Origin of the sequence: Bacteroides sp. 41_26 (assembly GCF_949740115.1) — a bacterium.
GTDB classification, from domain to species: domain Bacteria; phylum Bacteroidota; class Bacteroidia; order Bacteroidales; family Bacteroidaceae; genus Bacteroides; species Bacteroides nordii.
Genome location: NZ_CATJGZ010000095.1, coordinates 1 through 43,338, shown reverse-complemented (window position 1 = coordinate 43,338; position 43,338 = coordinate 1). Strand labels below are relative to the sequence as shown.

The window sequence follows — 43,338 nt, the reverse complement described above, 5'->3', positions numbered from 1 at the left end:
TGTTTCTTGAAAAATGAGAGAAAAGAGATAACTAATTGATTTATAAAGTTAATAACAAATAAAAAAGTATTCAATTATTAGGAATACAACATAGAAGTATGAATAAAAAATCAATTTTATCTTTATTGCTTTTGTTCTTTTGCACATTCGGTGTGCAGGCAGAAGAATATGAAACGACCTCGCCTAACGGCACGTTGAAAATAAAGCTACGGGTAGATAATGGTACGACCTATGAGGTATGGCATGGCGATAAGCAGTTGATATCCCCTTCGTCTATAGGGTTGAATCTTTCTAACGGGACAATTGTGGGAGGAGGAACGGTAAAAAGTACAACGACCAATCATGTGGATCAAACAATTGATGTTGTAGCCGGAAAAAATAAAACTCTGAGAGAGGCTTATAATGAGCTGTTAATATCATTTAATGAAAACTATGACCTTTTGGTGAGAGCTTACGATGAGGGGATAGCATATCGTTTTATCACCCGTCTGGGTGGAGAGATTATTATCAATAGTGAAGATGCTGTGTTCAATTTTACTTCAACCCCGACAATCTATTTCCCGGAGTGCGATACTAATTATTCCGGAGAAAAAGACCAGCAGGGGAAAGTACACCAGATTCATCAGGGATATAGAAACTTTGAACGGCTCTATAAAACTTATAATGCACCGACTGATATCACGAACAATCGCTTTTCTGTATCTCCCGTACTGTTTTCGTATCCTGATACTCCTTACAAGATTGTTGTAACGGAATCTGATACATATGATTATCCGGGATTGTATATGGAGCAAAACGGCGTGAATTCTATGCGTGGAAAGTGGGCTCAATACCCTAAAGAGGTTATGGATTCTGATCCTTCAAATTCCAGCTACTGGTATTCTAATCATCTGGTTATTTCAAGAGAAAACTATATTGCAAAAACAGAAGGAAGCCGCACATTCCCCTGGAGAGTTATTATTGTTTCTGATGATGACAAATCTCTGCTTAACAATGAATTGGTGTATATGTTGGCAGAACCTTGCCGTTTGACGGATACTTCTTGGATACAGCCGGGTAAAAGTGCTTGGGAATGGTGGCACAAAGCCGTTTTAGAAGGAGTCGATTTTCCATCAGGAAATAAGAATCTGTCTTTTCAATTATATAAATATTATGTTGATTGGGCTTCTCAGCATGGTATTGAATATATGACACTTGATGCCGGTTGGTCTGAAGATTATATACGTACATTATGCCTTTATGCAAAACAGAAGAATGTGAAAATTTTGGTTTGGACATGGGCAAGTTGTGTTAGAGAGAATCCGCAGGATTGGATTAAGAAGATGAAAGACTATGGTGTTTCCGGAGCAAAGATCGATTTCTTTGAACGCAGTGATCAGATTGCTATGCGTTGGGGACGGGAGTTTGCACAACGCCTGGCAGACAATCAAATGGTTGCCCTGTTCCATGGTTGTCCGGTTCCAACCGGGATCAATCGTACTTATCCCAACATCCTGAATTTTGAGGCTGTCCGTGGTGCTGAGTGTAATTTCTGGGAAAGCACTCTGACGCCTGAATATCATACACAATTTCCTTTTATACGTTCATTGGCTGGTCCCGAAGATTATACTCCGGGGTCTATGAGAAATGTAACTCAGGAGGAGTTCAAACCTATTGACAAGGACAACACTCCACCAATGAGTATGGGTACCAGAGCTCACGAACTGTCAATGTATGTCATCTATGACCAGTGGGTGGGATATTTATGTGACTCTCCAACAGAATACAATAAATATCCGGATATACTTAGTTTCTTGTCAACAGTTCCTACAATCTGGGATAAAACAGTACCATTGGATGCCAAATTGGGAGATTATATTCTGATGGCTAAACAAAAGGGAAAAGACTGGTATGTAGGTGGTATGACCGACTGGACTCCAAGAACGGTAGAAATTGATTTCAGTTTTCTGGAAGCTGGTGCCTCTTATCAGGCTGACATCTTTAAGGATGTTCCTGCATCGGGTGAACAGCCCAAAGAGTATGTTTGTGAAAAGATGGAAATCACTAAAGATACTAAACTTTCTATCAACATGGCCAAAGGAGGCGGTTTTGCCATTCGCTTGCTCCATTCCTCCGGTTCGGGTATTGCAAAGGTCAATCAGGAGAATCCTCTCACTGTGTATGTGGAGAAAGAATCCGATACGCTTCATGTAAAGACAAAGAAAATAATTGAGGCAGTGAAAATAAACAATATCTCCGGACAGGTTTTATTTGCGAAGAATTTTAAGGATGGTTCTTATTCTGAGCAGATAGATCTTTCGGGCTTCAATAGAGGAGTATATGTAGTTTCTGTGAAGACAGAAGCTGCATTGGCCTCGACAACTTTTATCTATTAATGAAAAACAAATGTATTATGAAAAACGTAGAAATTTTTAGATGCACATGTGCGTTGGTCGGACTTGCCTGTACCTCTGCTTTTGCTCAGGTGAAACATGCTTCATTTTCTGAGATCATTAATCCTGTTGTAGTAGACGGTGGAACAGAGAGTATTCCTATGGTGTATGAAGCTGCTGCTGCCTGGGGAGATTATAACAACGATGGTTTTCTGGATGTGATTATAGCCGGTGTAACTTCACAAGGAGAGCAAACATTACTTTATAAAAATAAAGATGGAAAGCAATTTGAGCAAGTTGCGCATAATTTTCCGGGTTTGAGGACATCCAGTGCCACCTGGTTCGACTATAATAATGATGGAAATCTGGATTTGTTTCTGGCCGGAAAGAAAAGTAATGGAGAATACTATGCTGGTTTATGGAAAAATAAAGGAGGAGATGCCGGTTTTGAAGAGGTCTTTACAGGGCTATTCCCTTTGATTAATAACGGAAAGGAAAATCGTTCTAACCGATATGTAGTAGCTGCTGATTATGACGGTGACGGCTGGACGGATCTTTATATTCAGGGGCGTACAAGCGAAGGTGACAAGAATACCGGAATCTCATACTTATACAGAAATGTAAATGGGGAGAATTTTGAACGTATTGACAAGCCGGTAAAAAACAAAATGGGTAGCAGTGCGGCTAAACCCTTTGTTCAGTTATCTGGTGGTGGGGCTGCCTGGGCTGACTATGATGGTGATGGATTCTTGGATCTGATTGTTTCGGGTGAAGGAATTGACGTTGACAAGTATGATGCCGACTATGGTTATCATGGCAGTTATAATGGTGCAGTCTACAAAAACAATGGTGATGGAACTTTTGCCGAACCCATTGAATTTGAAGGTATAGAAGAAGGCAATCCTGTCTGGATTGATTATAATAATGATGGAAAACAGGATTTTATGGTTCCCGGAGTTAGATGGGACGAAGCTGTGAGCTGGAACTGGCGCGGTGACGTGTATATCAATTCAGTAGGAGGATTTACCAAATATGGTGCTGCTACAACGGGGTTGCCAAATAGCAGACAGGCGCTTTCTGTCGATGCAGGCGATGTTAACAATGACGGTTTTAGCGATATCCTGTATATGAATGCTACAGAGGAGACTGATATGGTTTATTTGAACAATGGAGGCAAACTGGATGCTCCTATGTTTACTGCTTCTCCGTTAGTGTATGCTGGTGCAAAAGCACAGAGGGGTGGAACAGCCAATCTGGTAGATTTTGACAATGATGGTAATTTGGATGCATTTCTTGTGGGTTATGGCGATGCGGGAGGATCACATACCCGCCTGATGAAGAATAATTTAGGCGAAGGAATTACTGCAAATAAGGCTCCCGGTGCACCTACCAATTTGAAAGCAGTGTCGGGTTCCAATGGCATTGTAATGTTCTCATGGGATGCCCCGGCTGATGATGTAACTCCGGCCAGTGCTCTGAAATATAATTTGTATATCAAACAGGGAGATGTTATCAGAATGACAATTCCGGCTGATATTACTACCGGACGGTTGAAAGTAGCCGAAGTTTCCGGATTAATCAGCAAGAGAGTGTTATATAAGGTAACAGGACTGACTGGCGAGTATACATGGGGAGTACAAGCGGTTGATAATGCTAAAGTAGGTGGCCCGTTTGCTATTTTTGGTGCAGGAACCGGAATAACAAACGAACCGGAGAAGACCTCTGTAAAGGTTATGAGCGAGGGAGACGCCATCCGTATTACTGCTGCCAGTGATCTGAACGGTATAATCAATGTTTATTCCATGGATGGAGTTAATGTATATTCAGAATCAGTATCATTGAATAATACAACTGTAAATCTGCCGAAAGGGATTTATCTTGTAAAGATTACATTAGCTAATGAAACAATAACAGAAAAGGTGATTGTTTGGTAAAAGGATAACGAACAGGGTAAGAAGGCTATCGGATATTTCGGTAGCCTTTTTTTGTATTTCACTGCAGAGTATGCAGGGGCTTAATTATTTAAAATGAACTATATAATTACTCAGTGTGCTCTGTGGTGGATTGATTACTTAATCCTTCCATATATCCCTACGTTTACTTATTTTTTTTAACTTTGCCCAAAAAGAAGTCCTGTTTTTTAAAAAGAACATATTAAAACTGACCGACGAAGAGCTATTACATCAGTATGCCACGTCTGGTAAAACAGAATATTTTGGTGAACTTTACAACCGATATATTCCGTTATTATATGGTCTTTGTCTCAAGTATCTGACCGACGAAGCACGTGCACAGGATGCAGTAATGCAACTTTTTGAAGATCTGCTTCCTAAAATACCCCATTATGAAATAAAGGTTTTCAAACCCTGGCTATATCGGGTAGCAAAGAACCACTGTCTACAAATACTGAGAAAAGAAAATAAAGAAATTCCTCTCGATTATACGATTAACCTTGTGGAATCTGATGAATTTCTGCATCTTTTATCTGAAGAAGATACTTCGGAAGAACAACTGAATGCCCTGAAGCATTGTCTTGAAAAGCTTCCCGAATTTCAGCGTATCAGCATCATGCATTTTTTTATGGAAGAAATGTCTTATGCCGATATTGTAGAGCAAACAGGCTTTACACTGAATAACGTGAAAAGCCATATCCAGAATGGAAAACGTAATTTAAAGATTTGTATAAAGAACCAGACCCAATGAAGCTATTAGACTACATACGAGGAACCCGTAAAGGGCGGGAAGCTCATCGCCTGCAAAAGGAAGCGATGCGAGATCCTTTTCTTGCCGACGCTATGGATGGTTACGACGGCGCAGGGGAAAGTCAGGAGCAACAGATAGAGTTACTTCGCCGCCGGATTACAATGAGGGTGAAAAGGAAGCAGAATCATGCTTTAGCCTGGAGTGTGGCTGCCAGTCTCCTGTTAGGTGTTTGTTTGGGTGGTTATTTTCTGTTCCAAAAAGATAAATTACCGGAAGAAACTCTCATGGCTCTGGAACAATTGCAACGGGATACTATTTTACAAACACCTTCACAGATACCTGCTGAAGCAGAGGTGAAGTTGGCGAAGACACTGAAAAAGGATTCGATGAGACCACTCATCAGTCAGGAACGAAGAGTGAAACCTGCAGTTACTGCCAAAACCATTGCTCCCGAAGTGAAAGAGCAATCTGCGGTAGAAGTAGAGATGAGTGTGGCCCTTTCAGAAGAATTAAAACTGGCTGATACTACAATCGCTGCAGACGATAATAATCTTGCCCGGAAGTTGCAGGATAGGGTAGAAGGCCTAAAGGTCGGTGGGATAAAAGGACGTGTGACTGATGAAAACGGAGAACCTCTTATGGGAGCTAATATTCTTGTAAAAGGAACCGGTAAGGGTACGGTTTCGGATGTAAATGGAAACTTCACATTAGATACAGACGGAAACAAAGAGATTGCGGTCAACTATATCGGTTATGAACCGATAACTCTTCCTGCAGATACCGGCAAAGAAATATTGATTGCCATGAATGAAAGCAAAGAGGCATTAAACGAAGTAGTGGTAGTGGGCTATGGTACTGAAAGGAAAAAGAATCTCACAGGTTCGGTAGTACGCGTTGAGCCGTTGACCATGCCGGAGCCTGTTCCTGTGATAGGGCTCAAAGCATATAAGAAGTACCTGAAAAAGAATAGGATCCGTCCAACAGATGAAGAATGCGCAAAGGTAAAAGGGGAAGTGGTACTGACTTTCCATGTAGATAAAAAGGGGCGCCCGGTCAATATAAAAATAAAGAACAGCCTATGTGCTTCTGCTGATAAAGAAGCAATACGTCTTGTAGAAGACGGGCCGGACTGGTTGGCGGGAGATAAAGAAGTAACACTGAATATTAAATTCTAAAGAAAGTGTTTTGGAAGAACTGGAAAAGATTCCATCATTCGAGGCTGTTTTATAATCAGAGCAATAATAAAGAGCTCTCAACTCGTGAAAACTCTTTTCCATTTAGTAGAGAATATCGAAATATCCCCTATCGTTGTCATCCAGGTCTCGCGATTGACTGGGAAGTATTATTCAACTTAGTTCCAAGTTCTGATAAAGCCAAGAATAATGTATTTAATTCATCGGAAGTAAAGTCAACCAATTTGCCATTTATCATATTGCATAGAAGGTATTTGTATGCCAATGGCAGGGTAAGAAAAGGCTATTATTTAGTCTTAATGAATCCAATCGGGTTACGTGGTCTTTCGTCCCACGCCTTTTTGGTTTGCAGTTCTGCCAGTGTTTGGTTGATTAGCTCTATTTGCATCCGGGTATCGTCGTTGATGTCATTGTAGTCGGCAAAAACTTCTTCGAGGTATTGTTTGAGTTCTTTAACTTCCACCTGTAACTCTGAAATACGGTCTACCGGAGGATTGGCTATCAATTGGCGGACAGCAATAAAGGCGCGTATAATCTGTATGTTTACATCTATTGCAATGTTACTGTTGAGTACGGAAGAGAGTTGGGCGACACCATGTTCGGTGAATGCGTAGGGCATATACCGGGTACCTTCCCTCTTTGAGGTGCTAATTCTGCACCTCAAATCTTCCCATTCTTCCTTAGTCAGTTCAAACATGAAATCGCTGGGGAAGCGACGGAGGTTGTTTTTTACAGAGAACGTTTCAAATACTTTGTCTCTGTATCGTACATCTCTGCCAAATCGAAGTCCAACATCACCTTCTGACCTCGTATCTCGTATATTTTATTTTGAATAATTAGTAATTCATCCATGTCCTATTTTATTTTTTGTATCACAAAAGTAGAGTTAATTCTTCATTTCTCCTATATTATTACCATCCTTTTTCTCTTGTCGAACAACATCCGGCGCAAATGTTACCAACGCTCCTTTTCCGTCTCCCGTCCTCTTCCATCCCCGTTTTCCTGTCAACTTCCGCATTGTTATTATAACTATACCCTAACCACTCAAACTCAAACATAGAACAAAAAATTACCTCCTGACGCATCATTTTCCTATTTTGCACCCGTCCAATACGGTGTGTTACCCTCTTTTCGTACGTCCGTTCCTTCCTTCTCGAAATACATGGCCTTCCGTTGAACCCTTGCGAAGTGGATGAAACTAATGAGTGTGGATGGGCTTTTACCGTCCGATCTATAAACGAAAAATAGCTGTAAGTCAAAAAACTTACAGCTATTTAATCATGCACGGGAGGAGAGGCTCGAACTCCCGACACCCGGTTTTGGAGACCGGTGCTCTACCAACTGAGCTACTCCCGTGTTTGCGGGTGCAAAGGTAGAATAATCTTCCGAATCTGCAAGTACTTCTGCAAAGAAGTTTTCAACTATTTTAGTTTTTCCCATTCATCGGGTTTGAATCCCACTAATACAAAATTATCAGTCACTACCAATGGACGTTTCACCAGTTTACCATTGGTAGCCAGCAGGGCTATCTGTTCTTCTTCGCTCATCGTGGTAAGCTTCTCTTTGAGGTTCAGCTCTTTATAAACCAGTCCACTGGTGTTGAAAAACTTTTTTACCGGTAGTCCACTAAGTGGAATCCATGCTTTCAGCTCTTCTACGGTGGGGTTGTTTTCTACGATGAGACGGTTGGTGTACTCAATATTATTTTCAGTCAGCCACTTTTTTGCCTTTTGGCAAGTGCTACACGCTGGGTATTGCAAAAAGATTGGTTTCATATTTCTATTATTTTAAAGCATTTGTAAATCTTGGTATATGATACGGTAAGCGGCTGCTTTCTTATCCAATGCTAATGGGTAAGCACGGGAAGAAGAAGGCATTCGGTAGAGCCGCATCGGGCGATTTTCAAACACAAACTCAGAAAAATCGCCTACTTTGGGCTCTTCTACATTGAATTGCATGCGAAGGGTATCTGTGGCTTTTTGCCCGGTGGTTACGATGGTTTTGCATTCCGGTAATTGTCGGAGCATAGCAGCTATGTCAGTAGACTGAACAACCTCTAAGAATTTGTCGGAAGCATTATCCTGCAAACGTCGTATGGCAGAAGCTGTATCGAATAAGGCAATCCCCTTTTTATTGAGAAAATCAATGATTTGTTCACGACAAAAAGCTTTCTTTGACTCATTCAGAAAATGATCTTTGTTGTCAAAGAACAGGAGTCCCACAATTCTCCACATATCATTATTTAAATTTGGATAATAAAAATCCATAGACCATCTTTTCTTTTGTGGCGGAAAACTGCCCAGCATTAACAATTTTGCATGCGGAGGTAAAAACGGTTCCAGGGGATGATTTTCTATCTCTATTTCCATATTTACAGTTTATTTGCAACAAAAATAGTGATAATACCTATTTCTGAGAACTCTTTTGTTTAAACGTTACCTAAAAAATATTTTTTTAGAATTTATTGTGTACTTTTGTATAAGCACAATCTATTTGAAATGAACATATTACTTACTAGAAGGACTCTTTTATACTTATTTTTAATACTCTTACCCCCTTTGGGAATAGAAGAGTGTAATGCTATTAATATAGAATATGATAAACACACAGACCAGTTTTCTTCAAGAAAAAAGATAAAAGGACACGTCGTCGATTCTAAAGGGGAAATTTTGATTGGAGCTACTGTAAAAGTGAAAGGGGAGCCCGACGGAACCATTACTAATGCAGAGGGTGAATTTTCTTTAGTAGTAGAACAGGATGCTGTTCTGCAAATTTCCTTTGTGGGATGTGAGACTAAGGAAGTGCCTGTACGAGGACAAACTGAATTTGAGATACTACTCAAAGAAGATGCCGTGATGCTTGATCCTATTATTGTCACTGCACTTGGCATTGAAAAGAAGGAATCTTCTCTCTCATATTCGGCTATGCAGCTCAAAAGTGATGAACTGAACCGGGTGAAGGACCCTAATATGATTACTGCACTGGCAGGAAAAGCAGCAGGTGTGCAAATTAGTAAGAATTCCTCAGGACCGGGTGCATCAGCTAAGGTCAGTATTCGTGGTATACGTTCTGTAGTCAGTGATAATCAGCCTTTATATGTAATAGATGGTGTTCCGATGCTCAACTCTACTTCCGAACAAGCCTATTCGGCTATTGGAGGTACAGCCAATGCCGGCAATCGTGATGGAGGTGACGGCATTTCTAATCTGAATCCTGAGGATGTAGAGAGTATAACGATTCTGAAAGGTGCTCCGGCTGCAGCTTTGTATGGTAGCCAGGCTGCTAATGGGGTAATATTGATAACCACTAAAAAAGGGAGCGAGTCCGGAGTTCATAAAGTATCTTTCTCTACCAGCCTGACCGTTGATAATGCTTTTAGTCTTCCTGAAATGCAAAACCGCTATGGAGTGAGTGATGATGTAGATAGCTGGGGAGCAAAGGCCGAACTGCCGGATCGGGACAACCTGAAGAATTTCTTTCGTACCGGTTTTACTTCCATTACTTCTATATCTGTGAGCCATGGAAACGAGAAGTTACAAAATTATTTCTCTTATGCCAATACCAGCGGAAGGGGCATTATAGATAAAAATCAGCTTTCTAAACACAATCTGAATTTCCGAGAAACCTCCTCTTTGTTCAATGGCCGGTTGAAACTGGATGGCAGTGTGAATGTGATGCGTCAGGTAGTAAAGAATAAACCTGTTACCGGAGGCTTTTATATGAATCCCCTGGTGGGATTGTATCGCTTTCCTCGTGGCGAAGATCTGTCTTATTATAAAGATCATTTTGAAGTATATGATGAAGATCGTAAGCTCAATGTACAGAATTGGCATACGTCTTTTGAAGATTTTGAGCAAAACCCTTATTGGATTGTCAATCGTATCCAGAGTAAAGACACCCGTTCCAGAATCATTACGTCTTTGTCCGCTCGTGTGAAGGTGAATGATTGGCTCGATATCCAGGCACGTGGTACTATGGATTATGCAAATGACAAATTACGGCAGAAGTTTTATGCTTCTACAGCTCCGGCATTGGCGGGAGTGAATGGTCGCTATATTGAAATGGATTATCAGGAGGTACTGCTTTATGGAGATGTGATGGCAACGGCAAAGAAGAAGTGGGGTGACATCTCACTGGATGCCGCTATGGGTGCCAGCATTAATGACAAGATCGTAAATTCTGTCCGTTACGACTCTAAGACGGCTTCCTTGAAATTTCCCAATGTCTTTAATCTGACCAATATTATTATGAACGGTTCGGCCAGCCTCGATCAGAAGATTGATGCTCACAGGCAGTTGCAGTCGGTATTTGCTACAGCACAGGTGGGATACAGAGAGAGCCTTTTTGTAGATGTGACCGCCCGTAATGACTGGGCTTCTACTCTGGCTTACACCCGGCATGAGCGGACGGGGTTTTTCTATCCCTCTGTTGGTGCTTCTCTTATTCTGAATAAACTGATAGCTTTGCCGGAATGGGTTTCTTTTGGTAAAGTGCGCGGTACATACAGTAAAGTGGGTAATGATATCCCACTGTTTATCACCAATCCGGTTTCACACGTTACTGCCGGCGGTGAAGTGCAGGCCAGTGATGCGGCTCCTTTTAAAGAGATGGAGCCTGAAATGACATACTCTGTGGAAGTAGGTACCGAGTGGCGTTTCCTTAGTAATCGTCTGGGCATTAATGCCACTTATTACCGTACTAATACTCGCAATCAATTCTTCAAGCTGCCGGCTTTATCCGGAGACAAATATGCCTATCGGTATGTCAATGCCGGTAATATACAGAATGAGGGCTGGGAGCTGACACTGGATGCCGCACCTGTGATGAAGCGGGACTTCATCTGGAAAACAACACTCAATTTCTCTTCCAATAAGAACCGGATTATCGAACTGCATGAACAGTTAAAGGAGTTTGTTTACGGTCCTACCAGTTTTTCGTCGAGTTATGCCATGAAGTTAGTGAAAGGTGGTTCTATCGGCGATATTTACGGAAAAGCTTTTGTTCGTGATGGCAGTGGAAATATCGTTTACGAGGCCGGGGGCGAAAATAAAGGATTGCCTCAGGTTGAGGGAGACGGAAATACGGTGAAGGTAGGCAATGCCAATCCTCTCTTTTCGATGGGGTGGAGCCATACTCTTTCTTACAAAGGGGTCAGCCTTTATTTTTTGATAGACTGCCGGTATGGTGGAGATATTCTTTCACAAACCCAGGCCGATATGGATATGTATGGAGTTTCCAAAACTACGGCCGACGCCAGGGACGATGGATATATCGTGCTGGAGGGACATCGTGTAGAGAATGTAAAGGGATTCTACAAGAACGTAGTTGGCGGACGTGCGGGTGTGACGGAATACTATATGTATGATGCCACAAACGTGCGTCTGCGAGAACTTTCTCTAAACTATCAGTTGCCTGCCGGCTGGATAGCTAAAACGAAAGTTTTCAAAGATATACAGCTCTCTTTTGTAGGGCGCAATCTTTTTTTTATTTACAAGAAAGCGCCTTTTGATCCCGATCTGGTACTTTCTACCGGAAATGATAACCAGGGAATCGAAGTCTATGGAATGCCCACGACACGTAGTTGGGGATTCAGTATTAAATGTGAATTTTAAAGCAGGGGAGGGGTAAAATGATGAAAAAGAATATGATTCTTCTGTTTTTGTTTATAGGGTCGATACTGATATCCTGTACTTCCCAATTCAGAGAGTACAATACCGATTTGGCAGGCATTACCGATGAAGATTTGAAAGCGGATAACAATGACCATGGTATTCGTCTGGGCATTATTCAGCAGGGTATTTATTTTAATTATGATTATGGCAAAGGCAAGAACTGGCCCTTTCAATTGACGCAGAATCTTAATGCTGATATGTTCTGTGGATATATGCACGATGCCAAGCCACTGAATGGAGGTAGCCATAATTCCGATTATAATATGCAGGACGGTTGGAATAGTGCGATGTGGGGACATACGTATGCTTATATCTTTCCTCAGATTTATCAGTCGGAAATCCATACCCGTACAGGGCAGCCGGCATTCTTTGGCATTACAAAGATTCTGAAAGTAGAGGTGATGCATCGTGTGACAGATTATTATGGCCCTGTAGTATATACCAATTTTGCAAATCCGGAAAACAATTATCAGCCCGATACGCAGGAGGAAGTATATGATGAGTTCTTCCATGAACTGGATACGGTGGTTACCGTTCTTTCTGATTACATAGAACGAATGCCGGAAGCTGCAGAGTTTGCCCGTTTTGATATTCTGCTTGATGGGAAATATTGCTCCTGGATTAAGTTTGCCAACTCTTTGCGGATGAGGCTTGCCATGCGTTTAGCTGTGGTGAGTCCGTTGAAAGCCCGCTCGGAGTTCTTGAAAGCTTTAGATAATGCGTATGGCGTTTTTGAGTATGCTACCGAATTGGCGTCTGTCTCTACCGGTAGTGGATACTCCAATCCACTTGGTGAACTCAACCGTGTGTGGAATGAGACTTATATGAATGCCTCTATAGAATCTATAATGAATGGTTACGGTGACCCCCGGCGGGAATTTTATTTTGAACATTGTACGGCTCCGGATTTAAAGGGAGAGTATCGCGGCATTCGTCAGGGGACTTGTTTTGCCCACAATCGTTATAACACTTTGTCGAAGCTGGCGGTAGATCAGTCTACAGATGCGGTTTTAATGACTGCCGCCGAGGTGTGGTTTCTTCGTGCGGAGGCGGCATTGCGTGGCTGGACATCAGAGGATGCGGGAGAATGCTATAAGCAAGGAGTGGCTTCCTCTTTCCGCCAGTACAATCTGACTGCGACAGACGATTATCTGAACAGTGATAATCGGGCTGCTGATTTTGTTGATACGTATGATCCCGATAATAATATAAAGGCTCGTTGTCAGGTGTCTCCACGCTGGATAGAAAGTGCAGATCGGGAGGTTAAACTGGAAAAGATCATTACTCAAAAATGGTTGGCTATGTTTCCCGAAGGTTGTGAGGCATGGGCAGAACAGCGTCGGACAGGTTATCCGCGTCTTTTCCCTGTAAGATTTAATAATAGCCGGAATCATTGTATTGATACGGAAACAATGGTTCGTCGTCTGAACTTTCCCGGTTCATTAGAGACGGAGGACGGAGAACAATACCGTAAGTTAGTGGATGCGTTGGGCGGAGAAGACAATGGAGGTACGCGTCTTTGGTGGGATACCGGGCGTAATTGGTAAGTTAGTTTGTTATGACTATGAAAGAATATTGCCATTTATAGTGGATAACCTTCGGAGCCCATTGCTCCGGAGGTTTTTTATTTTTGTAGTTGGGTAGCTTATCCTTCTACTTCCAGATTACTCATTCTGTCAGTGGTTTGAAACTCAAACTCCGGATATTCGTATAAACTAAACCGGGGCTCTGTTTCACCTTCTGTGTAGCTCCATATGCTGGCGTAGTCTTCGGGATCTTCTCCCATCTTACCCAATTGTCTTAGATAAGCGGCAAGCGATTTATTTTCTACAATATAAATTTCTCCCATTTTATCGATGATCGGACTATGGTGGCGTGTGCGGTCATGGTCGAAGCGGAGAATACGTTTTCCGTCTTCAGTAAGACCTACCATGTTGAACGTCATACTCTTGCCTATGGCAGGGAGGTTGAGTACACTTCGGTCGGTAGCCAGGAAAGGCAGGTGGTGTTTCCTCATGAAGCGACGGATACGAGTTGCTGTGTCTTCTCCTTTTTCGAGTAGGGTGTACAGTTCTGTAGCTTGCTCCGGTGTCAGCTGACCGTATATCTTTTCTTCATGCTGTTCCTGCAAGGAGCGGCTGTTGGGGGTAAATACAGCGTAGTTTTCATTGAAGCCTTTCACTGAGAAGGTATAATAACAAACGACTCCAAGGGAGTTGAGTATCTGACGCAGTCTTGTTGTATGTCCTCGCCGGGAAGCTGCTACGGTATAAACTAACTGGTTGGTGATAAGCCACCCGGCAGAAAGTATCTTGCTGATGGCTTCCCGTGCTTCCGGAGTGACCTCCAATGGTGTCTGGAAGTGTGTTTGGATGATGAATTGCTTCACACCAATAGCTGAAGCCTTTTCTTTAAACTCACGAAGAATCTCAACGAGCTCGTCATTGATACGCATCGGAAGATAGGCTGGCAAGCGCGAACCGAGACGTACACGTTGTAGTTCGGCATACTTTTCTCCCTCCGGACGTTCCTGATTAGCTTTCCGTTTGCGGGCGGCCATCCGGTATACAGCTTCCAGAATGTTTCGTAATGTTTTGTTTTGGCTCATTAGTGCATCTCCACCTGTGATAAGGATATCACGCAGTTGCGTGTCTTCTTCGAAATAACTCATCAGGCGGCGTAGCTTTTTATCCCAGGATTCTTTGGGGCGCAGGCTGTCGAATTCAAAATTCAGACGCTCGCTCTGGAAATCGTACATACGCTGGCAAGAAGCACACAATCCGCCGCAAGCCCGTCCCATGGTATCCGGTATCAGGATAGCAACTTCCGGATAACGGCGATGAATATTGTGCCCGTCCGGAAGTAACCATCCGGCTGCATTGGGCTTTCCGGCTTCTACTATGTCTTCTTTTTCCCAGGCACGGATATTGCCATATGTCTCTACCAGACGGGGGGAATAAAGAATATAACTGCGGATTGCTTCGTCATTGTATCCGTCTCCGGTAATATCAAGTAGTGATAGGTAATAAGGAGTAGCAAAGAAGGGCATTCCTTTTTTACGTGCACGCGAAAGCAGATACATCGTTTCGCTGGAAAGTGAATTTCCCAGTAGGCGGTTTAATTCGGAAGGGCTTTTTATGGCCATTGACAAGTGAAAACGGAAGTCGTTCCACCATTGGCTGACGAGTTGATACTTCTCGTCATAGCTCAGTCCTTCGTCAAATTTGAAACGGGTGGAACCGGATTTACGGTTTTCAATCTTCTGTATCAGTACGTGCAGCATTCGTTCTTTGTTTTGTGCACGGAGTTCCATGACTTCTTCATCCAGTCCGGTGACCCAGCGTTCGGTACGGCTTTTTATCCGTTGTGGAGAGGGGAGGGGCATTTCGGGGGCATCCAGTCTTTTGAAGAGATAGAATAAGTCTATGAATAAGTCTGTTACCAGATCTGTATTTTCCAGTTGCCCGATGAGAAACTGGTGGAGTACTGAAAGAGTCTGTACAGGCATGTCCTGTCCTGTGGAGAGTTCGTGGATATTTGTTCCGTCGTAATTGATAAGGAGTCGAATTTGCTTACCCGGGTTACTTTCAGCTTGCGGATGGAGTGACAGGAATCTTTCGAGGCTGTTTCTAAAGTCTTTATCGTTAATACTTTGACCGGCCAGTTGGCAGAGTTCCGGTAACTCCTGTTGGTATAGTTGTTTCAGTTGTGAAAGAGTGAGGGTTAGCATTTTCTTTTGTTTCATAAGCGATTTTTCTTTTATTGGTGGTCAATATGTCAATGTACATGCACCAAACATCTACGCTAAATATTCCCGGATAAATCGGTATATTTAACGAAACGAGTCATTTATTGGCGCATTATTAGGCATAAATATACAAAAAAAAGCGGAAGTACGTGACTTCCGCTTTTCTATAGCTGCATTCTTTTACGATTATTTTTTGTTTCGTAACATTTATGCTTTGACATCTTCGTTCTTACGTTTAGGCTCTTTCTTGGCCAATAAGATAATGTTATAGACATATTCTGTCATCCATTGTTCGGAGTAGCCGAGACGTTCTTTGTACTGTCGTACGGAAGTCGCTGTTTTGTGTACGTCATCTGCTTTCCATACTGTTTTGGTACACACATCGTGTACGGTTTTTGCTGTCATGTTGCGAAGCGTCTTTTTAAATACAGACGGCATACGGAATTTCCACTGCATAAGGTTACCCATTAACATCATCAGGTCATTAGAGAAACCCTGATACATAAATAAATAGGCCTGTATGTCGTTTTGTGTACGGCAGTTCTTTTTTATTGAAGAATCGATTTCTTTGAAAAATGATTCGCTGATTCCATAATCTTCCATTAACATTTTACGGGCTGCTGCTTTTTCGCCTAATCCCAGTTTTCCTCCCTGGGTGGGTATTTTGAACAGGCGTTTGAATTGCGCTACATCCGGGAGAAAACGGATATTGGTGATACCAAGACTTACAGCAATTACCGATTGGAAATATACGCGTGTCAATGACACGAAATCTTCTACATTACCTACAGCCTTTCCGTCGGCTTCGGCTTTTTTCTTGAATAAGTTAGCAAATATGCTCATATATATTAATTATAAATTTTGAATTATGAATTCGGGTTTGCGATTGCAAAAGTACTAAATAAGTTGATTTACACCAACTATTACATCATTCATCACTTAAAATTCGTAATTAAACCGTCTACCAACATTCAATATCCTTTTCTATATCTTTCATCTTATCTATTTCAGTCTGAAGTAAAATTTATGATTCTCAAATATCGGTTCTATTATATCAAACCGGATAAATTTAGCCAGCAAATGTTCGGCAGCACGACGCGGGATATTTGCCAGGCGGCAGTATCGATTTAATGAAAGTGAGGTGTTCGCTTCGAGCAGATCAAGCAACAGTTGCTCCCGTTCGGTGTATTGTATCAGTTCTCCTACCGGATTATCACTTTGTTCCCATACACGCAGATGTACCGGAGTAGCCAGTATATTTTCATCTTTTATACGAATATAAGCCAGTGGTTTGCCGGTTTCATCTTTTGCATATACCGGCTTTTGGGCACTTTCATCTATTTGTACCACTAATATAGAACGTCCTTCGGCATGAAATGTTTGCATGGAGTAGTGAACTTCGGGCAGACAGTAGAGTTGAGCCGCTGCTTCTATCATATATTTCTCTTCGTCTGAACGTACACCGGCTATTTTTCCATTGTCCTTAACGCCGATGAGTAAACGCCCGCCATCGGTATTGGAAAAGGCCGACAATGTTCTGGCTATTTTGCGGGCATCCGAAATTTCAAATTTAAAATCCTGTTGCTGGTGCTCTCCCTCAGCTATTAAAATATGTATGTATTCGGTATCTGTAAGTGGTTTCATGGCTGCAAAAGTAAAGAAAAAAGCCGAAACCGCCTTTTTTAGATGATTTTTCGCGGATTATTTCAAAAAAAATATTGTTTTTATGTGTTTATTTCGGGAAAGAATGTATTTTTGCCAATCATTATTAACGAAGAAAATATAAAAAGGATCATGAAAGAATTAGTAGAAAAAATCGCAGCTCTTGTAGCTGATTTCAACAAGGATGCAAATGCACAGATCGAAAACGGTAATAAAGCTGCTGGAACACGTGCACGTAAGGCTTCATTGGAAATTGAAAAAGCAATGAAAGAATTCCGTAAAGTGTCTTTGGAAGAATCAAAAAAGTAATTTTTTGAATAAAGAGAAATGCGAAGCCAGACCTTGTGAGGACTGGCTTTTTTATTTTATAGCTGTTGGGAGTGGGCGTTTATGACTGAAATTCACCACAGAGTCGCACAGAGTTCCACTGAGTGTTATTTATCTGATTAAAAAAAATAATTAAAACTCCGTGTCACTCTGTGAGACTCTGTGGTGAACTATATTCAGAGTTGTGTTTCAATTAACCACCGCTTGCCGTACCTCCCCCTGCGGGAAGCAGTTTCAGATATTCGCCATACCCTTCTTCTTTCATCTTTTCTTTGGGGATGAAACGCAGGGAAGCACTGTTGATACAATAACGTAGCCCTCCTTTATCTGCAGGACCGTCTGTGAAAACATGTCCTAAATGTGCATCTCCGGTCTTGCTGCGTACCTCTATACGTCTCATGCCATGAGAGGTATCCATGTTTTCCTTCACCAATGTTTTATCTATTGGTTTTGTGAAACTGGGCCAACCACATCCTGAATCAAATTTATCAGTAGATATAAACAATGGTTCGCCGGTAGTGATATCTACATAGATACCGGGTCGTTTCTCATCCCAATATTCATTATGAAAGGCTGGCTCGGTAGCACTTTTTTGTGTTACGGCATATTGCTCGTTGGTGAGCTTGGCACGAAGTGTGGCGTCATCCGGTTTCTTGTAAACAGGTTTTGCTGTCGTTTTGGGAGCATTCGCTTTTTTGGCCAGTCCAAACAAAGCCGGGTCGATATGGCAATACCCTCCCGGATTTTTATCCAGATAATCCTGGTGATAATCTTCTGCCTGATAAAAGTTGGATAATGGTTTTATTTCAATAGCGAGTGGCTTTGAATAGTTCTTTGCCAATGCTTCTACAGCAGTTTGTATAATCGGCAGATCAGCTTTATCCGTGTAATAAATACCTGTACGATACTGTGATCCGCGATCGTTTCCCTGCCGGTTGACACTGGTGGGGTCTATTGTTTTAAAGTATAAATCTATTAGTAAAGGAAGCTCTACTTCCTGTGGATTATAGGTTACCTTTACCGTTTCGGCGAAATTGGTATTTCCGCTACACACCTGTTGGTATGTGGGGTTGGCAATATTTCCGTTTGCATAACCTGCCTGAGTGCTCTCTACACCCCTGATTTGTTTCAGAAAATGTTCTGTACCCCAGAAACAACCACCGGCAAAATATATTTCCTTTTGATCTTTCATATTGTTATTCTCCTGTTTTTTGAGTTTAGTACTCTGCACGCTCTGTGCATTACCTGTCAGCGAACAGCCCATGAAGAGCAGTATAGTTATAACGATTGTTTTCATACTTTTCATATAGTATATAACAAAATAGTGGTGTGTTTCACTTGTATCATTCAACTCTTTTTTAGTTATTTCACTATATCTTCTCTTTATTATGCTTATTTTTGGCACAAACTATCTTCAATTTTGCAGCAGATATAAATAAAAGCAGATATGGCTAAGCAACAATTCAATAAACTCATCTGGCTGGTAGATACGATCTATCGGAGCGGGCGCATTACGTTTGCTGAGATCAATCGTCGCTGGCGGGCAGGAGATAGTACTCGTACGGATATTCCTTTGCGTACTTTTCATAATCACCGGCAGGCTATCGAAGAGATGTTCGACATTAATATAGAATGTGATAAGTGTACAAATACTTATTATATAGCTGATGCCGAGGGAATGTTGGGAGATAAGCTCAAAATGTGGTTGCTCAACAGCTTTTCATTAAACAATATTTTGCAGGAAAATGTGGATATGAAGAACCGGATTGTTTTTGAGGAGGCTCCTTTGGGACTGCAATATATGGATGTCATAATAGATGCTATGAGGGCAGGGTTTGTGCTTCACATGGAGTATCAGGCTTATAACTGGGGGCAACCGAAAGAGGTTTGTCTGGAACCTTACTTCCTGAAACTGTTCCGTCATCGCTGGTATCTGATAGGAGTCAACCGGAAGTATGAAGCTTTCCGTTCTTATTCTTTAGATAGGATTAAGTCGGTAAGGACAGGGAATGATACGTTCCGCTTTCCCCGGAAATTCACTCCACAGGATTATTTTCAGAATTGTTTCGGTATCATTCGTGATGAGGCACAACAACCGCAACGTACTGTTTTGCGGGTTGTTGCCGAGCAGGCTCCTTATCTGCGTAACCTACCTTTGCATCCCAGTCAGCAAGAGATAATAACGACAGATACTTATACTGATTTTGAAATGTATATATCGCATACTTATGATTTTATTCAGGAGTTGTTGTCTAAAGGATCGACGGTGGAGGTTCTTGAACCTCAAAGTTTGCGTGATTTGATGAAGGCTGAAATAGAAAAGATGCAAAAATTGTACTGATTATGAATGCAAACGTACTCGAAAAGCTGAGGATATTGGCGGAGTCTGCCAAATATGATGTGTCTTGTGCTTCCAGTGGAACAGTGCGTGCCAACAAACCGGGAATGCTTGGTAATACTGTAGGAGGGTGGGGGATATGCCATAGTTTTGCCGAAGACGGGCGATGCATCTCTTTATTGAAGGTAATGCTTACCAATTATTGTATTTATGATTGTGCCTATTGTATCAACCGGCGTAGTAATGACTTGCCACGTGCTACTCTTTCTGTTTCTGAGTTGGTTGACTTGACCATTGAGTTTTATCGCCGTAATTATATAGAGGGTTTATTTCTTAGTTCGGGGGTTGTACGCAATCCCGATTATACGATGGAACGTCTGGTACGGGTAGCCAAAGACCTGCGTGAAGTGCATCGATTCAATGGATATATCCATTTGAAAAGTATCCCCGGAGCCAGTCGTGAACTGGTGACTGAAGCCGGACGTTATGCTGATCGTTTGAGTGTGAATGTTGAAATACCTAAAGAAGAGAATTTAAAGTTGCTTGCTCCGGAGAAAGACCATAAGAGTGTATTTGCTCCTATGTTGTATATTCAACAGGGGGTACTGGAAAGTAGTGAAGAACGGAAGAAATTCAGGTATGCCCCTCGTTTTGCCCCAGCGGGGCAGAGTACACAGATGATAGTTGGAGCTACTGCTGAAACAGATAAAGACATTCTCTTCCTCTCTTCTGCTTTGTATCAGCGTCCCACCATGAAACGGGTTTATTATTCCGGTTATGTTTCCGTCAATACCTATGATACCCGTTTGCCGGCTTTGAAACAACCACCTCTTGTCCGTGAAAACCGGTTGTATCAGGCAGACTGGTTAATGCGATTTTATCAGTTTAAAGTTGATGAAATTGTAGATGATGCTTATCCTGATCTTGATCTTGAAATAGATCCGAAGCTTTCGTGGGCATTGCGTCATCCCGAACAGTTTCCGATAGACATAAACAGGGCAGATTATGAAATGATACTTCGTGTACCGGGCATTGGAGTAAAGTCTGCAAAGTTGATTATTGCTTCGCGGCGTTATTCAAAGTTAGGATTCTATCAGCTTAAAAAGATAGGTGTAGTGATGAAGAAGGCGCAGTATTTTATTACTTGTAGTGAGCTTCCGATGAAGACTGTCAATGAAATGACCCCACATACTGTGCGTAGCCTGTTGCTTCCCAAACCCAGGAAGAAGATAGATGAGAATCAACTGACATTTACTTTTTCTGATTAACTCTGATTACAAACCGGCCTATGAATTTATTTATATATGATAAAACTTTTGAAGGTTTACTGACAGCTGTTTTTGATGCTTATTATCGTAAAACTTTTCCGGATATGTTACTGTCCGAAGGAGATACTTTACCTCTGTTTTATAATGAATCTTTTACTGTACATACCGATGAAGAGAAATCCGGACGTGTGTGGCGTGGATTACAAAAGAAACTCTCGGTTTCTGCTCTGTCATCTATTACCTGGTGCTGGCTTTCAGAACTTCCGGAGGTAGACATGTTGCTGTTCCGCTATATTCGTAAAGCAATTGATGCACCCCGTTCCATTGAAACTAATTTTGGAGACCCGGATGTACTGGAACTTGCAAAAATATGGAAAAAGGTAGATTGGGAGCGGCTACGTATGCTTCAGTTCGTTCGTTTTCAGAAGGCTGTGGATGGTACTTTTTTTGCTGCTTTTGAACCTCAGCATAATGCGTTACCACTTACCATAGAGCACTTCAGAGATCGTTTTGCCGATCAGAAGTGGTTGATCTATGATATGAAGCGCCGTTACGGTTTTTATTATGACCTGAAAACCGTAGAAGAGATTACTTTTGATGATGATAGTAGTGCTTCCCATCTCATTACCGGTATGTTGGACGAGAGCCTGATGGATAAGGATGAAAAACTTTTTCAGCAGCTATGGAAAACTTATTTTAAATCTATTACGATAAAAGAACGGCTCAACCCGAGGAAGCACAAACAAGATATGCCGGTACGTTACTGGAAGTATCTGACAGAAAAGCAAAAGTAGTTTTACTCTATTCTTTCTACTGTCACTTCCGGAAATTCCTGTATAAGTGACAACAGATGTCCTTCGTCATAGTTACGTTTCGATTTTATTACCATTGTCACTTGGTAGAGAGATGCTTCTCCGTGTCCTATGGTATCCATCTGATAGGATACAATCCGGTAATCTTTGGAGTTGAACTTATCTGCAATTAACTTTAGTATATTCTTGTTTTCTGTAGAGAAAGTGATCATGGAGCTTTTCATGCCTACACTTTTGAATATATAACTCAGTGCTTCGAGCCCGACGAGTGTTAGCAACATTGCAGCAATTCCTATCACATACATACCTGCACCTACAGCCAGACCGATTCCTGCTGTAGCCCATAATCCGGCGGCAGTGGTCAGCCCCCGCACTATTTGCTTCTGAAAAATAATGGTACCGGCACCGATAAAACCAATTCCACTGACTACCTGTGCTGCTACACGACTTGGATCCAGAGTAACACTACTCTCTTTTATAATATCCTGAAAGCCATATTGAGAAACAATCATTATCAAAGCGCTGCCCAGCGATACAAGAAAGTGGGTACGATAACCTGCTTCTTTGGCACGATACTCTCTGTCCAGTCCGATGATGGCACCCAATATACCGGCTACTAACAATCTTAATACAAAATCAAAATTTAATGCCATACTTTTACTCTCCTTTCTGTTTTCAAGTACGCTCTCTGATGTTTATGTATAACCATCTTTACAGGCTCTTAAAGATACAACTGTTTTCTCTTTCGTTGTCATTTATTTAGTGTTATTTTAGAGTTCAGGATGAGTTTTTGTGATAAAGAGGTCATTTACTGTAGATTTTATAGTATTTGATTATCTGTTATACTTAAAATCAGTATCTTCGCAAAGAGAATATATGTATTCTATGCTGAACCGGGCTTTAAGGCATATAAATCTATAATTAAGGCATATGAACAAACAAGAAGAAGACATCTTAGAATCCATGACGCAGAAGGTTGTTAAATATGGAGATGCTGAAGAAGGTAGAAATACCGGCACTTTGGTCGGTTTTGTCTTATTGAATACCAAAGAGTGTGATTTTGAAAGAATAAAAAAGAACCTGAAGGTCGACTGGAAAGATGTTGATTGGGGAAAAGTTACTAAAGAAGGATCCGCACTGGTGTTTGAGGTTGATGATATGATGCTTTGTCTTAGCTATTTTGATGCTCCGGTTCCCGATAAAGAAGCTGAGTATAATGCCGAAAACAACTATCTGTGGCCGGAAGCTGTTGAAGTGACGAAAACACATGTGGCCCAACTGTGTATAGCTGTACTGAGGCGGAATGTGCCTGTCGTTGAAGCGGGGGAACTGTTTGTTAAAGGAGCCTCTTCTTGTTTGAAGCTGGAGAATGCAATTGGTTTTTACGCTTCGGGTACTGTGTTTGAGCCAGGGTTTTATATAGAAGCGTCAACTGTAATGAAAGAGGATACGTTGCCCATTCTGAACTGGATTTATTTTGGTTTTACAAGAGGAAAACAGGGGCCGGGTATTTATACGTATGGGATGACTGCCTTTGGTAAAGACGAATTGGAAATATTAGATAGTAGAATGAGTCCGGAAGAGTTAAGTGAGTTTTTGTATGATGTAGTATATTATATTTTAGAAAGTGATGTAACTCTGAGAGATGGTGAAACGATTGGAATGTCTGAAGAACAAAAGCTGGCTATAACTCGTTCGGAAGGAGTGTCGGTAGATGGTTTCAGTCTGAAAATTGCTCTTGAGTAAAATTTAAACAGGCTATTGGTGTAGCTGGGTTTACACGATTGATTATGAAGAAAAGAATTATTTATGCCCTCTGTTTTCTCGCGATACTGATAATAGAAATTATTATTGGCGTATATGTTCACGATACCTTTGTTCGTCCTTATGTGGGTGATATTCTGGTAGTCGTACTGATTTATTGTTTTATTCGGATCTTTATTCCCCGGTCTTTGCGCTGGTTACCGGTATATGTTTTTGCATTTGCTTGTTTTATTGAAATACTTCAGTTCTTCCAGCTTGCAGATGTGATGGGGTTATCTGAAAACGGATTGGCTAGAATTGTACTTGGATCAACTTTCGATTGGAAAGATATTCTTTGTTATGCGATAGGTTGTCTGGCACTTTTGCTGATAGAGTATATTGAACGTAGGATAGTACGGCACAGAAGAGAGACCCAATCGCTCATTGGTTATAAGAACCGGACTCACTGGTATCTTTAGGTGTACTTTTCTCTTTGTAAAGTGGATATCCGCAATGTTTGCAGTATACAGCATTTTCATCGTGTCCCGTTTTATGACAATTGGGACATTGTATATCTTTCAGCTTCTTATATTCTTTCATCATTGAAACGGACACAATGCCGGTTGGTACGGCGATGATAGTGTAACCAATCAGCATAACGCAAGCAGAGAGCAACTTACCCAAAGGTGTAACCGGAGTAATATCTCCATATCCTACTGTGGTCATAGTGACAATAGCCCAGTAGATGCTATTGGGTATATTGTTGAATTGTGTATCCGGCTGAGTACCTTCAATCATATACATCAGTGTGCCGATAGAGATCACAAGTATTACTACAAAAAGAAAGAACACTGCTATTTTCTTACTGCTCTCTTTGAGTGAAGTGAGCAATCGTTCTCCTTCCATCCAGAAAGTGAAAAGCTTGAATATACGAAACACCCGAATAATACGGAATGCCCGGATAACCAGTAGATAACGTGCTCCCGGCAGGAAAAAGGCAAGATATAGTGGTAGGGTTGCCAATAGGTCGATGATACCGAAGAAACTGAAAATGTACTTTTTAGGTTGTGGTGAACAGTAAATACGCGTAACGTATTCGAAAGTAAAGAAAGCCGTAAACAGATATTCGAATATAATAAACGGAGTTGAAAGCCAGGAAGGAATTCCTTGCAGACTTTCGAGAATGGCCAATAGAATACTGAGTGCAATACATACAATGAGCGCCACATCGAACATTTTTCCTGCTGGAGTATCCGATTCAAAGATGATAACATATAACTTATGTTTCAGTGGCTTATTATGTAAAAAACGTGTAAATCGCTCTCTTACTGTCATAATTTAACAATATAAACTTTCCATTGTTTACCGCACTTCCCCGTACGGAAAGCACAGCGTTAATCAATTACCCATTTGGGATTGTGCGGAATTGTTTTTTTAGGATTGTAGTTCATTCCCTCTTGCGTGGGTAGATGTAGAACGTATGTACGACCTGTTTTGTTTCTCAGTGAATGCTCACGCAACCAGGGATTTGCATCACGCAATTGTGCATAGGTGAGTCCGTTCTTTTGGGCATACTCGTCCAGGTTGTCTATGGCACTGGTGATAGTCACTTTCTTGTATGGAATAGGTGGATACAAGTGTTCCCGTTTTAGCAAGAAACCAAAGCGTTGCGGATTGCTGAATATCTCTTTGGCTGCCAGTAGACGGAACATATATCGGGAAGTTTCTTCCACCAGCCAAAGGTCCATGGCATGATCTGCAAGTTGCTTGTCCAACTGCGACGAAATACGTCCCTGCCCTGCATTATAGGCCGCAGAAACAGCCATCCAGTCACCGTATTTGGCATAAGCCTGTTTGAAATACTTGCATGCGGCAATGGTTGCTTTTTCGATGTTGTAACGTTCGTCGATGTTATCGTTCACCTCCAGTCCAAATTCACGTCCGGTGGCAGGCATGAATTGCCATAATCCGGCTGCCCCTGACGGAGAACGGGCAATGGGGTTGAGGCTGCTTTCAATCACCATGAGGTATTTGAAGTCATCGGGGATACCATTGGCTTTTAAGATAGGCTCGACGATCGGGAAATAGCGGTTGGCGCGTTTCAACATTAACATGGTAGTGGAGTGCATATAGGTGAAAGACATCATTTCACGATCCATACGCTCGCGGCGGTCATAGCGGCGAAGGTCAATTGTTTCACCGTCAAAGGTAGCCTGTTCAGGAACACTGGGAGGGCTGACACAATAGGGTACTTCAGACTTCACAGAGTGTGGTTCTGTCAGTTGTGTACTACCAATGAGAATAGGCAAGGTTGCACCGGCACAAAGTGCCAGCATGATACTTAATATTTGAGTAATACGAGTTGACTTCATAATTAATAATTAAAATAAATATGCCAATGTGCCAATTACCATTCGGCATATCTTCGTAAAATATTGCGCAGCCAATTGGCACATTGGCATATTAGCACATTGGCACATTATTGTTCACTTGGCAGCCACTGCAATAGTAGATACTGCCACCCAGATAGTTTTCTTTCTTTATCGTTTCTCCGCAACGGGGGCAGGCGGTACCTGCTGTGTCTTTAGACAGATGTGGTATATATCCTCCGTTTTTTCCAAAAATATCTGTTTCCGTACTGCGTCCTCCTTGTTCATAAATCTCGTGGAGCGTAGACTTTACCTTATCGTAAAGGTTTTCTCTTTTCTCCGTAGACAGAGCGTTGATCTTAGTTTTAGGGTGGATACGGGCATTGTACAGGATGTCCTGTAATACTCCGTTGCCTAATCCGGGTATGGTTTGTTCGGTAGCCAGAAAAGCTTTTGCCGTTTTTTTCTGTGCATCTTCGGCGTTTATCAGCTCCATGAAATATTCTTTGCTGAACTCTTCTGACATCACCTGCGGTTTATTTTTCGCCGCTTCGTAATAGGCAGATATAGGAGCATCGAATCCTTCGTTGGGAAAACACCACAAACCACCATACATTCGTACAGAAGCTACCAGGCAACTCTCGTCTTCGAAACCAATGAGTAGCTGGTGTTTGGCGGGAAGCCTTTCTCCGGGGGCAAAGTAACGCAGGTTGACGCCATCCGTAAGAATCAGTAACATCTCTCCGGCTTTTATCTCAATCATTCCGCCACGGGGATTGATTTCATCAATTGTTTTCCCGGCAAGTCGTTCGGGATACTCTTCCGGGTTGCCATAAAACCACGCGAATTTATGGGGTGTGTATTGCGCAAACACATCGGTAATCTTCTTTCCTCTTACAGTCCGGTTCAGTTGCTCGGACAGATAACGGGCTTCGGGAGCTTCGATCATGGGATTTATGAATTATGATTTATGAATTACTGCAAAGATACTCTCATTTTACGAGCTTCAAAGAACTTTTCCCGCTTTTAATACGTTTTTGTACTATACATTAAAAACAGTTTACGTCACATGAATATAGCAATCAGCGGAGCCAGTGGCTTTATTGGCAGGCATCTTACAGCATTTCTCACGGAGCAGGGACACCGGGTAGTTCCTTTGGGGCGGCCTATGTTCCGGGAGGGTACGTTAGGGTATCTGGTACAGGCATTGTCTCATTGTGACGTAGTCATTAACCTGGCCGGTGCACCTATCAGCAGGCGGTGGACACCAGAGTATAAACGGGAGCTGTATGATAGCAGGATCAATGTGACACATCGCATCATTCGTGCTTTGGGAGCAGTACGCCGGAAGCCTCAGCTTATGATTTCGGCTTCTGCCGTAGGATATTATCCGTTGGAGGGAACTTTTGATGAATATACCAATACGCGGGGGAGTGGATTTCTTGCTGATCTTTGTTATGCCTGGGAAAAAGAAGCCAAACGCTGTCCCCCGGAAATGCGGCTTGTGATAGCCCGTTTTGGAGTTGTCCTCTCTCCGGACGGAGGAGCTATGGAGCAAATGTTGCGTCCTTTAAAGATGAAATTGGCTGCTGCTATAGGTCCGGGCACACAACCTTTTCCGTGGATTAGTATTAATGATCTTTGCCGTGCAATGGCTTTTATTATCGAGAATGATGCGTTACGGGGAACTTTTAATTTTGTATCTCCGCAAGAGATTACGCAATATGCTTTTGCCCGTGCACTGGGCAAAGCCTACCATGCCTGGGGGACGATTATTGTACCTCATATATGTGTGCAACTGATGTATGGCGAAGGTGCGACTTCACTTATAACCGGGCAATATGTACGTCCCGGAAAACTACTGGAAGCAGGATTTAAATTTAGTGATGCTGTGGTGGAACAGCTGTTTCAGGGGATAGACCATAGTACCGTCAATGAACTTGATTTGCCTCGTTATATGGGGCGCTGGTATGAAATAGCCCGTTACGATCATCGTTTTGAACGTGGGATGTCTGAGGTGACAGCTACTTATACGCTGCTTCCCGATGGAAGTATCCGGGTAGAAAATGCCGGATACAAACAAGATGCTCATGGCAGAGGTAGGTACAAGCGTGCTATAGGACGTGCAAAGATACCTGATATTACTCATCCCGGAAAACTTAAAGTTTCATTCTTTCTGTGGTTTTATTCTGATTATTATATATTAGAACTGGATAAGGAAGGGTACAACTACGCTCTCATCGGTAGCAGTTCCGATAAGTATTTGTGGATATTAAGCCGGACACCTCAATTGCCCGAAGAGGTAAAGAAACGGTTGTTGACTGTTGCGTTACAGCGAGGATATGATATAAACTTATTAATATGGATTAACCAAAGTACACTTAAAATAGATTAGATTATGGAATATAAAATAGAACATCAGCCCGAACAGAAGCTGTTTAAGACTGAAGTAGAAGGTCGTACAGCTTTTGTACAATACCGTCTGTTGAACGGAGGTCTGGATATTATTCATACAATCGTTCCACGTCCACTGGAAGGACAAGGGATAGCTGCTGCGCTGGTGAAGGCTGCATATGATTATGCCGTTGCTAACGGATTGAAACCCAAGGCCACCTGCTCATATGCTGTTGCATGGTTACAACGTCATCCGGAGATGGCAAAAGGAGCAGTATAAAGATAACATTTATTTAACTCTCTAATAATAAGGTGAGGCTTTGGCTTCACCTTTTGTTTTATATTCATACTTCTCAATTTTAACTTGCAGGTTTTGACCTTGTAAGTATCAAATGGTATGAGTTCTCTTGTCTTTCCTTCTGCCTTAAACAGGGAATAGTTGTTTCAACTTATTTCAAGAGCGTGAGAATTTTGTTTCATTAGTATGAAACACTTGTTTCAACCTGTTGAGAATAAATTCTCAACCCATTAAGAAAAGTTTCTCACCGTATTGAGAAAAAATTCTCAATGCATTGAAACAATAAAAAAAGAGAAGAAGCGTGTGTCTGCTCAGAAACTTTTCCGACTAACGATTTTAATACAAGTACCTTACTATAAGGTATGCTCCATGTATGCCGACAGCAAAGAGGATGTGAACGGTTGGTGTCTTTTTCCGGAAGCTCGAATATATCTTCTTGATAAATGGTATTCCGATAGTTAACGATGGCTTCCCGTAAGAAGATAACTTAACTACCGGAAAATTTTGTTTCACAGGAAAGTAAGAAGTGAATGACGATTATTTATTTGCTTTCCAACGCTTCAGTTGTGGGAAGAACTGTTTCATATTTGCAATTGCTTCTTCTTTCGTCATCTTTATTTCAGAGTCATTGTTGAATTCATCTACAAACTGGGCGCAATGATTAATCATCTCGTCCATGGTACAATCTGCAGTGAAGTGTCCGTCAGCATAGCAATAACAGCAATATTCTTCATTCTTGCTACCATCTACTTCTGTTCCCAGTACGGCGGTGTCATTCAGTGGCATGCCACAGCTTTGGCAAAATTTCTGTTCCATAATTAGTTTTTGTATTTAAGTTATTTGGTTTTTATCGATAATCGTTTCCATATCCAGCGTGGTATCATTCGCCAGAAGAATACGATAAGGGCATACCGCCAGTCAACGACTACCACCCGTTGCTTACGATTGAGTGCCCGTATAATGTGAGTAGCCACTTTTCTGGGATTCATTAACAGTGGATATCTCTTACCGTCATTTAATAAGGCGGTAGATACAAACCCAGGCCGGATATCCGTGAAATAAATATTTAGCTTTTGCATGTGTGCAAGCTGTTCAAGGGCGTCAATGTATGTGTTTTGAAATCGCTTTGTAGCAGAGTAAGCAGGTGCAACTCCCAACCCTTTTGTTCCGGCTATGGAACTGATAACTGCCAGATGCCCCCCACTATGTAAGTGGAAATATTGGAAGGCAGCAGTAACCATTCGCGTGAATCCTTCTACATTAGTACTAACTGTTTGCAGCTCGATGTCCGGATTCAATTCCATATTCTGATGTCCTATGCCCGAACTGAGTAAAAATAAATCCATACCTCCCAATTTCTCGATTAGTTTGTGCAACTTTTCGGTGGCATCATCTTTAGTTATATCCAATACTTCGGTTTCTATGTTATCTGGCGCAATTGTTCGAAATGCTTCCAGCGAAGAGTGGCGTCTCCCTGCCACGCCTACTTTCCATCCTTGTAGCAGTAACCCTTTGGCTACTTCTTGTCCGATACCGGAGGTGGCTCCAATGATAATTGCTTTTTTCATTCCCTTGTTTGTAAGATTAGTATTTTGATTGGCAGAAGCAAAGGTAGATAAAACTTTTGAAAAATAGTCTGATATATTAAAAGTCTGACTTTTTAATCCACCTTTGGGCTGAATAATGCAAATATAGAAATTTATTTCTAATGTAACCTATCCATCTCTTTCCCTAAAATGAATATAATATCATAATGAAATGGCCTTTTTCCCATTTTGGAAAGCTTCTTTTTCATTTTGGTAGGATGGTGGATGAACTGTTTTGCATTATGAAGAAAATATATCATTGATACTGATATGTTTATTTGTTTATGGTAGAGTATTATCAGGGAATATACGTATTGAGAACAAAAGCAGTCAGTGTACTGTTACTGTTCTATCCGGGATTTTGGAAAAATAGATAATCTTTCCAAGGAGCAAGAGATTTATCCTTTGACTCCTTGCAGTTCTACTTCAAAAATCAATGTTGAGTAAGCAGGGATATTTCCACAGGCCCGTGTACCATATCCTAACTCGTAAGGGATATAAATGATCCAACGCGAACCAGTGGGCATTACTTTCAGTGCTTCCTGCCAACCTTCAATGACATCTTTCACCCGGAAGATTTCAGGGCGTTTGCGGGCAAAGGAGTCATCAAATACTTTTCCATCAATGAGGGTCCCCCGGTAGTGTACTTTTACGGTACTTTTGGCTGTTGGCACGGGGCCATTTCCCTTTAACAGAATTTTATACTGCACTCCGCAGGGAAGTTCCATTACTTCTTCTTCGGTGAGATTCTCTTTCAGAAAACGTTCGTTTGCTTCTTTATACTCTTTATGTTTAAGACTCATAATTTATATCTGGTTAATCTGTCATTAAAAACAAAACTCTTTAGTAATTTTCTTTTAGCCATATTCCTAAAAACTGATCATAAATTTGGTAAGTTCCCAGTTCCTGTGTCACAAAATCCTTTTCCAATAGTCCTTTTAGTGCAGACTGTACGGAGCTTGACGAAGATAATTTGTATTTTTTTATAAATGCTCCCGATGTGATTGCCTGGGCTTTTCCTTCTTTAGTGATGGCAATGAGTAACTCTTTTTGCTTTTCCGGTAAACGGAAGAGTATCTCGGAATAAGTATATTTGAATGAATCTATAATTTGACGTATCGCTTCACTCACCATTTTTACTTCACAGATCGTGCCTTGGGCTGTCATATCATAGAGGGTATGAAGCACTTTTTGCATGTACCAGGTGATACCGTCAAACTGATGGTAGATGGTTTCGATGGTTTCATTTGTAATACTCTTTCCGGCTTCATTGAAATGCCGTTGGGCGAATAATGTGTAATCTGTCAAAGAGATACTTTCCAGATGCATTATCGAAACACTTTGATAAAACGGTCGCGAAGCGGTAAGAAACATGTTACCCATCACATGCCGTTGGCTTCCGGCGAAGATAAAGTGTGCGTTATTACAACGTTGAACATAGGTGCGCAGCGTTGCTTCTATATTGTCTTCTGCATATCCGGCTATCTGCTGAAACTCGTCAATGGCAACAAGACAGGGTTTTTCGGCACGATTCAGATACTGAAATATTTCGTCAAGCGTAGTTGGAGGAGCTTGTATATCTCCTAATCCGAGGTTTAGAGAAGGAGTACCGTTAATATCAAAAGTCAGGCTTGTCTGTAAAGACTTGACACTCTCCCAAAAAGCCTGTAGTGCTTTCTTTCCGGCGGGCTTTAATCCTTCCAGAATCTCTTTGCTGAGAGCGAATACAAAATCGCGTAAGGATTTGCTGGCATAGATATCTATGAAGAATGTATAATAGTGTTTTTGAATCTCTTTATTTTGAAAACAATGTTGGATTAATCCGGTTTTTCCCATTCTACGGGTGGAGATAATAGCTATATTGTTTCCGTTAGTTACTTCCCGGATGAGGATTTCACTCTCTTTCTTCCGGTCGCAAAAGTAAGCAGGGGATATATATCCACTTGTAATAAAAGGATTTCTGATGATTGGCATAACTTTGTTTCTTTATTATGCAAAGATAATTATTATAAAGTAATAATGCAAAGATAATAATAATCTTATTGAAATAGATGTTTTATGGCCTCCCATGGTGTATAAAGGAGCATTCTTGGTCCGGAGAAACGCATCACTTGTCGCATCCGTTCACGCATAACAGGCTTATAGCAGTGTACGGTACACTGTTTGCACGAACTTTTATTCTCTCCGAACGGACAATGGTCCAGTCTTGCATGGGCATAACGCAACAACTCTTCGCACTGAATGCAAAGGTATTTATTCTTTTCTTTTTTCCGGCAATAGAGTCGGATCATTAACTCTACGATTCGTTTCTCCCGGTCAATACGATTCTTACTCAAATTTATTATTTGTTAGATGGCTACAAATGTAACCAACATATCTAAAAGATACGTATCTTTGCACCCCGAAAATAAGAGGATTGCTATGAATATTAACAGCAAAGCGAAAGGATTTGTTTGTGGAGCCGTGGCGGCAGCTACATACGGCATGAATCCGTTGTTTACTCTCCCGTTATATAAAGAAGGGATGAGTGTGGACTCGGTATTGTTTTATCGTTACGGTTTTGCCGTCCTTATTCTTGGTATCCTGATGAAGATACAAGGGCAATCATTTGCTTTGAAGAAGAACGAAATACTTCCGTTGGTGGTGGGAGGTTTACTCTTTTCCGCCTCTTCTTTGCTTCTGTTTATGAGTTACAAGCATATGGATGCAGGCATTGCTTCTACTATTCTGTTTGTTTATCCGTTGATGGTTGCCGTCATTATGTTTCTGTTTTTTCGTGAAAGGATATCTCTGTTGACTGTCTTTTGTATCTTGATGGCACTTTCGGGTATTGGTATGCTTTACAAAGGGGATGGTGGCGAAACTCTTAGTTTGATGGGTATGCTGCTGGTTATTCTCTCTTCGTTGTCATATGCTGTTTATATTGTAGGAGTCAATCACTCTACCCTTAAACTGATGTCTACAGCTAAGCTAACTTTTTATGCCTTACTTTTCGGACTTTCTATCTATATTGTTCGTTCCAACTTTTGTACAGAGTTACAGGCTATTCCTTCTCTTCCGGCCTGGGGGAATATTCTTGCAATGGCTTTTTTGCCTACGGTTATCTCTCTGATCTGTACTGCCATATCAATACATAGCATTGGTTCTACCTCTACAGCTATTATGGGGGCACTCGAACCGGTAACTGCTCTTTTTTTCGGTGTAATGATATTTGGTGAGCGACTCACACCTCGTCTGATGCTGGGGATTCTGATGATTCTTGTTGCCGTAACTTTTATTGTTGTAGGTAAATCTGTTATGGAGAAGATAAATCATCTGTTTATACAGTTGCTACATCGCCGATAATCAATGGCTGATTTTAGAGCGTTTCTTTATAGTTGATAAAACAGGAAGTTTGTTTTGTCAGAATGTATAGGGGAAGATAAATCCTTGTATAATAATTGTCTTGTAAATAGTTGAGAATCAATAGGAGAGAGGCGTACATATCTCCATTGCAAAAGTGTACAATAAAGGATGTGTTAATTGTACACTTTTATCATATAATATTGTACACTCTTATGCTACCAAACTGTACACTCTTGTCGATAGAAAACTGAATGTTAATTTTCTTGTTAACAACGTTAATGAAAATCAGCTTTTTTATATAGTTACTTCCCTGTTAAAATCTCCACGCCAATATCCTGCTGCTTTTTGTTCCTTGCTGCATCCGGATCGTTTTGTATTCAGCTACATCTTCTAATTTTAGTCGGGTATATAGTTTGTCCAGATTCTTCTCTTTAGAAACTAAACTGGTGAACCAGCCACAGTTCCTCTGATATTTCCGGCTTTCGATAATCATATCCAAAAGAAAGCGGAGTTCTCCACCTTTGCACCAAAGTTCATTTGCATTGCCGCCAAAATTTAGTTGGGCTTTGGATACTTTTTTTCCTTTCAAACTGCTAAGCTTGCGTAGTGTTCCTTCTTCCGCTTCTTCTTTAGAACTGTGAAACGGGGGATTACATATGGTCACATCGAAATATTCATCCGGTTGTATTATTCCTTTGAAAATACTCCGGTTGTCCTTTTGTAATCGTAATTCTATCTTATGGACTAATACCGGATTGCAGGTAACAATCTTCCTGGCATTCTCTATTGAGACAGGATCAATATCCGAACCGACAAATGTCCATCCATATTCAGTACAACCAATGATCGGATAAATACAATTGGCACCTACACCAATATCCAGACATCTGTATTTGGGTACTTCCTCTAATGGATTTCCGGAGTTAAGTAAATCGGCAATGTAATGGATATAGTCTGCTCTGCCGGGAATGGGAGGGCATAAATATCCTTTTGGAATATCCCAGTACCGGATTCCGTAATAACTTATTAGTAATGCTTTATTAAGAGCCTTTACTGCCTGCGGATTGAAAAAGTTGATACTTAATGTTCCGTATGGATTGGGTGAAACAAACTTCTTGAGCGGTGGATAATTTTCTGTCAGTTTCGAAAAATCATACTGCCCGTTGTGCCTGTTTCTTTTATGTAATTCGTTTCTTTCTGTCATGGCGGCAAAGATACGGAGAATCTGTTTTATTATTATGGAATAATTTATTAAATTGGCGAAGTAGGATGATGTTATGTTATTATGAATTGCGTATTTTTGCATATACCAATAAATAGAATAAATATGGAAACGAAATATCTTACTCTAACAAAGGAAAACATAGAGACTGAGCATATTTGTTGTGCCTTCTCTGATAAGAAATGTAAAGAAAGTTATGAGTTGAAAAAAGAGTGGTTGAAAAGAGAGTTTGATAATGGATTTGTTTTCAGACGCCTTGATGAGCGTGCTAAAGTGTTTATAGAATATGTGCCTGCCGAAAAAGCATGGATACCTGTTGATGCTCCCGGTTATTTAATGATAAACTGTTTCTGGGTGTCAGGACAATACAAGGGAAAAGGGTATGGTAAGGCTTTGCTGCAATCGGCCATTGACGATGTAAAAGAACAGGGAAAACATGGTCTGGTTACCGTAGCCGGTACATCTAAATTTCATTTTATGAGTGATACAAAATGGCTCTTGAAACAAGGGTTTGAGACTGTAGATAAACTTCCTTACGGATTTAGTCTTTTAGTCCTGAAGATAAATCCGGATGCATTGAACCCTTCGTTTAAAGTGTGTGTGCCAACCGGAGAATGTGAGGATAAAGATGGGGTAGTCGTTTATTATACCAATCGTTGTCCGTTTGCGGAATATCATGTTCGTAATTCCTTGGTAAACGTAGCTGAAAGTAAGGGAATCCCATTGAAAATAGTGAAGTTACAAACTCTGGAACAAGCACAGACAGCTCCTACACCGGCCACAATATTTTCTCTTTTTTATAATGGGAAGTTTGTCACGACCGATCTGAGTGCGTGTATTGATAAGCGGTTTGATAAAGTAATAAAGATAGAGACACAACCTGGATGATTGTGTCTCTTTATTTGCGATGGACAAATTCCTTCTCAGAAGTTTCTTAAAACTTCCATCATACTTGGGCGTCGTTTATAGGTAACTCTGAATTCTTCAACAATCTCCTGTACCAGTGCTTTACCACCTTTCAGTTTTATCGTTTCTTTCAGAATTCGGGCAATGTATTCATAATGGTTTCTGCCTACATTCTCTTCTGCATATTTGCAAATACTTTTATGGAGAAGTTGCAGAATTTCACCGGAGTAGATTTCTGTCAGATGGTGGGCATAATGGAGCAATGCCTCTATTGATCTGTGGGATGTGTCGGACAACAAATTTAGCAGACTTTCATAATCTTCTTCTTCTGCGTAGATATCTGCTTCATTACATTGTCCCCCCAAATAATATTTGATGAATTTCGTTTGCTTCATCATTGCATTTAAAAATGTTTTCCATTTTTCTTTTGCCACGTACTTTTTCAGTTTGCGATAATAGGCAAGATCACCGTTTTCTAATATAAACAGCTCTTTACATGCATCTATAAGGTCTGGAATATTTTCTGTCTGCTCGTAAATCGACAGTTTATATTCCAGCCATTCTTTTATCGTTCCCAACTCTCCTTTCTTTTGCGCTATTTGTATTCCCTCATTCAGTGTTTTTATCGTTTCATCATATTGTTGGTTTTCAATGTAGCGTTCTACTTCCTGTTTCCTGATTTCCGGTAGGTAGAGATAAAACTTTATGGTGGCTTGTGCCTCTTCTTCACGATGCAGTGCACGTAAAATATCGACTTTACGTTCAATTAGTTTATAAAGTTCCCAACTGTCTTTTCTTTCTTCAATTAATTGATTCACATATGATAAAGCCTCCTCTTTCGTTTGTGTCTCTAATGTTATCAGTTCCAGTAATTGTTCTATATCATAAATGTCATACTCCCTGTAAGCTGATAATTTTTCTATTAGTCTGACTTCCTTCAGAATTTCTTTTTTTAATGTAGCGGATGCATCAGAGTGTTTGATTATATTCATTAGTATTTTTCCTGAACTGTCACAGAAATTAATAATAGCCATTCCGTCATGATACAGTAATTCTTGTTCTATATAGTTTTCACCAATAGATTGTAAAATTTGCAAAGCAATTGAAGCAGCATCCGCAAAATTATGTCGTTCACATAGTAATTCTGCTTTTTTCAGATAACCGTCCAGGTAACAGGACACTTTGTTCCAATCAGTCTCTGGTCCGTGATATCTTCCGTATCTATTTTCGGTTTCTCTATAAGGTATGTTGAAACATTGTTGTATTTCTGTCCGGTAATCCAGACTTGTTTTATTCGTTGTGTTCCGTGCAGGGAGAAATTTTTCTATTAACGCCTGTTTGCATTCAGGATGTCCGGAAGCATATTCCAATATGAAGTTAGATAATTGCTTCGGTGAAATGAAAGATAATATGTCTTTTACGTTAGTGTCTTTCGATATTTTCTTTTGTTTCTCCATGATCTTTACTTCTTTAGCAGACAGGAAACGTTTTTCTTTGGATTTGTTTTCACGAATTGCTAATATTACGGCTACTACATGCTTGCAAATATCACCATCATACGGACAATCACAATCCCAATATACAATTTCTTTGCCTTCTATAGAAACCTCTACTTCATAATCCTTCGTTCCTTCTACTTGCGCAATCCATTCACCCGGTTCTGTTTCTTCCAGTTCGGTAACTGTACCACTTTCAAAGTATTCCTCTCCTCGCATCCATATATGTGGAGGTACAAAGTTCTCAAAATTGGATAGTGTCATCATAATAATTCTAATTTTAAGTTGAGAGCGTATCGCTCTGTTATTTGATTGAATCTATAAGATTTCTTTGATAACCTCTGTTATTGAATCATATTCTTTGAAGAAAAGTTTATAATCAATATTGGAGTATCGGATAGGAACGAACTGCTTCACTCCTGTTAAATAGGATGGAGAGGTCAGTTTCATGTAAACTCTAAAATCTGTAGGACTTACATTTTCTTTTGTTTTGATACCTGGGATGTCATTGCGATGTCTTATAGATGCGTATTCAATCCGATACATGTCTCTAATTTTTCCCTCGATTATTGGGACAAAATAATCATATTTCTGAAAATTCAAATGTTCATAAACACCTCCCATCTTGATCTTTCCAAAATAATAATGTATTTCTGTATTTCGTTCTTTAAAATCTTTGAAATAGGAGTGTCCCTTAGAAATGGGTACTAATAAAATACTTCCGGGTTTACTAAAAGTTAACATCATCTCTTTATGAGAAAAAGTCTGTTCTAGAATCTGATAGGTTGGACATTCCCAAATTAATTTTTTGAGAAACTTTCTTAGTAGTTCTTTACTCTCATTATCTTGTGGGCGTAAAGGAAATGCACCTATATTTACTTTTTCAATGGATTTATAAAAATTCATTTTTTCAACAGCACTATCTTCTCCATTTCCAGGGAAAAGAATATATCCTCCAATGACTTCTTTTTTTAGTTGATTTGTAGTTGTATCCTTATAAAAAATAGCGTCTCTATAGCGATGTAATTGATTGATAGCATCGTCTGGTGGAGTGTCCACATTATTTTTAGTGTTTTCTATTCTGTATTTGGCATCAAATAGGTAAGTTAATTTTATACCTTGTTTTATATCACGTCTAGTAAGTTGCAGTATAATATCTGGTTGCTGAGATACAGTATACGATGCAGTATGTGGAATGATAGTTACTTGTTGATCTTGATTCTCAATATTGTTTTTGGGATTATAGCAAATTTCGGCTAATTCAATATTATGCTTGGAAAATATTACCTTTGATAATTCTCCCTTTCCTAGTTGAGTGATGAATTTCTTTTCTGGCTTTTTTGAATAATTGGTTTCTACCTCATTTCCAAGTAATTCTTTGACTATATTTTTAAGTTCAATGAAACACCATATCTCATATAGTTTGGCTATATCTTTTAGTTCTAGACTGTTTGCTCCCTCTTTTAAATCATATCCACAACTAAGCAATATCCAATCATGATAAACTTCAGAATAACCAGTAGCTTGCTTTAAAACTAATGACTCTTGTGTAAATCCATGAAATTCACCTACTGTTCTAAATAAAGGATGATGAGCCAATCTCTTTAGTTCATGTTCTTGATCATTCAGACTAGCAATATATTTTTCTGATAATTGCTTGTATCCCTTAATAATTCTATTTTTTAAATCAGAGAATTTTTCTAAGATGACGTTTACGCAATATTTCAGAAAACGGTTTTCTACTGTATTTATACTAATTGAAGGTACTTCGGTACGATATAGATGGGTTCGATTTTGGCGATGCTCTGCCAATTGCATTTCATGTTGTGGACTTAGATGTTTTAATTGATCAGCTCTTAAATAAAGTTCTCGTTGTACAAGTTGATTCCTTGGCTTATCAATGATACTTTTTACTGCCTGTATGAAGTTATGTTGAATATCTTTAAATAGATTCCACCAAATAATATCTGGAGTTTCTCCTGTATTATCAACTCCGAAAGTATGATATGTTTTCTTTAAAAAGTCGATAGATAGCATTCGATATTCTTTTTCAATATCGTTTATAATCTTCTTTAGATCTTTATGATAGTTTAGTTTAATGGAAAGAACATCATAACAGAGTTGTGAATGTTTTATCTTCCCATTCTTTAGTTTATAATCTATATTGATTTCTGCTTTACCGATATCATTGCCATAGTTTAGGTGTCCAAAAAGTACTCGATTATTCTGATTAAACATAAAGTTGTCCTGAATACTTTTTAAGGGAGTATTAATCCAAGCATCTTCAACTTCTTTCTTTTTAAAACTTATCCAAAATTGATAATCAGTATTTTCAAAAAAGATAGAACGGTATTTTTTCTCTTGCTTCAACTGCTCTCCATTAATTTGCAAAGAGGCATTATTATCCCATTTATATATAGAGTAAAGTGCCTCATCATTTTGTCCTACTCGCATGCAAGTCTGTGCTTTCTTATATGTTTTATTATAAGAAGGACAATAAACCATTAGTTCATAGTCGGGATGATCTAATCTAAGCAGTTCTTCCATTTTGTATTTAGAGATTAACTCCAGAAATCGCAATAATAAGCCATTTCTAGCTTGTTTTTCATTCTCTTTATCTTTTTCAAGGAGATAGAATCTTCTGGTTTGATTCCTCCTTTTTCAATTTGTTTTTGTATGATATCGTATAAATCATCAAGTATTGTACCTATCTTGTTCTTATCTCCTTCGATACGACTTAGTATTTTCATACAAGTAATTTCATCAAGTGCACGAGCGATACACTGTTCCTGTGTGTTTGTTCCTTGATAAGGTAGGTTAGCCAATATATAGAGCAGAAATTCATTGCGTGTGCGATAAGCTATTTGGAATGGACTTTCTTCTAATTTCTTATTTATTTGTTTGAGATATTCGATGATCGAATCGCATACTTCTATATTATTTTCATATACATCATATCCTTCAACAGCTTCGGGTAAAAATGCTTTTGCAGGGATAGGAATTATAGCATCCTTTGTTTTACTGAGACCACTTTTTAAATCTACATTATTCATTTCAATAGTCATGGCACGATCTAGCACTTTGCGGCTAAAGCTATAAGTCGTTTCATCCATATTAACAGTTCCCATCACAATCAAGTTTTGAGGAATCGAAATACCCTGTTCTTTAAATTGTTTTTTCAGTTTCTCTATTTTAGTAGCTACAGCAGAATCGTTCCATCCTTCGTTAGTCCAGAAGTTATGAAATAGTTCCTTCAATATTTGATCTGATACATTTGTTTTCTGGTCAGTTTTATCCCAAGTGATCAAAGGGGGAATTAAAGTGTCTGTTACTATTTTGTTATCTCTTAATTTTCTACTTTCTATCACACTTAAGTACTCAGCAAAATATTGTTCTACAGGGGCAAGATTCATTTCATCTAGACAGAGAAAAAAGGGAGTTTCCTCATAGAACCAAGCTTTTGCTATAAATCTCAAAAAATCGGTTACTATATATTCAGGATGACCAGATACGCGTGTCACATATCCTAATAGTTCGCAGGAATCATGCCAGTTAGGACGTACTGATATAATTTCATAATTAAATGGTTTTTGTGTCTTCTCGGGATTTTCGTTACTAGTTGCATAGGCCAATTGTCTAATGATGCGAGATTTGCCTGTACCTGAGATTCCAGCAAGTAGAACAAAAGGCTTCGATTTGATAGCGGTGATATATTGCCGTAAGTGAGTTGGAATAGAATGATAGTCTATGTGGGTCTGAAGATTAATCTTTTGCATTTTAGTATTAGGTGTTTCTGTCTGTATAATCATTTGTTTTTTATAGAATTGTATGATTCCCAATAAGTCTTCATTAATAATTGTTGGATCTAAATCATTAATATTATAACTCTTGAATATATAGGAACTTCCATAACGTTTAGGTTTAATTCCTTTTTTCTGGAAAAAGTCAGAAATAGTTTCAGGTGGTGTATCGAAACTCCAATTAATTTCTGGTGGAATAGTTTCACTTAAACCATACGCTAAAATAAGTATATCATATTCTTTATAATAAAGATATACAGGGTAAATTCCATGGCTAGTTGTTTGTCCATCATATAAAAATGAAATCCATGGTATCCGGGCAATATTCCCTTTTCCAAAACTGATTGCAATAGACAAATCTTCTATCTCATTTCTGTAACCTTGAGTCTTTAAGTTATTGGTCTTAGACTGTTCTATAAACTTGATTAGGGTGTCATAGAAATTAAAGTCATTTTTTTTAGAAACAATAGTAAACCCTAATGCTCTTAACCTATTGAAACAAATAGTTTTGTTTCCACCTTCAAAATCTTTTCTGCTGATTTGTGTTCCAGTAGAATATTTATATGCATATTCCATTATAAGTTTTGGTGGATATCTTTTATTATCATATAGGACGTCGTACGTAGATGAATTTGCATTTTTAGGAATGCCATTTTTATCAATATCTGATATAGCATGTATTACTGCTTCTTTGGTGACTTTGTCGAAATCCATAGCTCTTTTATTGTTGACCTTAATTTACGTAATAATCTTAGTAATAACAGACATACTTTTGGAGAACTAACTCTTATTCATTATTGTACTGTGTGTTATTTTCTTATTTTATACAATGGCTTGTTTTACTAAACTCATTATATATTCCAGATTCACATCACTCTCTATTTTTATCATATAGTCTCCATTTCCCCAGTGCCCTACAGTAGATACATCATGCGCCAATGATTTACTATCATCAAGTTTGCCTTTGCTCATGTTGATAAATATTTTCAAACTATTCTTTTGTACTTCTATATCACAAAAATTACTATTGTTCTTTTTAAAAGCAACATAAAGTTTCTGTGGTTTTACCTCAATATCTGTTGAGAGATTAAGGATTGCGTTTTTATATTTCTCATATAGTTCTACAATGTGGTCCGATTTTCCTTGTAGATGTTCTGTTTCAGTGTACGCTTTTATTTCATTAGAGATCTGTTGATACTTTGGGCTTCTTTGTAAAATTGGCATGATACTCTCTGTAGCATTTGTTTTGTGGATGGGATTGATAAAAATGAGTTCACCTTCATATCGTTTTATCTCCCAAAGTTCGATAGCCAAGTCTTTGAAGTTTACAGCCTCTTTTTGATTTTCAGTAAAGCTTGGCGTAACAAATGCTACGCGCGATTGCGACCAATCCACATCCGTTCTTTTTAGACTCCTTTGTTTATTCTCGTTATATTCTAGTATAAAATCAGCTTTATTGGCGAGCATTAAACTTAAATAAGTAAGCCCTTGGTCAAAAACACTACTATTTCGTTCTCGCTTGTACTCAATGATGACAAACCCCTTACTCTGCGGATCAAATCCCAACGTATCAATACGTTTATTCTTGATCGTAAATTCCGATTTTACTAATTCAAGTCCCATGATGGCAGATAGATTATTTTCAAATAATCGCTGTATTTCACGCTCCAATTTGAAAGGTTTTTCTTTTAGATTGGATAACTGTGTAGAGGTGTTTTTATATAAAGGCATAGCTTTATCCTATTTTCTGAAATTATATATTAGAGATTAGTTTTCTTAAAATTACAAATATAGGTATAAGATTTTATTGATAAAAGGATGTGAGAGTTTTTTTCTGATTAATCGTGAGAAGAGAGTTGAAAATACGATATTATGAATTTTTTCTGTTATGAAACATTTTATTCGTTTTCTTTTGCTTGTCCGTTTTTATATTAAAGATAGATATAGCATTATTGAGAGAAGAGGACTTTCACGGAAAGCATATAAAAAAACGGTACCCCGATTCACATCGCAGCACCGTCACAACACAAACACAAAATAAAACACGACAAAACTACTATGCAATCTTACCTGTCTATGCCGGG

General features: G+C 39.8%; 37 protein-coding genes, 1 tRNA gene and 1 pseudogene. 16 read left to right on the top strand and 23 right to left on the bottom strand.

Annotation, left to right across the window (positions count from 1 at the left end; genetic code table 11):
• The first annotated feature begins 98 nt into the window (after positions 1 to 98).
• The 4 genes from QX565_RS14985 (at position 99) to QX565_RS14970 (ending at position 6,250) form a co-directional block, all read left to right on the top strand.
• Entirely contained in the window at positions 99 to 2,375 is a 2,277-nt protein-coding gene (locus QX565_RS14985) for a glycoside hydrolase family 97 protein (RefSeq protein WP_289293308.1), read from the top strand.
• Positions 2,376 to 2,392: 17 nt separating this feature from the next.
• A complete protein-coding gene (locus tag QX565_RS14980) occupies positions 2,393 to 4,306 on the top strand; it encodes an FG-GAP-like repeat-containing protein (RefSeq protein ID WP_289293306.1) in 1,914 nt (637 codons plus the stop codon).
• A gap of 199 nt (positions 4,307 to 4,505) precedes the next feature.
• Entirely contained in the window at positions 4,506 to 5,075 is a 570-nt protein-coding gene (locus tag QX565_RS14975; protein WP_221648748.1) for an RNA polymerase sigma factor, read from the top strand.
• The gene (locus tag QX565_RS14970) at positions 5,072 to 6,250 is read left to right on the top strand and encodes an energy transducer TonB (RefSeq protein WP_289293304.1); all 1,179 of its coding nucleotides are present in this window, start codon (positions 5,072 to 5,074) and stop codon (positions 6,248 to 6,250) included. The genes QX565_RS14975 and QX565_RS14970 overlap by 4 nt, the downstream gene beginning before the upstream one ends.
• 304 nt (positions 6,251 to 6,554) lie before the next feature.
• Here the strand turns inward: QX565_RS14970 and QX565_RS14965 are convergent.
• From QX565_RS14965 to QX565_RS14945, 5 genes and pseudogenes are all read right to left on the bottom strand, one after another.
• Positions 6,555 to 7,120 (bottom strand): annotated as a pseudogene (locus QX565_RS14965) (ORF6N domain-containing protein).
• Between the two features lie 34 nt (positions 7,121 to 7,154).
• A complete protein-coding gene (locus tag QX565_RS14960; RefSeq protein ID WP_289293303.1) occupies positions 7,155 to 7,286 on the bottom strand; it encodes a hypothetical protein in 132 nt (43 codons plus the stop codon).
• Between the two features lie 265 nt (positions 7,287 to 7,551).
• Positions 7,552 to 7,624, bottom strand: a tRNA-Trp gene (locus tag QX565_RS14955).
• 65 nt (positions 7,625 to 7,689) lie between these two features.
• Positions 7,690 to 8,043 carry an arsenate reductase family protein gene (locus QX565_RS14950; RefSeq protein WP_195349488.1) on the bottom strand — a complete coding sequence of 118 codons (354 nt, stop codon included), beginning with the start codon at positions 8,041 to 8,043 and terminating at the stop codon, positions 7,690 to 7,692.
• A gap of 12 nt (positions 8,044 to 8,055) precedes the next feature.
• Positions 8,056 to 8,637, bottom strand: a complete 582-nt coding sequence (locus QX565_RS14945; protein WP_289293301.1) for a uracil-DNA glycosylase family protein — start codon at positions 8,635 to 8,637, stop codon at positions 8,056 to 8,058.
• 135 nt (positions 8,638 to 8,772) lie between these two features.
• Between QX565_RS14945 and QX565_RS14940 the strand changes: the two genes are divergently transcribed.
• Together QX565_RS14940 and QX565_RS14935 are read left to right on the top strand one after the other, a co-directional pair.
• Entirely contained in the window at positions 8,773 to 11,880 is a 3,108-nt protein-coding gene (locus tag QX565_RS14940) for a SusC/RagA family TonB-linked outer membrane protein (protein WP_502874523.1), read from the top strand.
• Positions 11,881 to 11,900: 20 nt separating this feature from the next.
• Positions 11,901 to 13,487 (top strand): SusD/RagB family nutrient-binding outer membrane lipoprotein, encoded by a 1,587-nt coding sequence (locus QX565_RS14935; protein ID WP_289293310.1) that lies wholly within the window; start codon positions 11,901 to 11,903, stop codon positions 13,485 to 13,487.
• Positions 13,488 to 13,585: 98 nt separating this feature from the next.
• Here the strand turns inward: QX565_RS14935 and QX565_RS14930 are convergent, their stop codons facing one another.
• The 3 genes from QX565_RS14930 to QX565_RS14920 all read right to left on the bottom strand — a co-directional run bounded on the left by QX565_RS14930 (position 13,586) and on the right by QX565_RS14920 (position 17,332).
• Positions 13,586 to 15,685: a KamA family radical SAM protein gene (locus tag QX565_RS14930; RefSeq protein ID WP_289293299.1), complete on the bottom strand. Its 2,100-nt coding sequence runs from the start codon at positions 15,683 to 15,685 to the stop codon at positions 13,586 to 13,588.
• A 210-nt stretch (positions 15,686 to 15,895) separates the two neighbouring features.
• The gene (locus QX565_RS14925) at positions 15,896 to 16,531 is read right to left on the bottom strand and encodes a DUF8491 family protein (protein WP_002562153.1); all 636 of its coding nucleotides are present in this window, start codon (positions 16,529 to 16,531) and stop codon (positions 15,896 to 15,898) included.
• Positions 16,532 to 16,690: 159 nt separating this feature from the next.
• Positions 16,691 to 17,332, bottom strand: a complete 642-nt coding sequence (locus tag QX565_RS14920) for an AlbA family DNA-binding domain-containing protein (RefSeq protein ID WP_195450231.1) — start codon at positions 17,330 to 17,332, stop codon at positions 16,691 to 16,693.
• A 150-nt stretch (positions 17,333 to 17,482) separates the two neighbouring features.
• Between QX565_RS14920 and QX565_RS14915 the strand changes: the two genes are divergently transcribed.
• Positions 17,483 to 17,659, top strand: a complete 177-nt coding sequence (locus QX565_RS14915) for a BF3379 family histone-like protein (RefSeq protein WP_002562150.1) — start codon at positions 17,483 to 17,485, stop codon at positions 17,657 to 17,659.
• A gap of 211 nt (positions 17,660 to 17,870) precedes the next feature.
• On the opposite strand, the gene msrB is transcribed toward QX565_RS14915, so the two are convergent.
• Positions 17,871 to 18,974: a peptide-methionine (R)-S-oxide reductase MsrB gene (gene msrB / locus QX565_RS14910; RefSeq protein WP_322932866.1), complete on the bottom strand. Its 1,104-nt coding sequence runs from the start codon at positions 18,972 to 18,974 to the stop codon at positions 17,871 to 17,873.
• A 150-nt stretch (positions 18,975 to 19,124) separates the two neighbouring features.
• Between msrB and QX565_RS14905 the strand changes: the two genes are divergently transcribed.
• The 3 genes from QX565_RS14905 to QX565_RS14895 are packed head-to-tail and all read left to right on the top strand — an operon-like array spanning position 19,125 to position 22,077.
• On the top strand, positions 19,125 to 20,018 hold the full coding sequence (locus QX565_RS14905) for a helix-turn-helix transcriptional regulator (protein ID WP_221648663.1): 894 nt from the start codon (positions 19,125 to 19,127) through the stop codon (positions 20,016 to 20,018).
• A 2-nt stretch (positions 20,019 to 20,020) separates the two neighbouring features.
• Positions 20,021 to 21,283: a putative DNA modification/repair radical SAM protein gene (locus QX565_RS14900; protein ID WP_221648662.1), complete on the top strand. Its 1,263-nt coding sequence runs from the start codon at positions 20,021 to 20,023 to the stop codon at positions 21,281 to 21,283.
• Positions 21,284 to 21,303: 20 nt separating this feature from the next.
• Positions 21,304 to 22,077 (top strand): TIGR03915 family putative DNA repair protein, encoded by a 774-nt coding sequence (locus QX565_RS14895; protein WP_221648661.1) that lies wholly within the window; start codon positions 21,304 to 21,306, stop codon positions 22,075 to 22,077.
• A gap of 2 nt (positions 22,078 to 22,079) precedes the next feature.
• Here the strand turns inward: QX565_RS14895 and QX565_RS14890 are convergent, their stop codons facing one another.
• Entirely contained in the window at positions 22,080 to 22,748 is a 669-nt protein-coding gene (locus tag QX565_RS14890) for an MgtC/SapB family protein (protein ID WP_195351169.1), read from the bottom strand.
• Between the two features lie 277 nt (positions 22,749 to 23,025).
• Between QX565_RS14890 and QX565_RS14885 the strand changes: the two genes are divergently transcribed.
• Both QX565_RS14885 and QX565_RS14880 read left to right on the top strand, forming a co-directional pair.
• A complete protein-coding gene (locus QX565_RS14885) occupies positions 23,026 to 23,841 on the top strand; it encodes a DUF4261 domain-containing protein (RefSeq protein WP_289293298.1) in 816 nt (271 codons plus the stop codon).
• Positions 23,842 to 23,885: 44 nt separating this feature from the next.
• A complete protein-coding gene (locus tag QX565_RS14880) occupies positions 23,886 to 24,317 on the top strand; it encodes a ribosomal maturation YjgA family protein (RefSeq protein ID WP_221648659.1) in 432 nt (143 codons plus the stop codon).
• Here QX565_RS14880 and QX565_RS14875 read toward each other — a convergent pair.
• The 3 genes from QX565_RS14875 to QX565_RS14865 form a co-directional block, all read right to left on the bottom strand.
• The gene (locus tag QX565_RS14875) at positions 24,280 to 25,173 is read right to left on the bottom strand and encodes an ion transporter (RefSeq protein ID WP_221648658.1); all 894 of its coding nucleotides are present in this window, start codon (positions 25,171 to 25,173) and stop codon (positions 24,280 to 24,282) included. The genes QX565_RS14880 and QX565_RS14875 overlap by 38 nt on opposite strands.
• A gap of 59 nt (positions 25,174 to 25,232) precedes the next feature.
• Positions 25,233 to 26,210 (bottom strand): lytic transglycosylase domain-containing protein, encoded by a 978-nt coding sequence (locus tag QX565_RS14870; RefSeq protein ID WP_221648657.1) that lies wholly within the window; start codon positions 26,208 to 26,210, stop codon positions 25,233 to 25,235.
• 91 nt (positions 26,211 to 26,301) lie between these two features.
• A complete protein-coding gene (locus tag QX565_RS14865; RefSeq protein ID WP_289293297.1) occupies positions 26,302 to 27,156 on the bottom strand; it encodes an endonuclease VIII in 855 nt (284 codons plus the stop codon).
• Positions 27,157 to 27,276: 120 nt separating this feature from the next.
• Here QX565_RS14865 and QX565_RS14860 point away from each other — a divergent pair, with 120 nt between their 5' ends.
• Entirely contained in the window at positions 27,277 to 28,602 is a 1,326-nt protein-coding gene (locus QX565_RS14860; protein ID WP_221648655.1) for a TIGR01777 family oxidoreductase, read from the top strand.
• Between the two features lie 3 nt (positions 28,603 to 28,605).
• A complete protein-coding gene (locus tag QX565_RS14855) occupies positions 28,606 to 28,881 on the top strand; it encodes a GNAT family N-acetyltransferase (protein ID WP_221648654.1) in 276 nt (91 codons plus the stop codon).
• Between the two features lie 555 nt (positions 28,882 to 29,436).
• On the opposite strand, the gene QX565_RS14850 is transcribed toward QX565_RS14855, so the two are convergent.
• From QX565_RS14850 to QX565_RS14830, 5 genes are all read right to left on the bottom strand, one after another.
• The gene (locus QX565_RS14850) at positions 29,437 to 29,715 is read right to left on the bottom strand and encodes a zinc ribbon domain-containing protein (protein ID WP_289293296.1); all 279 of its coding nucleotides are present in this window, start codon (positions 29,713 to 29,715) and stop codon (positions 29,437 to 29,439) included.
• A gap of 20 nt (positions 29,716 to 29,735) precedes the next feature.
• Positions 29,736 to 30,467: an SDR family NAD(P)-dependent oxidoreductase gene (locus QX565_RS14845; RefSeq protein WP_289293295.1), complete on the bottom strand. Its 732-nt coding sequence runs from the start codon at positions 30,465 to 30,467 to the stop codon at positions 29,736 to 29,738.
• A 416-nt stretch (positions 30,468 to 30,883) separates the two neighbouring features.
• A complete protein-coding gene (bamJ, locus tag QX565_RS14840; protein ID WP_289293294.1) occupies positions 30,884 to 31,288 on the bottom strand; it encodes a BamJ family beta-barrel-assembly machinery protein in 405 nt (134 codons plus the stop codon).
• 40 nt (positions 31,289 to 31,328) lie between these two features.
• Positions 31,329 to 32,459 carry an AAA family ATPase gene (locus tag QX565_RS14835; RefSeq protein WP_289293293.1) on the bottom strand — a complete coding sequence of 377 codons (1,131 nt, stop codon included), beginning with the start codon at positions 32,457 to 32,459 and terminating at the stop codon, positions 31,329 to 31,331.
• Between the two features lie 65 nt (positions 32,460 to 32,524).
• The gene (locus QX565_RS14830; RefSeq protein WP_289293292.1) at positions 32,525 to 32,821 is read right to left on the bottom strand and encodes a nitrous oxide-stimulated promoter family protein; all 297 of its coding nucleotides are present in this window, start codon (positions 32,819 to 32,821) and stop codon (positions 32,525 to 32,527) included.
• 85 nt (positions 32,822 to 32,906) lie between these two features.
• Between QX565_RS14830 and QX565_RS14825 the strand changes: the two genes are divergently transcribed.
• On the top strand, positions 32,907 to 33,830 hold the full coding sequence (locus QX565_RS14825) for a DMT family transporter (protein ID WP_221648646.1): 924 nt from the start codon (positions 32,907 to 32,909) through the stop codon (positions 33,828 to 33,830).
• Between the two features lie 313 nt (positions 33,831 to 34,143).
• Here QX565_RS14825 and rlmF read toward each other — a convergent pair whose 3' ends face one another.
• Complete coding sequence (gene rlmF / locus QX565_RS14820; RefSeq protein ID WP_221648645.1) at positions 34,144 to 35,034, bottom strand: 23S rRNA (adenine(1618)-N(6))-methyltransferase RlmF; 891 nt, start codon at positions 35,032 to 35,034, stop codon at positions 34,144 to 34,146.
• Between the two features lie 123 nt (positions 35,035 to 35,157).
• On the opposite strand from rlmF, the gene QX565_RS14815 reads away from it, so the two are divergent.
• On the top strand, positions 35,158 to 35,940 hold the full coding sequence (locus QX565_RS14815) for a GNAT family N-acetyltransferase (RefSeq protein WP_289293291.1): 783 nt from the start codon (positions 35,158 to 35,160) through the stop codon (positions 35,938 to 35,940).
• A gap of 35 nt (positions 35,941 to 35,975) precedes the next feature.
• On the opposite strand, the gene QX565_RS14810 is transcribed toward QX565_RS14815, so the two are convergent.
• The 4 genes from QX565_RS14810 to QX565_RS14795 form a co-directional block, all read right to left on the bottom strand.
• Entirely contained in the window at positions 35,976 to 37,721 is a 1,746-nt protein-coding gene (locus QX565_RS14810; RefSeq protein WP_289293290.1) for an SWIM zinc finger family protein, read from the bottom strand.
• Positions 37,722 to 37,772: 51 nt separating this feature from the next.
• Positions 37,773 to 40,001, bottom strand: a complete 2,229-nt coding sequence (locus QX565_RS14805; protein ID WP_221648642.1) for a restriction endonuclease-like protein — start codon at positions 39,999 to 40,001, stop codon at positions 37,773 to 37,775.
• A gap of 14 nt (positions 40,002 to 40,015) precedes the next feature.
• On the bottom strand, positions 40,016 to 41,968 hold the full coding sequence (locus tag QX565_RS14800; RefSeq protein WP_289293289.1) for an MrcB family domain-containing protein: 1,953 nt from the start codon (positions 41,966 to 41,968) through the stop codon (positions 40,016 to 40,018).
• 108 nt (positions 41,969 to 42,076) lie between these two features.
• On the bottom strand, positions 42,077 to 42,985 hold the full coding sequence (locus QX565_RS14795) for a DUF5655 domain-containing protein (RefSeq protein ID WP_221648640.1): 909 nt from the start codon (positions 42,983 to 42,985) through the stop codon (positions 42,077 to 42,079).
• Between the last annotated feature and the right edge of the window lie 353 nt (positions 42,986 to 43,338).

Coding starts and splice junctions, on each gene's coding strand:
- QX565_RS14970 (WP_289293304.1), top strand. CDS start 5,072: ATGAAGCTATTAGACTACATACGAGGAACCCGTAAAGGGCGGGAAGCT.
- QX565_RS14945 (WP_289293301.1), bottom strand. CDS start 8,637: ATGGAAATAGAGATAGAAAATCATCCCCTGGAACCGTTTTTACCTCCG.
- QX565_RS14880 (WP_221648659.1), top strand. CDS start 23,886: ATGAAGAAAAGAATTATTTATGCCCTCTGTTTTCTCGCGATACTGATA.
- QX565_RS14890 (WP_195351169.1), bottom strand. CDS start 22,748: ATGGCATTAAATTTTGATTTTGTATTAAGATTGTTAGTAGCCGGTATA.
- QX565_RS14930 (WP_289293299.1), bottom strand. CDS start 15,685: ATGAAACAAAAGAAAATGCTAACCCTCACTCTTTCACAACTGAAACAA.
- QX565_RS14920 (WP_195450231.1), bottom strand. CDS start 17,332: ATGAAACCACTTACAGATACCGAATACATACATATTTTAATAGCTGAG.
- QX565_RS14905 (WP_221648663.1), top strand. CDS start 19,125: ATGGCTAAGCAACAATTCAATAAACTCATCTGGCTGGTAGATACGATC.
- QX565_RS14845 (WP_289293295.1), bottom strand. CDS start 30,467: ATGAAAAAAGCAATTATCATTGGAGCCACCTCCGGTATCGGACAAGAA.
- QX565_RS14875 (WP_221648658.1), bottom strand. CDS start 25,173: ATGACAGTAAGAGAGCGATTTACACGTTTTTTACATAATAAGCCACTG.
- QX565_RS14960 (WP_289293303.1), bottom strand. CDS start 7,286: ATGCGGAAGTTGACAGGAAAACGGGGATGGAAGAGGACGGGAGACGGA.
- QX565_RS14950 (WP_195349488.1), bottom strand. CDS start 8,043: ATGAAACCAATCTTTTTGCAATACCCAGCGTGTAGCACTTGCCAAAAG.
- QX565_RS14850 (WP_289293296.1), bottom strand. CDS start 29,715: ATGGAACAGAAATTTTGCCAAAGCTGTGGCATGCCACTGAATGACACC.
- QX565_RS14860 (WP_221648655.1), top strand. CDS start 27,277: ATGAATATAGCAATCAGCGGAGCCAGTGGCTTTATTGGCAGGCATCTT.
- QX565_RS14810 (WP_289293290.1), bottom strand. CDS start 37,721: ATGATGACACTATCCAATTTTGAGAACTTTGTACCTCCACATATATGG.
- QX565_RS14895 (WP_221648661.1), top strand. CDS start 21,304: ATGAATTTATTTATATATGATAAAACTTTTGAAGGTTTACTGACAGCT.
- msrB (WP_322932866.1), bottom strand. CDS start 18,974: ATGAAAACAATCGTTATAACTATACTGCTCTTCATGGGCTGTTCGCTG.
- bamJ (WP_289293294.1), bottom strand. CDS start 31,288: ATGAGTCTTAAACATAAAGAGTATAAAGAAGCAAACGAACGTTTTCTG.
- QX565_RS14805 (WP_221648642.1), bottom strand. CDS start 40,001: ATGGAAGAACTGCTTAGATTAGATCATCCCGACTATGAACTAATGGTT.
- QX565_RS14795 (WP_221648640.1), bottom strand. CDS start 42,985: ATGCCTTTATATAAAAACACCTCTACACAGTTATCCAATCTAAAAGAA.
- QX565_RS14870 (WP_221648657.1), bottom strand. CDS start 26,210: ATGAAGTCAACTCGTATTACTCAAATATTAAGTATCATGCTGGCACTT.
- QX565_RS14800 (WP_289293289.1), bottom strand. CDS start 41,968: ATGGATTTCGACAAAGTCACCAAAGAAGCAGTAATACATGCTATATCA.
- QX565_RS14900 (WP_221648662.1), top strand. CDS start 20,021: ATGAATGCAAACGTACTCGAAAAGCTGAGGATATTGGCGGAGTCTGCC.
- QX565_RS14815 (WP_289293291.1), top strand. CDS start 35,158: ATGGAAACGAAATATCTTACTCTAACAAAGGAAAACATAGAGACTGAG.
- QX565_RS14865 (WP_289293297.1), bottom strand. CDS start 27,156: ATGATCGAAGCTCCCGAAGCCCGTTATCTGTCCGAGCAACTGAACCGG.
- QX565_RS14985 (WP_289293308.1), top strand. CDS start 99: ATGAATAAAAAATCAATTTTATCTTTATTGCTTTTGTTCTTTTGCACA.
- QX565_RS14825 (WP_221648646.1), top strand. CDS start 32,907: ATGAATATTAACAGCAAAGCGAAAGGATTTGTTTGTGGAGCCGTGGCG.
- QX565_RS14925 (WP_002562153.1), bottom strand. CDS start 16,531: ATGAGCATATTTGCTAACTTATTCAAGAAAAAAGCCGAAGCCGACGGA.
- QX565_RS14915 (WP_002562150.1), top strand. CDS start 17,483: ATGAAAGAATTAGTAGAAAAAATCGCAGCTCTTGTAGCTGATTTCAAC.
- QX565_RS14935 (WP_289293310.1), top strand. CDS start 11,901: ATGAAAAAGAATATGATTCTTCTGTTTTTGTTTATAGGGTCGATACTG.
- QX565_RS14855 (WP_221648654.1), top strand. CDS start 28,606: ATGGAATATAAAATAGAACATCAGCCCGAACAGAAGCTGTTTAAGACT.
- rlmF (WP_221648645.1), bottom strand. CDS start 35,034: ATGACAGAAAGAAACGAATTACATAAAAGAAACAGGCACAACGGGCAG.
- QX565_RS14885 (WP_289293298.1), top strand. CDS start 23,026: ATGAACAAACAAGAAGAAGACATCTTAGAATCCATGACGCAGAAGGTT.
- QX565_RS14835 (WP_289293293.1), bottom strand. CDS start 32,459: ATGCCAATCATCAGAAATCCTTTTATTACAAGTGGATATATATCCCCT.
- QX565_RS14980 (WP_289293306.1), top strand. CDS start 2,393: ATGAAAAACGTAGAAATTTTTAGATGCACATGTGCGTTGGTCGGACTT.